The organism is Streptomyces sp. NPDC003379 (assembly GCF_053589195.1).
Window position 1 is genome coordinate 1 of record NZ_JBSFRK010000053.1, and the last position, 55241, is coordinate 55241.

At 71.6% G+C, this 55241-nt stretch carries 48 protein-coding genes and 1 tRNA gene; 27 read left to right on the forward strand and 22 right to left on the reverse strand.

Annotated features, from left to right (window positions below; all coding sequences use genetic code 11):
• Positions 1-174: 174 nt before the first annotated feature.
• Genes ACWDVB_RS34395 through ACWDVB_RS34405 form a run of 3 tightly spaced genes read right to left on the reverse strand, consistent with a single transcriptional unit; the run spans position 175 to position 1116 of the window.
• Entirely contained in the window at positions 175-348 is a 174-nt protein-coding gene (locus ACWDVB_RS34395) for a hypothetical protein (RefSeq protein ID WP_451518041.1), read from the reverse strand.
• The gene (locus ACWDVB_RS34400) at positions 341-667 is read right to left on the reverse strand and encodes a hypothetical protein (RefSeq protein ID WP_451518042.1); all 327 of its coding nucleotides are present in this window, start codon (positions 665-667) and stop codon (positions 341-343) included. Before ACWDVB_RS34400 ends, ACWDVB_RS34395 begins: the two co-directional genes overlap by 8 nt.
• Positions 658-1116, reverse strand: coding sequence for an ATP-binding protein (locus ACWDVB_RS34405; protein WP_451518043.1), 459 nt, complete (start codon positions 1114-1116; stop codon positions 658-660). Before ACWDVB_RS34405 ends, ACWDVB_RS34400 begins: the two co-directional genes overlap by 10 nt.
• 155 nt (positions 1117-1271) lie before the next feature.
• On the opposite strand from ACWDVB_RS34405, the gene ACWDVB_RS34410 reads away from it, so the two are divergent.
• The 12 genes from ACWDVB_RS34410 to ACWDVB_RS34465 all read left to right on the forward strand — a co-directional run bounded on the left by ACWDVB_RS34410 (position 1272) and on the right by ACWDVB_RS34465 (position 14268).
• Positions 1272-2153: a helix-turn-helix domain-containing protein gene (locus ACWDVB_RS34410; RefSeq protein WP_451518044.1), complete on the forward strand. Its 882-nt coding sequence runs from the start codon at positions 1272-1274 to the stop codon at positions 2151-2153.
• A gap of 3 nt (positions 2154-2156) precedes the next feature.
• Entirely contained in the window at positions 2157-2336 is a 180-nt protein-coding gene (locus tag ACWDVB_RS34415) for a DUF397 domain-containing protein (protein WP_451518045.1), read from the forward strand.
• A gap of 223 nt (positions 2337-2559) precedes the next feature.
• Complete coding sequence (locus ACWDVB_RS34420) at positions 2560-3198, forward strand: Uma2 family endonuclease (protein ID WP_451518046.1); 639 nt, start codon at positions 2560-2562, stop codon at positions 3196-3198.
• 186 nt (positions 3199-3384) lie between these two features.
• The gene (locus tag ACWDVB_RS34425) at positions 3385-4581 is read left to right on the forward strand and encodes an ROK family transcriptional regulator (protein WP_451518047.1); all 1197 of its coding nucleotides are present in this window, start codon (positions 3385-3387) and stop codon (positions 4579-4581) included.
• A gap of 56 nt (positions 4582-4637) precedes the next feature.
• Positions 4638-5978 (forward strand): ABC transporter substrate-binding protein, encoded by a 1341-nt coding sequence (locus tag ACWDVB_RS34430; protein WP_451518048.1) that lies wholly within the window; start codon positions 4638-4640, stop codon positions 5976-5978.
• Between the two features lie 14 nt (positions 5979-5992).
• Complete coding sequence (locus tag ACWDVB_RS34435; RefSeq protein WP_451518049.1) at positions 5993-6928, forward strand: carbohydrate ABC transporter permease; 936 nt, start codon at positions 5993-5995, stop codon at positions 6926-6928.
• Positions 6929-6955: 27 nt separating this feature from the next.
• Positions 6956-7861 carry a carbohydrate ABC transporter permease gene (locus ACWDVB_RS34440; protein ID WP_451518050.1) on the forward strand — a complete coding sequence of 302 codons (906 nt, stop codon included), beginning with the start codon at positions 6956-6958 and terminating at the stop codon, positions 7859-7861.
• Positions 7862-7869: 8 nt separating this feature from the next.
• Positions 7870-9135, forward strand: coding sequence for a 6-phospho-beta-glucosidase (locus tag ACWDVB_RS34445; protein WP_451518051.1), 1266 nt, complete (start codon positions 7870-7872; stop codon positions 9133-9135).
• Positions 9126-10121 (forward strand): N-acetylglucosamine kinase, encoded by a 996-nt coding sequence (locus ACWDVB_RS34450; RefSeq protein ID WP_451518052.1) that lies wholly within the window; start codon positions 9126-9128, stop codon positions 10119-10121. The genes ACWDVB_RS34445 and ACWDVB_RS34450 overlap by 10 nt, the downstream gene beginning before the upstream one ends.
• Positions 10122-10311: 190 nt before the next feature.
• The gene (locus ACWDVB_RS34455) at positions 10312-11832 is read left to right on the forward strand and encodes a hypothetical protein (protein ID WP_451518053.1); all 1521 of its coding nucleotides are present in this window, start codon (positions 10312-10314) and stop codon (positions 11830-11832) included.
• A gap of 32 nt (positions 11833-11864) precedes the next feature.
• A complete protein-coding gene (locus ACWDVB_RS34460) occupies positions 11865-12884 on the forward strand; it encodes a glutamate ABC transporter substrate-binding protein (RefSeq protein ID WP_451518054.1) in 1020 nt (339 codons plus the stop codon).
• Between the two features lie 64 nt (positions 12885-12948).
• Positions 12949-14268 (forward strand): hypothetical protein, encoded by a 1320-nt coding sequence (locus tag ACWDVB_RS34465; RefSeq protein WP_451518055.1) that lies wholly within the window; start codon positions 12949-12951, stop codon positions 14266-14268.
• Positions 14269-14281: 13 nt separating this feature from the next.
• Here ACWDVB_RS34465 and ACWDVB_RS34470 read toward each other — a convergent pair whose 3' ends face one another.
• On the reverse strand, positions 14282-14629 hold the full coding sequence (locus tag ACWDVB_RS34470; RefSeq protein WP_451518056.1) for a hypothetical protein: 348 nt from the start codon (positions 14627-14629) through the stop codon (positions 14282-14284).
• Between the two features lie 10 nt (positions 14630-14639).
• On the opposite strand from ACWDVB_RS34470, the gene ACWDVB_RS34475 reads away from it, so the two are divergent.
• The 4 genes from ACWDVB_RS34475 (at position 14640) to ACWDVB_RS34490 (ending at position 21289) form a co-directional block, all read left to right on the forward strand.
• Entirely contained in the window at positions 14640-16787 is a 2148-nt protein-coding gene (locus ACWDVB_RS34475; protein WP_451518057.1) for a tetratricopeptide repeat protein, read from the forward strand.
• Positions 16788-16808: 21 nt separating this feature from the next.
• Positions 16809-18497: a protein phosphatase 2C domain-containing protein gene (locus ACWDVB_RS34480; protein WP_451612020.1), complete on the forward strand. Its 1689-nt coding sequence runs from the start codon at positions 16809-16811 to the stop codon at positions 18495-18497.
• A 70-nt stretch (positions 18498-18567) separates the two neighbouring features.
• The gene (locus ACWDVB_RS34485; RefSeq protein ID WP_451518058.1) at positions 18568-19929 is read left to right on the forward strand and encodes a vWA domain-containing protein; all 1362 of its coding nucleotides are present in this window, start codon (positions 18568-18570) and stop codon (positions 19927-19929) included.
• 67 nt (positions 19930-19996) lie between these two features.
• Positions 19997-21289 carry an FHA domain-containing protein gene (locus ACWDVB_RS34490; RefSeq protein WP_451518059.1) on the forward strand — a complete coding sequence of 431 codons (1293 nt, stop codon included), beginning with the start codon at positions 19997-19999 and terminating at the stop codon, positions 21287-21289.
• Positions 21290-21310: 21 nt separating this feature from the next.
• On the opposite strand, the gene ACWDVB_RS34495 is transcribed toward ACWDVB_RS34490, so the two are convergent.
• A complete protein-coding gene (locus tag ACWDVB_RS34495) occupies positions 21311-22273 on the reverse strand; it encodes a methyltransferase domain-containing protein (protein ID WP_451518060.1) in 963 nt (320 codons plus the stop codon).
• Positions 22274-22400: 127 nt separating this feature from the next.
• On the opposite strand from ACWDVB_RS34495, the gene ACWDVB_RS34500 reads away from it, so the two are divergent.
• Positions 22401-22814 (forward strand): globin, encoded by a 414-nt coding sequence (locus ACWDVB_RS34500; protein WP_451518061.1) that lies wholly within the window; start codon positions 22401-22403, stop codon positions 22812-22814.
• 22 nt (positions 22815-22836) lie between these two features.
• On the opposite strand, the gene ACWDVB_RS34505 is transcribed toward ACWDVB_RS34500, so the two are convergent.
• The 7 genes from ACWDVB_RS34505 to ACWDVB_RS34535 form a co-directional block, all read right to left on the reverse strand.
• On the reverse strand, positions 22837-23523 hold the full coding sequence (locus tag ACWDVB_RS34505) for a hypothetical protein (protein ID WP_451518062.1): 687 nt from the start codon (positions 23521-23523) through the stop codon (positions 22837-22839).
• Positions 23520-23960 carry an acyl-CoA thioesterase gene (locus ACWDVB_RS34510; RefSeq protein ID WP_451518063.1) on the reverse strand — a complete coding sequence of 147 codons (441 nt, stop codon included), beginning with the start codon at positions 23958-23960 and terminating at the stop codon, positions 23520-23522. The genes ACWDVB_RS34505 and ACWDVB_RS34510 overlap by 4 nt, the downstream gene beginning before the upstream one ends.
• 7 nt (positions 23961-23967) lie before the next feature.
• Positions 23968-25632 carry an energy-dependent translational throttle protein EttA gene (gene ettA, locus ACWDVB_RS34515; RefSeq protein ID WP_451518064.1) on the reverse strand — a complete coding sequence of 555 codons (1665 nt, stop codon included), beginning with the start codon at positions 25630-25632 and terminating at the stop codon, positions 23968-23970.
• A gap of 129 nt (positions 25633-25761) precedes the next feature.
• Positions 25762-27171, reverse strand: a complete 1410-nt coding sequence (locus tag ACWDVB_RS34520) for a Cys-Gln thioester bond-forming surface protein (protein WP_451518065.1) — start codon at positions 27169-27171, stop codon at positions 25762-25764.
• A gap of 369 nt (positions 27172-27540) precedes the next feature.
• Positions 27541-27960, reverse strand: a complete 420-nt coding sequence (locus ACWDVB_RS34525; RefSeq protein WP_451518066.1) for a single-stranded DNA-binding protein — start codon at positions 27958-27960, stop codon at positions 27541-27543.
• A 155-nt stretch (positions 27961-28115) separates the two neighbouring features.
• Positions 28116-30050, reverse strand: coding sequence for a GTPase (locus tag ACWDVB_RS34530; RefSeq protein ID WP_451518067.1), 1935 nt, complete (start codon positions 30048-30050; stop codon positions 28116-28118).
• Positions 30051-30055: 5 nt separating this feature from the next.
• Positions 30056-31750, reverse strand: a complete 1695-nt coding sequence (locus ACWDVB_RS34535; RefSeq protein ID WP_451518068.1) for a GTPase domain-containing protein — start codon at positions 31748-31750, stop codon at positions 30056-30058.
• Between the two features lie 270 nt (positions 31751-32020).
• Here ACWDVB_RS34535 and ACWDVB_RS34540 point away from each other — a divergent pair.
• Positions 32021-32093: transfer RNA gene (locus ACWDVB_RS34540), tRNA-Arg, on the forward strand.
• A 56-nt stretch (positions 32094-32149) separates the two neighbouring features.
• Complete coding sequence (locus ACWDVB_RS34545) at positions 32150-32413, forward strand: hypothetical protein (protein ID WP_451518069.1); 264 nt, start codon at positions 32150-32152, stop codon at positions 32411-32413.
• Here the strand turns inward: ACWDVB_RS34545 and ACWDVB_RS34550 are convergent.
• Complete coding sequence (locus tag ACWDVB_RS34550; protein ID WP_451518070.1) at positions 32389-34332, reverse strand: AMP-dependent synthetase/ligase; 1944 nt, start codon at positions 34330-34332, stop codon at positions 32389-32391. The genes ACWDVB_RS34545 and ACWDVB_RS34550 overlap by 25 nt on opposite strands.
• Positions 34333-34516: 184 nt before the next feature.
• Here ACWDVB_RS34550 and ACWDVB_RS34555 point away from each other — a divergent pair, with 184 nt between their 5' ends.
• The 3 genes from ACWDVB_RS34555 to ACWDVB_RS34565 all read left to right on the forward strand — a co-directional run bounded on the left by ACWDVB_RS34555 (position 34517) and on the right by ACWDVB_RS34565 (position 37639).
• Entirely contained in the window at positions 34517-35002 is a 486-nt protein-coding gene (locus ACWDVB_RS34555; protein ID WP_451518086.1) for an SCP2 sterol-binding domain-containing protein, read from the forward strand.
• Positions 35003-35073: 71 nt separating this feature from the next.
• Positions 35074-36882, forward strand: a complete 1809-nt coding sequence (locus ACWDVB_RS34560; RefSeq protein ID WP_451518071.1) for a hypothetical protein — start codon at positions 35074-35076, stop codon at positions 36880-36882.
• Between the two features lie 121 nt (positions 36883-37003).
• Positions 37004-37639 carry a beta-galactosidase small subunit-related protein gene (locus tag ACWDVB_RS34565; protein ID WP_451518072.1) on the forward strand — a complete coding sequence of 212 codons (636 nt, stop codon included), beginning with the start codon at positions 37004-37006 and terminating at the stop codon, positions 37637-37639.
• Here the strand turns inward: ACWDVB_RS34565 and ACWDVB_RS34570 are convergent.
• The 3 genes from ACWDVB_RS34570 to ACWDVB_RS34580 all read right to left on the reverse strand — a co-directional run bounded on the left by ACWDVB_RS34570 (position 37636) and on the right by ACWDVB_RS34580 (position 42984).
• The gene (locus ACWDVB_RS34570; protein WP_451518073.1) at positions 37636-39282 is read right to left on the reverse strand and encodes a YfbK domain-containing protein; all 1647 of its coding nucleotides are present in this window, start codon (positions 39280-39282) and stop codon (positions 37636-37638) included. The two genes, ACWDVB_RS34565 and ACWDVB_RS34570, sit on opposite strands and share 4 nt — an antisense overlap.
• A 172-nt stretch (positions 39283-39454) precedes the next feature.
• Entirely contained in the window at positions 39455-40318 is an 864-nt protein-coding gene (locus ACWDVB_RS34575) for an ABC transporter permease (protein ID WP_451518074.1), read from the reverse strand.
• Positions 40315-42984 (reverse strand): alpha/beta fold hydrolase, encoded by a 2670-nt coding sequence (locus tag ACWDVB_RS34580; protein ID WP_451518075.1) that lies wholly within the window; start codon positions 42982-42984, stop codon positions 40315-40317. The genes ACWDVB_RS34575 and ACWDVB_RS34580 overlap by 4 nt, the downstream gene beginning before the upstream one ends.
• Before the next feature lie 117 nt (positions 42985-43101).
• On the opposite strand from ACWDVB_RS34580, the gene ACWDVB_RS34585 reads away from it, so the two are divergent.
• Together ACWDVB_RS34585 and ACWDVB_RS34590 are read left to right on the forward strand one after the other, a co-directional pair.
• A complete protein-coding gene (locus tag ACWDVB_RS34585) occupies positions 43102-43521 on the forward strand; it encodes an N-acetyltransferase family protein (protein ID WP_451518076.1) in 420 nt (139 codons plus the stop codon).
• A 70-nt stretch (positions 43522-43591) separates the two neighbouring features.
• A complete protein-coding gene (locus ACWDVB_RS34590; RefSeq protein ID WP_451518077.1) occupies positions 43592-44797 on the forward strand; it encodes a threonine synthase in 1206 nt (401 codons plus the stop codon).
• On the opposite strand, the gene ACWDVB_RS34595 is transcribed toward ACWDVB_RS34590, so the two are convergent.
• The 6 genes from ACWDVB_RS34595 to iolC form a co-directional block, all read right to left on the reverse strand.
• Positions 44787-46235 carry an APC family permease gene (locus ACWDVB_RS34595; protein WP_451518078.1) on the reverse strand — a complete coding sequence of 483 codons (1449 nt, stop codon included), beginning with the start codon at positions 46233-46235 and terminating at the stop codon, positions 44787-44789. The genes ACWDVB_RS34590 and ACWDVB_RS34595 overlap by 11 nt on opposite strands.
• Positions 46236-46620: 385 nt before the next feature.
• The gene (mmsA, locus tag ACWDVB_RS34600) at positions 46621-48132 is read right to left on the reverse strand and encodes a CoA-acylating methylmalonate-semialdehyde dehydrogenase (protein ID WP_451518079.1); all 1512 of its coding nucleotides are present in this window, start codon (positions 48130-48132) and stop codon (positions 46621-46623) included.
• A 17-nt stretch (positions 48133-48149) separates the two neighbouring features.
• Complete coding sequence (iolD, locus tag ACWDVB_RS34605; protein ID WP_451518080.1) at positions 48150-50039, reverse strand: 3D-(3,5/4)-trihydroxycyclohexane-1,2-dione acylhydrolase (decyclizing); 1890 nt, start codon at positions 50037-50039, stop codon at positions 48150-48152.
• The gene (gene iolB / locus ACWDVB_RS34610) at positions 50036-50848 is read right to left on the reverse strand and encodes a 5-deoxy-glucuronate isomerase (RefSeq protein ID WP_451518081.1); all 813 of its coding nucleotides are present in this window, start codon (positions 50846-50848) and stop codon (positions 50036-50038) included. Before iolB ends, iolD begins: the two co-directional genes overlap by 4 nt.
• Positions 50849-50935: 87 nt before the next feature.
• Positions 50936-51808, reverse strand: coding sequence for a Cgl0159 family (beta/alpha)8-fold protein (locus ACWDVB_RS34615; RefSeq protein WP_451518087.1), 873 nt, complete (start codon positions 51806-51808; stop codon positions 50936-50938).
• 328 nt (positions 51809-52136) lie between these two features.
• A complete protein-coding gene (gene iolC / locus ACWDVB_RS34620; RefSeq protein WP_451518082.1) occupies positions 52137-53078 on the reverse strand; it encodes a 5-dehydro-2-deoxygluconokinase in 942 nt (313 codons plus the stop codon).
• Positions 53079-53308: 230 nt separating this feature from the next.
• Between iolC and ACWDVB_RS34625 the strand changes: the two genes are divergently transcribed.
• The 3 genes from ACWDVB_RS34625 to ACWDVB_RS34635 all read left to right on the forward strand — a co-directional run bounded on the left by ACWDVB_RS34625 (position 53309) and on the right by ACWDVB_RS34635 (position 55156).
• Complete coding sequence (locus ACWDVB_RS34625) at positions 53309-54208, forward strand: sugar phosphate isomerase/epimerase family protein (protein WP_451518083.1); 900 nt, start codon at positions 53309-53311, stop codon at positions 54206-54208.
• Between the two features lie 233 nt (positions 54209-54441).
• Positions 54442-54639 carry a MerR family transcriptional regulator gene (locus ACWDVB_RS34630; protein WP_055564500.1) on the forward strand — a complete coding sequence of 66 codons (198 nt, stop codon included), beginning with the start codon at positions 54442-54444 and terminating at the stop codon, positions 54637-54639.
• A gap of 193 nt (positions 54640-54832) precedes the next feature.
• Positions 54833-55156: a heavy-metal-associated domain-containing protein gene (locus ACWDVB_RS34635; RefSeq protein WP_451518084.1), complete on the forward strand. Its 324-nt coding sequence runs from the start codon at positions 54833-54835 to the stop codon at positions 55154-55156.
• Positions 55157-55241 lie beyond the last annotated feature (85 nt).

The window sequence follows — 55241 nt, forward strand, 5'->3', positions numbered from 1 at the left end:
CTCGACGGCTGGCCCCTCGACGACGCCGAGCACAGCCGTCATGCCGTCAAACGCGACGCGGACACCTGGCGGTCCTTCGACCGCGTACGGTCCTTGCCCGGAGAAGTCTTCCGGGCGCCCCCACCGACGTAATAATCCGACCGCAGCCGCTCACCGCCTGTCAGCCGAACCAGCTCACCTGAACGACCACGATCCGCTGGCCGCGCACAGGTAGGCGGCGCCCTCCAGAAAGACCATGGACTCACGGACCGCGATCTCATTCGCCAGCCGCTCGACTTCGCCCCGCGCCTCGTCGGTCAGCCCGTCGAGGAGATCTTCCCGAAACTCCTCCCAGTGCCAGTCAGCCACCGGTTACCTCTCGATGCGCCGCGCGCACGATGTCTCCGGCCTCGCGGATCGCCCGGTCCCGCTCCGCCGGATCCGCACTGTCGATGGCCGCCTCGGCGGCGCGCAGACGGCGGGCCGTCTCGGGGTGCCGTTCGATCTCGACGACCACGCCCCACTGCCGGTAGAACATCCGGATCGGTACGACGCTGTCCTCGTCCCCTGCCCGTACGAAGGCCTGCTGCAGGTCCTCGAAGAACTCGGGGAGCCGGGACGGAACCACCGTGGCCACGGCCTGGCGGAGCGCCGGGAGCGTGAGCTCGGGGCGGGGCGTTAGCGCCATTCGCGTCCCGCCTTCTCGGTGACGGCGAGATCCCACTCGGCGTACACCACCTTCCCGACGACCCTCGGCTCCCACCCCCACCGATCGGCCAGCGCCCCCACCAGCAGCAGCCCCCGCCCGAACTGGTCCTCCCCCACCGCCGGGCGCGGACTCGGCAGCCGCTCGCCCCGCGGATCGGTCACCTCGACGCGGAGGGCGCCCACGCTGAGCCCGACCCGTACGCGGATCAGCCGCTCGCGGAGGCTGCCGTGGAGCAGCGCGTTGGTCATCAACTCGGAGAGGACCAACGCGGCGTCACCGGCGCGCCCGGGGAGCCCCCACTCGGCGACGAGGCGGGCGGTCCTGCGGCGGGCGAGGGTGACGCTGCGGGGCTGGGCGGGGTAGTCGAGACGGTCCTCGTGGAGGAGGGGCGGCTGGGGCGCCGGGTCTGAGCGGGCTGGTTCGGCCATGGTTGGGCGCACCTCCTGGCGCCAGGGCCGCTGAGTCAGCGGTTGAGTACGGAAGGTAGTGACGAGTTCGTCATAAGGGCAATCCAATCGGGGAAGTTCTTCCCCAAAGGGTGAACAGTGTCGACTTGCCATGCCGGCGGGGACACACTGTGACCGTGACGCGATCCACTCAGCAGACCGGCGCCCGCGCATCAACTGTTCTGGGACGCAGGCTCGGTGGCGAGCTACTGCGCCTGCGCAACGCCGCGGGGAAGACGCAACAACAGGCCGCCGAGTCCATCAACGCCACGGGCACGAAGATCGTGAAGATGGAGCGGGGATGGGTCCCGATGCGTGACCCCGACATCCGCGTGCTGTGCGAGTTTTATGGGCTGGAGGACCGCAAGGCCGCCGCCCGCTTGCTGGAGTTGGCGAAGCTGGACCGCGAAAGGCGTAGGGCCAAGGGGTGGTGGCGCCACACGCCCACTCCTGGTGGGATGCCCGAATACATCGCCATGGAGCAAGCCGCGACCTACATCCGCAACTGGCAGCCCTCATTGGTTCCGGGCCTGCTCCAAACGCCCGAGTACACCCGCTCACTCGGCGTGAGCGAAGGCTTTTGGGACACCCCGGACGACATTGAACACGGGGTCGAGGTCAAGCAGAAGCGTCAGCAACGACTCTTCGCCGAGCAGGCCCTCCAGCTGTACGCGGTGATCTGGGAAGCAGCACTGCGCCAACAGATCGGGGGCGTCGAAGTGATGCGTGCCCAGCTCGAACGCTTGCTGGAACTCACCGAGTTGCCGAATGTACACCTGCAAGTACTGCCCTTTCGGGCGGGCGCGCACCCGTGCATCGCAGGTCCCTTCAGCATCGTCTCTTTCGAAGAGGCCGAGGCCCTCGACGTAGTCCAGTCGGACACCGTGTCGGGCATGGCCTGGGTCGAGAACGAGGCAGAGTGCCGCACGTACAGCGACCGCTTCGACCGCACCGCTCGCCTCAGCCTGGCCCCGCGCGACTCCACCACCCTTATCGACAGCCTGCGCAAGGAAATGTGACCCATGCCCGAGTTCATCTTTACGAAGTCCAGCTACAGCACGGCCAACTACGAATGCGTCGAAGTAGCCGCCAACGTGCCCGAAACCGTCGCCATACGCGACTCCAAAGACCCGCACCCCGACGCCCCGATACTCCGCCTGAGCCCCGCAGCCTGGGCACACTTCACTGCGTCGCTGCACTGAGCCCGGTTGGTGGTGGACGGTTGCCGAGGGGCCGCCCACCATCAACGGCACCGCGTGGCCGCAGACCCCGCCCCGCGCCCAGCCCGGCGCCGGAACGGTTCCGCGCAGCCGTTCGGGTGAACGGTTCCCGATCTTCCCGGTCCGCGAGGAAGGCGCCGCCCATGCTCCCGTTGGGGCACCCGGAACGGGCGTAGCCCGGCATCAGCGACAGGGAGGACCAGCGATGAGCGCCGATCCCATCAGCGAGCCGAGCACGCTGCCGCAGCAGGACCCCATCGATCTACTGATCGCGTTCGAAGAGGCATCCCAGGTGCCGATTCGTCCCGAGTACTTCGAGGGGATGGGCATCGTGCCACCACAGCCCGACGACGAGCACAACCACGAGGCAGCGGAGGTCTACTTCCAGCTTCGCTCCGCGGGCATCCACCTGGCCGGCTTCGGCAACGCCTACCGCATCGGCCCGAGGGGCGGCCGCACCACCGCTCTGGTGATCCCCGACTTCTACGTGCGCCGCCGCAGGCCCAGCGAGCTCGACGAGTCGTACCGCAAGGCTCATAGGGGCTGGTACCCCATCGAGCTGCTCGCCGTCGTCGGCGAGGTCACCTCCAGCAACCACGAGATCGACACCGGACCGAAGTACCGCAGCTACGCCGCCGCGGGAATCCCTCTCTACGTGCTGCTCCACCGCCAGCAGGGCAAGGCGTTCGCGTACTCCGACCCGGCCCAGGAGGACGATCCGGCCGAGGCCCACTACGCCACCAAGGTCGAGGTCGAGCTGGGCCGCCCGCTGCCGCTCCCCGCGCCCTATCCGAAGCTCGACACGGCGTTCCTCGTGGAGGACACGGAGGACACGGAGGAATAGGGCACCGCGCCTCGACCCGCGCAGCACCCCGTGCAACGTCCCGCCCCCACAGGTAACGACTTGGTTGCCGCGGGGGCGTTCGCTATTGACGGCCCATTCACGCCAGCCTTACGGTCCTCACGAATTGGAAAGTTTCCTAACAGTTAAGCGGCCGACGGGCGACGCGGGCGAAGGGCAGGTGCCGTGATGGCAGCAGCAGGGAGCACCCCGGCACCCCCGGGTACCCCCGGTACCCCCCGCGTCCTGCGCGCCATGAACGACCGCGCCGTACTGGATCTCCTCGTCGCCCACGGCCCCCTCACCCGCACCCGCATCGGCGAGCTGACCGGCCTCTCCAAGCCCACCACCTCCCAGCTCCTCGGGCGGCTCGAAGCGGCCGGCCTCGTGCGCACGAGCGGCAGCCTCAGCGGGCGCCCGGGGCCGAACGCCCTGCTGTACGAGATCGACCCCGGCGCCGGACACGTCGCCGCGCTGTCCGCCGACCCGACCGGCATCACCGCGCTCGTCGCCGACATCACCGGCACCGTCCTCGGCCGGGAGCGCGTGGAGGCGGACTCCGACGGGCGCGCCGCCGAGGACGTACGCCACCGCACCGCCCAGCTGGTCACGGAGGCCGTCGACGGGGCGCTGCGCCACGCGGGCCTCGGCCACGACGACCTGCGGGCCGCCGTCATCGGCACCCCCGGTGCCATCGACCCGCACACCGGCCAGCTGCGCTATGCCCCGCACCTGCCGGGCTGGCACTCCCGCACCCTGCGCGACGACCTCGCCGCGGTGCTCGGCACGCCGGTCGTGATCGAGAACGACGTCAATCTGGCCGCGGTCGCCGAGCAGTACGAAGGCGCCGCCCAGGATCACGACAATTACGTACTGACCTGGCTCGACGAGGGAGTCGGCGCCGCCATCGTGCTCGGCGGCACCCTGCTGCGCGGCGCCACCGGCGGCGCGGGCGAGATCGGCTACATGCCGCTGCCGGGCGCCCCGCTGGCCAGGGGCGGACCCGAGGCGACCTGTGGGCCCGACGGGGGCGGCGGATTCCAGAGCCAGGTCTCCGCGCCGGTCGTCCGCGCGCTCGCGGGCCCCGACGCGACGCTGACGGAAGCCCTCGCCGACGACGCCGTCCTCGGCGAGGTCGCCCGCCGCCTCGCCACCGGCATCGCCGCGGTCGTCGCCGTCGTCGACCCCGAGCTCGTTGTGCTGTCCGGCTCGGTGGCCCAGGCGGGCGGCGACAAGCTGCGCCTGCGCGTCGAGGAGGAGCTGACCGGGCTCGCGCTGCCCCGCCCGCAGGTCCGCATCAGCGAACTCGACGGTGATCCGATCGTCACCGGTGCCCTCCGCTCCGCCCTCACCCAGGCCCGCGACCAAATCTTCGACACGGCCTGAGCCACCCACTCCCCCCAGCCGTCTCCGCCTCCCCTCCCCCGTAAAGGAAGTCCGCCATGCCGCGATGGCGCATGCCCACCTGCGCGTCCGCGGCGCTCGCCGCAGCCGGTCTGTTGCTCTCCGGCTGCGCCAACCCGAGCGTCGGCAGCGCGAACGATGACCCCAGCAAGCCGGTCACGCTGAAGTTCTGGCACGGCTGGGCCACGCCCGGCGAGGTCAAGGCCGTCGACGACAGCATCGAGCGGTTCGAGGAGCTGCACCCCCACATCAAGGTGGAGTCGACGGGGAACGTCACCGACGCCACCGTCAACCAGGCCCTGCGCGCCGGTGGCGACAAGGCCCCGGACGTGGTGTCGTCGTTCACCACCAACAACGTCGGGCAGTACTGCGATTCAGGGATGTGGGTCGACCTCGACCCGTTCATGAAGAAGACGGGCGTGGACAAGGGGAAGGTCTTCCCGAAGACGCTTCTCGACTACACCAGTTATGAGGGCAATCAGTGCGCCCTTCCCCTTCTCGCCGACGCCTTCGGCATGTACTACAACAAGGACGCCTTCGAGGAGGCGGGCATCAAGCGCCCGCCCCGGACCATGTCCGAGTTCGAACGGGACGCCAAGAAGCTGACCGTGCGCAGCGGCAAGGACTCGTACAAGCGGGTCGGGTACATGCCCAACTTCCGGCTGTACCAGAACAGCCCGGACCGGCTCTTCGCGCAGTGGGGGCCCACGTACTTCGACGCGGACGGCAGGTCGAGGCTCGCCGAGGAGCCGGTGACGTACAAGTTCCTGAAGACCGCGCGGCGCCTCGCCGACGCGCAGGGCGGCTTCGACGACCTGGAGAAGTTCCGGCTCACCTTCGGCGATGAGATGTCCGGCCAGAACGGCTTCCTCACCGGAAAGCTGGCCATGCATCTGGACGGCGAGTGGCGCGGGCTCATGCTCAAGGACGCCAAGGCGGAGTTCGACTGGGGGGTCGCGCCGCTGCCCGTCCCCGACGACCAGGCGGACACGTACGGGCGCGGCTTCATCACCGGCACGGTGGCCGGCATCGCGCACAGCAGCAAGCACCAGAACGCCGCGTGGGAGCTGGTGAGGTTCCTGACCACGGACACCGACCAGGTCGTGGACTTCGCCAACGCCATCCACAACGTGCCGTCCACGTACGCGGCCCTCAAGTCGCCGCGCCTGGACGCCGATCCGACCTTCCGCGCCTTCTTCGACATCTTGGAGAACAAGCACAGCGAGGCCCTGCCGCCCTCCACGAACGGCGGCGCGTACGTCGTCTCGCTGATGGACTTCGCGTACTCGGTCGAGGCCGGGCGCGTCCCCGATCTACGCAGGGGCCTGCGGAGACTCGACGACCAGATCGACGCCGACACGCTCCAGTCGAAGAGCTGAGGAGCCCCCGAGTCATGGCACTTTCCCTCTCCAACCCGGCGCGCCGCAGACTGCGCACCCTCGGTTTCCTCTCCCCCTGGCTGGTCGGTTTCAGCGTCTTCTTCGCGTATCCGCTGATCGCGACCGTCTACTTCTCGTTCATGCACTACAACCAGATCAAGGAGCCCACCTTCGTGGGCCTGCGGAACTGGAAGTACGTGTTCGAACAGATGCCACTGTTCGGGCCCGCCCTGTGGAACACCCTGTGGCTGGTCGTGATCATGGTGGCGCTCCGGGTGGTCTTCGGGCTCTCGCTCGGACTGCTCATCACGAAGATCAAGACGGGGGCCGGGTTCTTCCGCACCGCCTTCTACCTTCCGTATCTCGCTCCGCCGGTCGCCGCCACCGTCGCGTTCGTCTTCCTGCTGAATCCGGGGTCGGGGCCGGTCAACGAGATCCTGGGCGCGGTCGGCGTCTCCGCGCCCAACTGGTTCAACGATCCCGACTGGGCCAAGCCCTCCCTGGTGCTGCTCTCCCTGTGGGGCATCGGCGACCTGATGGTGATCTTCATGGCCGCGCTGCTCGACGTGCCGAAGGAGCAGTACGAGGCCGCCGAGCTGGACGGCGCCGGGGCGTGGGCCAGGTTCCGGTACGTCACTTGGCCGTCGATCACGCCGATCGTGATGTTCGCGGTGGTCACGGGCGTCGTGCAGACCATGCAGTACTACACGCAGGCCCTGGTCGCGGGGAAGGTCGCCTCCGGAGTCTCCATCGGCCCCGGTTCGGTGATCCAGCCCGGCTACCCGGAGCACTCGACCCTCACGGTCCCCCAGCTCGTCTACTCGATGGGCTTCCAGAACTTCAACACCGGTGCGGCGTGCGTGCTCTCGCTCGTGCTCTTCGCCATCGCCATGGCCGTGACGACGCTCCTGATGCGCAAGCGCTCCGGGCTGCTCGCGGCGGACGACTGAGAACCGAGAACTGAGGACCGAGGACTCATGACGACTACCGCTCTCAGCGCGCCGGCCGCACCCGAACGCACCGCCCCGCTCCGGGGCCCCGCCGCCGCCCGCGCCCGCCGCAAGCGGATCCTGCACTGGATCGCCGTACACAGTGTGGCCATCGCGGTCGCGCTGCTCTTCGTACTGCCGTTCGTCTTCGTCTTCCTGACGTCGGTGATGAGCGACTCCCAGGCGATGAGCGGCGACCTGTGGCCCGACTCCTGGCACTGGTCCAACTACAGGACGGTGTTCGACACACCGGGCTTCCTGGAGTGGTGGCGCAACTCCCTGCTGTACGCGGGTCTGGGCACGCTGCTCACGGTCTGCTCGGCGATACCCGTGGCGTACGCGCTCGCGAAGTTCCGCTTCCGGGGCCGGCGCACCGCGATGATGCTCGTCATCTCGACGATGATGCTGCCGCCGCAGGTCATCGTGATCCCGATGTACCTGGTGTGGGCGCAGCAACTGCATCTGTCGGGCACGCTGTGGCCGCTGATCATCCCGATGGCGTTCGGCGACGCGTACTCGATCTTCCTCCTTAGGCAGTTCCTCCTCACCATTCCCAAGGAGTACATCGAGTCGGCGAAGGTCGACGGCTGCGGTGAGTTCCGTACGCTCGTCAAGATCGTCGTACCGATGGCCAAGCCGGGCATCGCCGCCATCGCGCTCTTCCAGTTCTTCTACTGCTGGAACGACTACTTCGGGCCGCAGATCTACGCGGCCCAGAACCCCGGCGCGTGGACACTGTCGTACGGCCTCGAATCCTTCAAGAGCGCCCACAGCGTCAACTGGAACCTGACCATGGCCGCGACGCTGCTCGTCATGGCGCCGGTCATCGCCGTCTTCTTCTTCGCACAGAAGGCCTTCGTCGAAGGCGTCACCCTCACCGGAGTAAAGGGCTGAGACACGCAATGAAGCTCGCAGTGGTCGGCGGAGGGTCGACCTACACACCCGAACTCATCGACGGATTCGCTCGTCTGAGGGACACCCTGCCGATCGAGGAACTCGTTCTCGTCGACCCGGCCGCCGATCGTCTGGAGCTGGTGGGCGGCCTCGCGCGGCGCATCTTCGCCAAGCAGGGGCACCCCGGCCGCATCGTCACCACGTCCGACGTGGACGCGGGCGTCGCCGACGCCGACGCGGTGCTTCTGCAACTGCGCGTCGGCGGGCAGGCGGCCCGCAACCAGGACGAGACGTGGCCGCTGGAGTGCGGCTGCGTCGGCCAGGAGACGACCGGCGCGGGCGGCCTCGCGAAGGCGCTGCGCACGGTGCCCGTCGTCCTGGACATCGCCGAGCGCGTACGCCGGACCAACCCGGACGCCTGGATCATCGACTTCACCAACCCGGTGGGCATCGTCACACGGGCCCTGCTCCAGGCCGGGCACAAGGCCGTCGGGCTGTGCAACGTGGCGATCGGCTTCCAGCGGAAGTTCGCGAAGCTGCTCGATGTCGCGCCGGGCGAGGTGCACCTCGATCACGTGGGCCTCAATCACCTCACCTGGGAGACGGGCGTACGTATCGGGGGTCCCGGTGGTGACGACGTACTGCCGAAGCTGCTCTCCGAGCACGGCGACGCGGTCGCCGCGGACCTGCACATGCCGCGCGAGATCGTCGACCGGCTCGGTGTCGTGCCCTCGTACTACCTGCGCTACTACTACCAGCACGACGCGGTGGTCGAGGAGCTGCGCACCAAGCCGTCGCGCGCCGCGGAAGTGGCGGAGATGGAACGTGAGTTGCTGAAGATGTACGGCGACCCGACGCTCGACGAGAAGCCGGAGCTGCTCGCCAAGCGCGGCGGCGCCTTCTACTCGGAGGCGGCCGTGGACCTGGCGGCGTCGCTGCTCGGCAACGGCGGCAGCCCCTACCAGGTGGTGAACACCGTCAACAACGGCACGCTGCCGTTCCTCCCCGACGACGCGGTCATCGAGGTGCAGGCCACGGTGGACGGCACGGGCGCCAAGCCGCTCGCCGTGCCCGCACTCGACCCGCTGTACTCGGGTCTCGTCGCCCACGTCACCGGCTACGAGGACCTGGCGCTCCAGGCGGCCCTGCACAGCGGCCGCGACCGCGTCTTCAAGGCGCTGCTCGCCCATCCGCTGGTCGGGCAGTACGCGTACGCGGAAGCGCTCACCGACCGCCTGATCGCGCACAACCGGGAGCACCTGGCGTGGGCGTAGGCACGAGCGTGCTCGCGATCGACGCGGGCAACAGCAAGACCGACGTCGCGGTGGTCGCGGCCGACGGGCGGGTCGTCGGCGCGGCCCGCGGCGGCGGGTTCCAGCCGCCCCAGGTCGGTGTCGAGCCGGCGGTGGACGTGCTCGCGGACGCGGTGACGCGGGCGCTCGCCGAGGCGGGCGTCGACCGCGTGGACCATGTGTCCGCGTGCCTCGCCAACGCGGATCTGCCCGTGGAGGAACGGGAGTTGGCCCAGGCGCTTCGGCGGCGCGGCTGGGGCACGTCCGTCGACGTCCACAACGACACGTTCGCCGTGCTGCGCGCCGGGCTCCTGGAGGACGCGGAGCCGCGGGGCGTCGCCGTGGTGTGCGGGGCGGGCATCAACTGCGTGGGCATGCTGCCGGACGGGCGTACCGCCCGCTTCCCCGCGATCGGCCGGATCTCCGGCGACTGGGGCGGGGGCGGCGGCCTCGCCGAGGAGGCGCTGTGGCACGCGGCACGGGCCGAGGACGGCCGCGGCGGGCCGACCGCGCTGCGGGTCGCGCTGCCCGCGCACTTCGGACTGCCGTCCATGTACGCGCTGATCGAGGCGCTGCACCTGGGGCGCATCGCTCCCGTCCGGCGGCACGAGCTGACGCCGGTGCTCTTCGCCGTCGCGGCGGCGGGCGACGCGGTGGCCCGCTCCCTGGTGGACCGGATGGCCGACGAGGTCGTCGCCATGGCCACCGTGGCCCTGGACCGCCTGGACCTGCTCGGCGAGGAGACCCCGGTCCTCCTCGGCGGCAGCGTCCTCGCGGCGCGCCATCCCCAACTGGACGGCCGGGTGCGCGCCCTGCTCGCCGAGCACGCCCCGAAGGCGGAGCCGCGGGTGGTCGCCGCCCGTCCGGTGCTGGGCGCGGCGCTGCTGGGACTGGACCGTGCGGGGGCGCCCACCGGGGTGCACGCGCGGGTGCGGGGGCACTACGAAGGCGGCGCGCACCGGCGCTGACGGCGGTTCCCGCACGCGCCGTGCGCGCGGGCGGGAACCGGTGTGCCGCCAAACTCGTGTTCCAGGGCAGGGGATCCGCACAAGATCGGGGCAAGACCTGTGCGGATGTCAGTGCCTGCGGCAATACTTGCGGCCGTGCACTTCTTCCCGCGCCGTGCGCGTCGGGCGGAAGCAACCGTCCGATGACCAGATGACCAAGGGGGAGGTCGAGGTCCAGGTGACATATCCGCCGAACGGCAGCGCGGTGCCGCCGGGTCCGCCCGTGCCGCCCATGCCTCCTGGGCACGCCCCGGGGCAGCCCGCGCCGACGATGCCCGCCGTCCCGCCGCAGGCCCAGCGGCAGCCCGCCCAGCCGACCGCGACCGGCCCGCGCCGCACCGCCTGGGCCGAGGGCACGGACCGGCTGCGCGCCGCCGCGACCACGGAGCCGGGCAGGCTGCGGATCATCGGCGCCGTCCTGGCCCTGCTCGTCGTCGCGTTCGGCGCGGTCACCACCTGGCAGATGACGGACCGCTCGGCCGCCGCGGACGACGTACTGCACCGCAGCCAGCCGCTGAGCGCCGACGCCGCGGCCATCTACCGCTCGTTGGCGGACGCCAACACCGCGGCGTCCAGCGGCTTCCTGGCGGGGGGCCAGGAACCGGCGACCGTCCGCGACCGGTACGAGCGCGACATCGAGCGGGCCTCGCAGAAGCTCGCGACGGCCGCGTCGAACGCGGGCTCGGACTCCTCGTCGGCCACCGCCGTCGGCAAGCTGAACAAGCTGCTGCCCCAGTACACGGGCCTGATCGAGCGCGCCCGCGCGAACAACCGCCAGGGCCTGCCGCTCGGCGGCGCCTATCTGCGCTACGCCAACGACAAGATGCAGACGCAGATGCTCCCGGCCGCCGAGAAGCTCTACAAGGCGGAGAACGAAAGGCTGAGCTCGGACTACGGCAAGGCCAAGCCGTACCCCTGGTTCGCCATCGCCCTCGGCGTCCTGGCGCTCGCCGCCCTCGCCTGGGCGCAGCGCCGCAACTACCGCCGTACGAACCGGGTCTTCAACCACGGCCTGCTCGCCGCGACCGCCGCCACCACGGTCGTACTGCTCTGGCTCGTCGCCGGTCACACCTTCGCCCGCTCGGGGCTGAACGAGTCGTACGACGACGGCGTGCGGTCCCTGAACGTCCTCAACGACGCCCGCATCAGCTCCCTGAAGGCGCGGGGCAACGAGAACCTGACGCTGGTCAGCCGCGGTGCGGAGACCACCGAGGTGGGCGGCGAGACCAAGGACAAGTTCGACGTCTCCTACCGCGCGCAGATGAAGCAGCTCGGCGACGCCGAGAGCGGACTGCTCGGCAAGGCGGCCGACCTGGCCGACGACGACGCCGGCGGGCTTCCGGTGGACGAGGCCGTGAAGAACGTGGGCGTCTGGCAGGACCGCCACAAGGAGGCCCGTTCCAGCGACGACTCCGGCGACTATCAGGGCGCGCTCGACAAGGTCATAGGCGACAAGAACGACGAGGACGTCAAGCCGACGGGCGAGTGCTTCGACAATGTGGACGCCGCCCTGGACCGCGCCCTGGCGCACGAACAGCGTGAGTTCAAGCAGGCCGCCAAGGACGGCAGAGGTGCCATGACGGGTCTGCCGGTCGGCGCCGCCGTGCTCGCGGTCCTCGCCGCGGCGGGCGCCGTGCTCGGCATCGGCCGCAGGCTTTCGGAGTACAGGTGATGGGGTCAGAGGTGGAAGGGGGCGCGCGGACGATGCGTACACGACGTGGCACGGTCAGGCTGCGTGGCTCGGGCGTCAGGCTGCGCGGCTGGGGCGGAGTCGGCGCGATGGGGCTCGCCTGCGCCGTGACGGGGGCGCTCGTCCTGGCCCTCCCTCCGCAGAAGGGCGACGGCGCGGCGGCGGGCGGCGGCTCCGGCGTCACGGTGGCCGCGCCCGCGCGGGCCGACGCCGGCGACTGCAACGACCGGAGCCTGTCCCCCTCGGACGAGGACGGCCCGACGATCGACGCCATCAAGAACCGCGAGGTGAAGAAGCTCGTCGTAGGCGTCGACCAGAACAGCTACCGCTGGGGCTACCGCGACCCGAACAAGGAGGGCGGCGAGCTCGAAGGGTTCGACATCGACCTCGCGCGCGAGATCGCCGAGGAGATCTTCGGCGACCGCGACGCCGTCGTCTTCCGCGCCATACCCACCAACCAGCGCATCCCGGCGATCAAGAGCGGCCAGGTCGACATGGTCGTACGCACCATGACGGTCAACTGCGACCGTCTGAAGGACGTCGACTTCTCCACGGGGTACTTCGAGACGGGCCAGCAGGTCCTCGCCCCCAGGAAGCCGAAGTCCGACATCACGGGGTACAACGAAACGCTCAAGGGCAAGAAGATCTGCTCGGCCGTGGGCTCCATCGCCCTGGAGGAGCTCAAGAAGAAGAACTTCGGCGCCGATATCTCCACCACGGTGCCCAACCAGCTCGACTGCCTGGTGCGGCTCCAACTCGGAGAGGTGGACGCCGTGGTCACCGACAGCGCGCTCGCCGCGAGCCAGGCGGCGCAGGACCCGACGGTCGAACTCAAGGGCGAGGGGCCGTTCACCACGGAGCACTACGGCGTGGCGATGAAGAAAGGTTCGGACGACCTGGTCCGCCGGGTCAACAAGGTCCTGGACGACTACCGCGAGGACGAGAAGCACGGCTGGCGGAAGTCCTACGACAAGTGGCTGGAGAAGGCCCTCGGCAGGACGTCCGGCCCACCGGCCCCCGAGTACCGCGACTGACGCGGGCAACTGACCTGATACCACTGAAGTGTTACGGCAACGCAGCAGAGCGGAGAGGTGATCGATGAGCGGCACGGGACCCCCCGGTCCGGTGATGGACCGGGACGAGGTGGACCGTGCGCTGGCGCGGCTCGACGCCGAGCACGAGGCGATCGAGACCTCGCTCCTCGCCCTGCAGGACCACGCGGGCCGCCGCCTGCTCGAAGGCGCCCGGCTCACCGGCGTCACCCAGGAGCGCTGGGTGGCCACGGAGAGCCGTATCACCCTGCTGTGGGCCTACTTCGACGCCTACGCCGGCGCCCTGAACACCGCACGCGAGCTGCGCGCCCGCAGACGCTGGCTCAACCGCGACGACCTGGTCGAGCTGACCGAGCTGCTGCGCGGCGGGTCCGTCACCGTCTCGGGCGGCTCCACGTCCGGCACGTCCCCGTCGATCACCGGACCCGCCAGGCTCACCGAGCGCTTCACGCTCGAAGAGCTGGTGACCCGCATGAACGACCTGTACGCGCACTCCCTCGACATGGTCGTCGCCGCCGACGCCGTGTGGTCGGCGCTGCCCGCCCGCATCGACCTGCTCGCCGCCGAGCTGGCCCGCACCCGCCACCTCGCGCACTCCGTCGGCGTACGCCCCGGGGAGCACCCCTCGGGCGACGACCTGGAGCGCATCACGCGCGCCCTGACGGCCCTGCGCGAGCAGGTGATCAGCGACCCGCTCGCCTTCTGGCAGCGCGCCGAGGGCAGTTCGGCGCCCGGCGGCGGCCGCCCGCACACCGACCGCTACGACCGTGAGGCGCGCGCCCTGGAAGAGGTGCGCCGCGAGATCGAGGCGGTGCTCACCGTCCGCCAGGACGCGGAGGCCCGCCTCGGCAGGCTGCGTGACGTGCTCTCCCGCGCGGACCGCACCCTCGCGGAGGCGAGGAACGCCCGCGGCGAGGTCCTCGCGAAGATCGCCGCCTCCGAGGTGCCCGCGGTCAGCGGCCCGCCGACCGTGCTCCAGGAGCAGCTGGCGATGGCCTCCGACTACCGCAGGCACGCCCAGTGGCACCGCCTCTCGCCGCTCCTGGAGTCCCTGGAGCGGAAGGCCGAGGACGAACTGCTGCGTGCCCGCGAGTCGTTGTCCGCCGTCACGGCACCGCTCGCGGTCCGCGCCGAGCTGCGCGGCCGCCTGGACGCGTACAAGGCGAAGGTCGCCCGGCACGGCCACGCCGAGGACCCGCTCCTGATCGAGCGGTACGACGCGGCGCGCCGGATGCTGTGGAGCGCGCCCTGCGATCTGCGCGTGGCCGAGCAGGCGGTGCTGCGCTATCAGCAGGCCGCCGCCGAGGTGCTCGTGCCGAGGGTCCCGCAGCAGGGCGGGCCCGCCGACCGGAGGGGGGAAGCGTGAGCGAGCGGCAGTGTCAGCGGCCCGGATGCCCGGGGTCGTACGAGGACGTCGGCGGCGGCGAGCTGTACTGCGACACGTGCGGTCTCGCCCCTGTCGTGGCGCCGAACGGGCTGGTCGGCTCGCCTCCGACGGGTGTCACGGGCGGCGGCAAGGAGGCGCGGGGGTCGGGCAGTTCGAGCGCCCGCTCCTCTTCCCGAGCGTCCTCGCGCTCGTCCCGGTCGCAGTCCTCGCGCAGGTCGGTGTCGGGGCGGCTCTCCCGTTCCGTGTCGGGCGGTTCGACGTCGCGTTCGGTGTCGGTGCGCAGTTCGGGCTCCGCGGCCTCGTCGTCGAGCCGGGGGCGGCTCGGCGTCGGTCTGGTCACCGTGCCGGACGTGCCGCGTCCCGATCCGCGCGGGGCGGTGCAGGAGAACCCGGAGGTGCCCGAGCGCAAGCGGTTCTGCTCGCGCTCGGACTGCGGGGCGCCGGTGGGCCGCGCGCGCGGGGAGCGGCCCGGCCGCACCGAGGGGTTCTGCACCAAGTGCGGACACCCGTACTCGTTCGTGCCGAAGCTGAACACCGGCGACATCGTGCACGGCCAGTACGAGGTCGTGGGCTGTCTGGCGCACGGCGGTCTCGGCTGGGTCTATCTCGCCATCGACCGGGCGGTGTCCGACCGCTGGGTGGTCCTCAAGGGCCTGCTCGACACGGGCGACCAGGACGCGATGGCCGCCGCGATCTCCGAGCGCCGCTTCCTCGCCGAGATCGAGCACGCCAACATCGTGCGGATCTACAACTTCGTCGAGCACCTCGACCAGCGCACGGGCTCCATGGACGGCTACATCGTCATGGAGTACGTCGGCGGCAAATCCCTGAAGGAGATCGCCAACGACCGACGCACGGCCGACGGCAAGCGCGACCCGCTGCCGGTCGAGCAGGCGTGCGCGTACGGCATCGAGGCGCTGGAGGCTCTCGGCCATCTGCACAGCCGCAACCTCCTGTACTGCGACTTCAAGGTCGACAACGCCATCCAGACCGAGGGCCAGCTCAAGGTCATCGACATGGGCGCGGTCCGCAGGATGGACGACGACGAGTCCGCGATCTACGGCACGGTCGGCTATCAGGCCCCCGAAGTCGCCGAGGTTGGCCCCTCGGTGGCCTCCGACCTCTACACGGTCGCGCGCACCCTCGCCGTCCTGACGTTCGACTTCCAGGGCTATACGAACGTGTTCGTGGACTCCCTGCCCGACCCCGACAACATCGAGGTCTTCCGTACGTACGAGTCGTTCTACCGGCTCCTCGTACGCGCCACCGACCCGGATCCGGCCCGCCGCTTCGCCTCCGCGCAGGAGATGGCCGAGCAGCTGACGGGCGTACTGCGGGAGGTCGTGGCGCTTCAGACCGGCAAGCCGCGCCCCTCGCTCTCCACGCTCTTCGGCCCCGAGGTGAAGGTCACGGACACGGAGCTGTTCGCCGAGCTGTCGGGCGACGTGTCGCGGTTCGGGGTGCGCCCGCTGGTCCCGGAGGGCTCGGGCAGCCGCCGTGAGCTGCCGCCCGCGCCGCCGCCCGCCGCGATCGTCCGGCCGCTGGACGCCGCCGCGACCGCGCTCGCGCTGCCGGTGCCGCGCGTCGACCCGAACGACCCGAACGCGGGCTTCCTCGCCGGTCTGATGACGTCCGCGCCCGCCGAGCTGATCACCGCGCTCGGGGCGGCGCCCGCCGACTCCGTCGAGCTGCAGCTGCGCGGGCTGCGCGCGCGGCTCGCCATGGGCGAGGTGGGCCCGGCCGCCGAGGCGCTGGCCGACCTGGAGCGCCGGCACCCCGACGACTGGCGGGTGGTCTGGTACCGGGGCGTGGCGGCCCTGGCCACCGGCGACTTCGAGAGCGCGGCGCTCTCCTTCGACGCGGTCTACGACGCGTTCCCCGGCGAGGCCGCGCCGAAGCTGGCGCTCGGCGTCTGCGCGGAGGTCCTCGGCCAGCTGGACAACGCCGCCGAGTACTACCGCCTGGTGTGGACCACCGACCCCAGCTATGTGAGCGCCGCGTTCGGCCTGGCCCGGGTGCGGCTCGCCGCCGACGACAGGACGGGCGCGGTGCGCACCCTGGAGTCGGTGCCGGAGTCGTCCATCCACTACACCGCGGCCCGGGTCGCGGCGGTGCGGGCGCGCCTTCGCCGCCGTATGGAGTCGCGGGCCGCGTCGCCCGGCTCGGCGTTCCTGGACGACCTGACGGCCGCCGCGGGGCAGATCGAGGCGCTCGCGGGCTTCGGTCTGGACGCGGTGCGCAGGGAGCGCCTGTCGACCGAGGTGCTGGGGACGGCGCTCGACTGGGTACTCTCCGGTAGGCACTCTGGTCACGTCTCCGCGCCACCGGACACCACCGGAACGCGGACCGTGCTGCTCGGCAGTGATCTGGACGAGCGCGGTCTCCGGTTCGGTCTGGAGCGTTCGTACCGGACACTGGCCCGGCTCGCACAGGGTGGCGAGGAGAGGATCGAACTGGTGGAGCGGGCCAACCGTTTCCGCCCCCGGACGTGGGTGTGAGTGATGTCGCAGATGCCGCAGATGCCCCAACTGTCTGCCTGTCCCGGCTGCGAGGAGCCGCTGGAGTCGGGTGACCTGTTCTGTGGTGCGTGCGGGTACGACCTGTCGGCGGTGCCGGCCCGTCCCGTCACGTCCCCCAACGGGGCCGCGGCCGGTCGGCCCTCCGAGTGGCCCGTCGCGCCCGAGGTCGACAGCTCCGACACCCCGGCGCCCACCCATCTCTCCACCGATCTGCCGGGCACGGACTCCGCGGGGACGGAGCTGACGGAGCCGGACGAGTACCCACTGCCGACGCCTGCCGCGCCGGATGCGATCGCCGCACCGGGTACGCCTGCCGCGCCGGGTGCACCCGCCGCCCCGGGAACGCCTCCCGTACCGGACGCGATCGCCGCACCGGGCACCCCTGCCGCGCCGAACGCGATTAGCGCCCTGGGCACTCCTGCCGCAACGGGTACGCCTCCCGTACCGGACACGCTTGCCGCCTCGGGCACTCCCGCCGCCCCGGGTACGCCTCCCGCCCCGAACGCGATCGCCGCACCGGGCACCCCTGCCGCGCCGGGTGCACCCGCCGCCCCGGGTACGCCTCCCGCCCCGGACGCGCTTGCCGCCCCAGGCACTCCTGCCGCACCCGACGCGCTTGCCGCCCCAGGGGCACCTCCCGCTCCAGGAACGCCTCCCGCCCCCGGCGCGCCTCCCGCCCCGGACGCGATGGCCGCCCCCGACGCGACGGTCACCCCCGACGCCGCGGCGACCGACCCGCGTACCAACGCACCCGACCCCGCCCTGCCCGCGGGCACCAAGCTCTGCGTGGCCTGCCGCTCCGGCCGCGTCGACCCGGACGGCTACTGCGAGAACTGCGGGCACGCCCAGCCGCGTGAGCGCGACCACATGGAGCAGGAGCTGGACGCGGTCGCCGCGGTCAGCGACCGGGGCCTGCGCCACCACCGCAACGAGGACGCGTTCGTGATCTCCGCGGCCGCGCTGGCCGACGGCTCCCCCGCCGTCGTCGCGATCGTCTGCGACGGCGTCTCCTCCGCGACCCGCCCCGACGAGGCATCCCTGGCCGCCTCCCGCGCCGCCAACGAGTCCCTGCAAGGCGCGCTGCCGCGCGGCACGCACCCGCAGCAGGCCATGCACGACGCCATCCTGTCGGCCGCCGACGCCGTCAACTCGCTGGCCGACGAGCCCACTTCCGCGCGCGAGCACAGCCCGCACCAGAACGCGCCCGCCTGCACCCTGGTCGGCGCGGTCGTCGCCGGAGGGCTGCTCGTGATCGGCTGGGTCGGCGACAGCCGCGCCTACTGGGTGCCCGACGACCGCAGCGGCCCCACCGTCCGCCTCACCGAGGACGACTCGTGGGCCGCGCAGATGGTCGCCGCGGGACTGATGAACGAGGCCGAGGCGTACGCCGACGAGCGCGCGCACGCCATCACCGGCTGGCTCGGCGCGGACGCGTACGAACTGGAGCCGCACACCGCTTCCTTCAAGCCGGACCGGGCGGGTGTAGTGGTGGTGTGCACGGACGGGCTGTGGAACTACGCGGAAGCGGTCGAGGAGATGGCGCGGGCCGTGCCCGCCGACGCCGCGGACCGGCCGCTGCACAGCGCCCAGGTGCTGGTCGGCCACGCGCTGGACGGCGGGGGCCACGACAACGTAACAGTGGCGGTCGTCCCGTTCCGGTACGCGCCGCAAGGGGCAGGATCGGCCTAGCGCCGGACGGGGGCCGGGGGCCGTACCGGGGCTGTCGGGAGTTCTGAGGATCTGAGGGGGAGCAGCATCCATGGCCATTTTCTCGAAGTCGAACGTGCCGCAGTTCTCGGTCGACGTCTACCAGAACGAGTTCCTGCCGGAGGGCGGCCGCGAGGTCAACGCCATCGCCACGGTGACCTCCACCGGGGGCGGCACCATCGGCACCGCGGTGGGCGCCCCGCATCTGTACTCCGCGGGGCAGAGCCCGGACGCCGCCGTGGCGATCATGGTGGACTGCTCCGGCTCCATGGACTATCCGCCGACGAAGATGCGGGGCGCCAGGGACGCCACGGCCGCCGCCATCGACGCCGTGCGCGACGGCGTGCGCTTCGCGGTGATCGGCGGTACGCACGTCGCCAAGGAGGTCTATCCGGGCAACGGCCGCCTGGCGGTGGCGAGCCCGGAGACCCGCGAGCATGCCAGGCAGGCGCTGCGCAGGCTCAGCGCGGGCGGCGGCACGGCGATCGGCACCTGGCTGCGGCTCGCCGACCGCCTGCTGGCCTCCGCCGACGTACCCGACTCCGCGGTGCGGCACGGCATCCTGCTCACCGACGGCCGCAATGAACACGAGTCACCCGACGCCCTCAAGGCCGCGCTCGAATCCTGCGCGGGCCGCTTCACCTGCGACGCCCGCGGCGTCGGCACGGACTGGGAGGTGAAGGAGGTCACAGGGATAGCCTCCGCGCTGCTCGGCACCGCCGACATCGTCGCCGACCCGGCCCATCTCTCCGCCGACTTCACACAGATGATGGAGACGGCGATGGGCAAGGAGGTCGCCGACGTCAGCCTGCGGCTGTGGACGCCGGTGGGCGTGGAGATCAAGTTCGTCAAGCAAGTGGCGCCCAGGGTCGAGGAGTTGACCGACCGCCGTACGGAGGTGGGGCCGCGCGCCGGGGACTACCCGACGGGGTCCTGGGGCGACGAGTCCCGCGACTACCACGTCTGTGTACAGGTGCCGACCGCCGACCTCGGCCAGGAGATGCTCGCGGCCCGGGTCTCCCTGGTCGTACCGCAGGGCGACGGGAGCGCGCAGACGCTGTCACAGGGCCTGGTGCGGGCGGTGTGGACGGACGACATGGCCGCCTCCACCTCCATCAATCCGCAGGTCGCGCACTACACGGGCCAGGCGGAACTGGCGCAAGTCATCCAGCAGGGTCTGGACGCCCGCAAATCGGGAGATGTCGACGGGGCGACCGCCAAACTGGGCCGCGCCGTCCAGCTGGCGGCCGCCTCGGGCAACGCGGATACGGCGAAACTGCTTTCGAAGGTGGTGGACGTGGTGGATGCCGCGGAAGGTACTGTTCGATTGAAGGCGAAGGTCGCCGAGGCGGACGAGATGACACTTGAGACTCGCTCGACGAAGACCGTTCGCGTGAAGAAGCACCAGCAGTAGCAGCAGTGGAAGAACGTCCGCGTACGTACGGCCCTCGGGCCGGAGAAGGAGAGGGGGAAGCGCCGACATGCCGACCTGCCCGAACGGACACCAGTCGGGTTCCGACGACTGGTGCGAGGTCTGCGGTCACCGCATGGCCGGTGCCGTACCGCCGCCCCCTCCTCCCCCGCCGCCCGCGGCCGGGTACGGCTATCCGCCGCCGCCCCCCGGCCAGGACCCGAACTTCCCGCAGCCCGGCCCGGGGCGCCCGCATCTGGCCGCCGTGCCGGAACCGGCGCCCGAGGCGGAGCTCTGCCCGCAGTGCCGCACGCCCCGCGAGGCGAACGCGCCGTTCTGCGAGGAGTGCCGCTGGAACTTCCTGACGAACACGGCGACGTCGTACACCCCGGCCGCGCCCAACCCGCCGCTGCCGGGCACCCAGGGCGGTCCCGGTGTGCCTCCGCAGCACCCCGGGCAGGGCCCGTACGAGTACCAGGGTTCGCGCCCCTCGCAGATGAACCGCCCCGCGGAGCCGATCCCGCCGTTCGGCAACGGCGGAGGCAACGGCAACGGCGGGCGTCCCGATCAGCCCGGTCCCGGTCAGCAGGGCCCCGGCCAGCAGGGCTACGGCGGGCAAGGCCCCGGCCAGGCCCCGCCTCCCGGCGCCCCGCAGGCCTTCCAGCAGCCGGGTCCGCCCGCGTTCCCGCAGGAGACCGGCGCCCCGCAGGGACCGCCTCCCCCGCCGCAGCCCGGCTCCGGCGGCCCGTCCTTCGGCGGAGGCGACGACGACTGGGTGATCTCGCCGCCGTCGTCCCCGGCGCAGCAGCAGCCGTTCCAGCGGCAGGACGTTTTCCAGCAGGTTCCCCCGCAGCACCAGGCTCCGCAGCAGCAGGCGTCGCAGCCGCCACAGCAGCAGCCCCCGCAGCCGCAGGTATCGCAGCCGCAGGTATCGCAGCCGCAGGCGCCGCAGGGCCCCGGCACGTGGACGGCGACGATCGGTCCCGACCGCGAGTACTTCATGGCGATGATGCAGCGCAGCGGCCCCGAGGCGTCGGGCCTGAACCTGCCCGCGTACTCCCCGGAGCAGCAGCGCCCGCTGGCCGGCAACCAGATCAGCATCGGCCGCCGCCGCCACTCCACGGGCGACACCCCGGACATCGACCTGTCAGTGCCTCCGGAGGACCCGGGCGTCTCGCACCAGCACGCGGTGCTTGTCCAGCAGCCGGACGGCAGCTGGGCGGTCGTCGACCAGAACTCCACGAACGGCACCACGGTCAACGGCGGCGAGGAGCCCATCCAGCCGTTCGTCCCCGTCCCGCTCCAGGACGGCGACCAGGTGCACGTGGGCGCCTGGACGACGATCACGGTCCGCCGCGACTGACCACCCTTCTGTAGCGGGCGGTCACAGTGGCCAGGCGTACGGGCCTTCGGGGTCGTCAAGCCAGGCCCACTCGTACCGCCCGCGCACGCTGACCCCGAAGCGCTCCCGCACCGGCCGGCCCTCGCGCTCCCACAGCGCCAGCGCCTCGTGCGGGTCGAGGCTGCCCCCGGTCAGCTCCAGAAGGAAACGGAACAGCTCGTTCTGCATGGCCCTGCGCGGCAGCCCTCCGATGTGCTGCTCGTGCGGGGTCTTTCCGCTGCCGCCGCGCAGCGGCACGAAGTAGGCGGGCGTGTGCAGGAAGCGCCCCTCGGCGTGCTCCGCGTCGCGCACGGTCAGCGCGATCAGGCCGGTGGCCAGCGGCGCGAGGACACGGGCGCCGGGCGCGCACTGGGCGAGCCAGAGCCGGGGCACCGAGGTGAGGGTGCAGGTGGCGATGATCCGGTCGTAGGGCGCGCGCTCGGGACAGCCGACCGCCCCGTCGCCCGTCACCACGGCCGGGCGGTGCCCGGCGGCCGCGAGGTGCCGCCGCGCGGACTCCGTGATCTCGGGGTCGAGGTCGACGGTGGTGACGTGGTCGTCGCCGAGCCGGTGGGCGAGCAGCGCCGCGTTGTAGCCGGTGCCGGCGCCGATCTCCAGGACGCGGTCGTCCTCACGTACCTCCAGTTCGGTGAGCATCTTCGCCATCAGGGACGGCTGGCTGCTGGACGAGACCAGTTCCCCGTCGCGTACGCGGGTCGCGAGCGGCGCGTCCGCGTAGGCGCCGCGCAGCCAGCGGGTGCGGCGCGCGGCGTCGGGGTCCTCGCCCCACAGCCGTTCGTAGGCGCCGCCCCTGCCGATGATGTAGTAGTACGGCACGAACAGATGGCGCGGCACCGCCTCGAACGCCGCCCGCCAGGCGGGATCGGCCCGCCAGGCCCCGCTTGCCTCGATCTCACGCACGAGGGCGGTGCGGACCTCGGCCACGAGTGCAGGATCGGGTTCCATGAGTCCACTGTGCTGCGCGGACGCCGCCGATGCGAGTGGCGGGAGCGGGATGATCCCGTGCGGCCCCGGGGAAGGCCGAAGGGGGATGGTCCTAAGCCTTCAGTCCTCGGTCGCCCCGTCTGAGACCATGGACGGTGTGAAAGAGATCCCGCGCGGCACGCTTCAGGAGCAGACCTACTACGAACAGGTCGGCGGCGAGGAGACCTTCCGGCGCCTGGTGCACCTCTTCTACCAGGGGGTCGCGGAGGACCCGCTGCTGCGGCCGATGTACCCGGAGGGCGACCTGGGTCCGGCGGAGGAGCGCCTCGCGCTCTTCCTGATGCAGTACTGGGGCGGCCCCCGCACCTACAGCGACAACCGCGGCCACCCGCGCCTGCGCATGCGGCACGCGCCGTTCACGGTGGACAGGGCGGCGCACGACGCCTGGCTGAAGCACATGCGCGCGGCGGTCGACCAGCTCGGGCTCTCGGAGGAGCACGAGCGGACGCTGTGGAACTACCTGACGTACGCGGCGGCGTCGATGGTGAACTCCGAGGGCTGACCCGGCCGCGCCCGTCGAAACGTCAGGCGGGCGTGACCGAGAGCCCGCCGACGCCGGCCCGCCGCACCGCGACGGACCCATAAGCCGTACGCAGTCGCAGCCACGCCCCCGAGGACAGCAGGGTCAGCGTGTCCCCCCGCAGGAATCCCAGCGACTGCGCGGCGTGCGCGGCGCGGACGGGCAGCCCCGTCTCGCCGATCGTGCGGGACCAGATCTCCCGGCCCACGCGGTCCAGCTCGGCGCGCACGCGCCGCTCCGTCGGCAACTCCTCGACGCGGGCCTTGAATTCGGTGACGGCGGCCGCCACCAGGCCCCGCACCGCGTCCGCCGCGGGAAGCCCCGGCTCCTGGCGCCAGCCGCCCCGCGGCGGCAGCACGCCCGCCCACGGGGGCCCGGTCACGGCCTCGGGCACGGCGGCGACACCTGCCGCCGTCACGGACTGCGCCGACCCGCCCACGGACTCCAGGAACTCACCGGCGGAGACGGTGACGTCGAGCGTGGTGTGGATCCCGTTCTCGTACGGCTTGGCGAGCCGCGCCGTACGGATGACGAGCACCTCGAACGACGGCGGCCGCCCGAACACGGCGAGCGTGTCCCCGGCGGCCTGCAGCCGCACGGCGGCCGCCTTGTCGTAGTGGATCAGCCGCGCCAGGAAGGCGGCGAGGTCCGCCGCCTCCCCGGCATCGGCGAAGTGCAGCCGCGAGGTCATGCGGCAAGCGCCCCCGAGCCACTGTCGGAACCGTCGTCGACGTACGCCTCCAGGAACGACCTCTCCTCTGCGGAGATCCGCCGCGGCCGCTGCGCTTCCAGATCGAACGGCACGACCACGGTCGAGGCCCGCACATACACCTGGTCCGCGTCCTTGATCTCGTAGGCGATGGTCAGCGACGCCGCACCGATCTTCGTCACCCACGACTCGATGGTGACCGGCTCGTGCCGGTGCACCAACGGCCGTACGTAGTCGATCTCGTGGCGGGCCACGACCGATCCGCCGGAGAACGACGGGGACCCGTCACCGGGCGCGAGCCGGAACATGAAGTCGATGCGCGCCTCTTCCAGGTACCGCAGGAAGACGACGTTGTTGACGTGCCCGAAGGCGTCCATGTCCGACCAGCGCAGCGGGCACTGGTATATGTGTCGAGCCACGGCCGCCTCAGCCTCGGGTCAGCTTCTTGTAGGTGGCACGGTGCGGACGGGCCGCGTCGGCGCCGAGACGCTCGATCTTGTTCTTCTCGTACGACTCGAAGTTGCCCTCGAACCAGTACCACTTGGAGTCACCCTCGTACGCCAGGATGTGCGTGGCGACCCGGTCGAGGAACCACCGGTCGTGAGAGATCACGACAGCGGCACCCGGGAACTCCAGGAGCGCGTTCTCCAGGGAGGACAGGGTCTCGACGTCCAGGTCGTTCGTCGGCTCGTCGAGGAGGAGCAGGTTGCCGCCCTCCTTGAGGGTCAGCGCCAGGTTGAGGCGGTTGCGCTCACCACCGGAGAGCACCCCGGCCGGCTTCTGCTGGTCCGGACCCTTGAAGCCAAAGGCGGAGACGTACGCCCGCGACGGCATCTCGACCTGGCCGACGTTGATGTAGTCCAGCTCGTCCGAGACGACGGCCCACAGCGTCTTCTTCGGGTCGATGTTGGCGCGGCTCTGGTCGACGTAGGAGATCTTGACCGTGTCGCCGACCTTGATCTTGCCGGAGTCCGGCGTCTCCAGGCCCTGGATCATCTTGAACAGCGTGGTCTTGCCCGCGCCGTTCGGACCGATGATGCCGACGATGCCGTTGCGCGGCAGCGTGAAGCTCAGGTCGTCGATCAGGACCTTGTCACCGAAGGCCTTCGACAGGTTCTCGACCTCGACGACGATCGAGCCGAGACGCGGGCCCGGCGGAATCTGGATCTCCTCGAAGTCCAGCTTGCGCATCTTGTCCGCCTCGGCGGCCATCTCCTCGTAGCGCGCCAGACGCGCCTTGGACTTGGCCTGCCGCCCCTTGGCGTTGGACCGCACCCACTCAAGCTCTTCCTTGAGCCTCTTGGCGCGCTTGGCGTCCTTCTGGCCCTCGACCTTGAGCCGGGACTGCTTCTTCTCCAGGTACGTGGAGTAGTTGCCCTCGTAGGCGATGGCGCGGCCGCGGTCGAGCTCGAGGATCCACTGGGCGACGTTGTCCAGGAAGTACCGGTCGTGGGTGACGGCGATGACGCAACCCGCGTACTTCGCGAGGTGCTGCTCCAGCCAGTTCACCGACTCGGCGTCGAGGTGGTTGGTGGGCTCGTCGAGGAGCAGCAGGTCGGGCGCCTCGATGAGGAGCTTGCAGAGCGCGACGCGGCGCTTCTCACCACCGGAGAGGTTGGTGACGGGCCAGTCGCCGGGCGGGCAGCCCAGCGCGTCCATGGCCTGCTCCAGCTGGGCGTCCAGGTCCCACGCGTTGGCGTGGTCCAGGTCCTCCTGGAGCTTGCCCATCTCCTCCATGAGCGCGTCCGAGTAGTCGGTCGCCATGAGCTCCGCGACCTCGTTGAAGCGCCGGAGCTTGCCCATGATCTCGGCGGCGCCGTCCTGGACGTTCTCCAGAACGGTCTTCGACTCGTCGAGCTGCGGCTCCTGCATGAGGATGCCGACGGTGTACCCGGGCGAGAGGAACGCGTCACCGTTGGACGGCTGCTCGAGCCCGGCCATGATCTTCAGCACCGTGGACTTACCGGCGCCGTTGGGGCCCACGACACCGATCTTCGCGCCAGGAAGGAAGCTCAAGGTGACGTCGTCGAGGATCACCTTGTCGCCGTGCGCCTTGCGCGTCTTGCGCATGGTGTAGATGTACTCAGCCAAGAGAAACCGTCCGGCAATCAGTGAGTGGGCAGATACACCCCATCTTGCCTGACTGCCACCCCTCGGAGGAAACCGGCTGGTTCGCCGTCGGGGGGCCAGAGGCCGGGGCTGGGGTCGTGGCCCCTTTCCTCACTTCTCGGTGGTCGTCTCCTCCGGTGTCTGTGCCGGGTCCTTCTTGGTGCGCAGGAGGAAGACCGCCGCGCCGCCGAGCAGGACGAACGCCACCGCTATGCCGGCGATCAGCGGCGTATTGCTGGAGCTGCCGGTCTCGGCCAGGTCGGTGCCGCCCGAGGTGCCGCCCGCCGACGCGGGGCTCGGCTCGGAGACGGGCTGCGCCTTCGTGCCGATCGTGCTGGCCTCGGTCCGGCAGTCGAGTACGCCCTTGAACCGCTTGTCGACGCCGTTCGGACCCTTGATCGTGAAGTCGTAGGGCTGGTCCTCCTGCAACGGGATCGTCACCGTCTGCGACGCGCCCGCCTTGATCGTGTGCTTGAACCCCATCAGCCGGAAGGTGAACGGAGCGTCGCCCTTGTTGCTCGCGGTGATGTCCACGCCGCCCTTGGCGCAGTTCTTCTCCGCCGAGAGCGCCGGTATCGCGCCCTTGGCGGCCCAGTCGGCCGTGGCCGTCGCCGACACCGTCGACTCGCTGGAGCCCGCGAGGATCTGCGTCTGGCTCCTGGTCTCGGAGGTGAAGGCCCGGCCGACCGGCACGGTGGTCGACGCCTGTACGGAGATCGCGGCCGAGCCGTCCGGTGTGTCCTTCGGGACGTCGAAGTAGAGCCGGCTGCCGTCGCGCGCGGACTTCACCCGCTTGCCGTCCTTGCCGACGACCCTCACACCGCTCGCCGCGGAGTCCGTGGGCGGTGTCACCGTCACCGCGTCCGCGTCGGTCCGCACGGTGACCGGGCCGAGCCGCTCCCCGGTCTTCCCGGAGACGGCGGGCGGCTCCAGCGTGAGTGACGCCTTGGGCTCCGCGCCGCCCCGCGCGCTCTTGTGCAGATAGTCGGCGAGCTTCTCGGCCTGCGGGTCGACGGCGTCGACCTTCGCACCGTCCGAGTACCGCCAGATCGCCACCTGGGTGCCGGCCGCGGCGGCCTGCTCGGTGAGGGACGTGGCACCCGCCTTCTTGGCGAGCGCCGCGAGGTCGTTCACCTGAGGGTAGGAATGCTGGAGGATCCAGCGGATCCGGCCCGCGTCGCGGTTGCCGTTCAGCGAGGTGCCGCTCCAGGGGGTCTCCTGGTACTTGGCGTCCTTCTGCGTGGGGTTGTGGATGTCGACGCAGTACGTCTGGAGGGTGCCGCCGTTCTCCACGGACATCTCGAAGAGCCCGGCGGGGACCCGCTGCGAGCTGCCGTTGTCACGGATGACCGCCTGGCCGTACGTCTGCAATCCGCCCAGCGTCGCGGTCGCACCGCCCCGGTGCTGCGGCACCTCTTCCGCCGCGGCCGCTCCCGCGCCGGCCACCGCTCCCGCGGCGGCGAGGCCGGACGCCACCGTCACGACGGCGAGACGGGCGACGCCTCGACTACGTATGGACAACGCAGAAAACACTGAATTCCCCTCCAGGCGGGACCCGTTCACGACGATGGGGGGTGGTCCCGCCAGCAGATTGAAAGGGGCAGGATCACCTGTCACCTGCGTGGCATCTCCTGCCGACTGCCCCGTGAGCTACGTTCGGCATCCTAAGGAAGCGGCACACCACGACCCCCGGTCATACCGTCGGATAGACGATCCGACTCGGAATCGTTATCGCCAACACCCCTTCCGAGCTGGGCTTATCGACAAATCAACGACCTTGGGCAACCTTGATCAGCCTTGCAGGCATCCATTCGTCGATAAGCCGCGCATCGGTCGCCGTCGATATCGCCCCGCCCCGCACCCTGGTGGGCGTGCCCACCTGACCTACCGTCATCCCACCGGTTCCGGCTCCGCCTCCCGCACTGACACCGGTTCCGTCAGCGACGCGTCCGCCTTGGACACCCGCCGGAACGCCGCCGTACCGCGCGACAGATCGTGGCCGATGGCCTGCGCGTCGATGTCCGCCGAGGTCCAGTGCTGCCCGCCGCGCTCCTCGTCACGCACCTTCAACCTGCCCTGCACGATGACCGGTTCGCCCACCGAGAGCGAGCCCTGCACATTCCTGCCGAGCGACCGATTGGCCCACACCGTGAAGAAATTGGTGTGCCCGTCGATCCAGGTGTCCTTCACCGCGTCGAAGTACCGCGCCGTCACCGCGAGCCGGAACCGCGCCACCGGTCCCGACGGCAACTCCCGGTACACCGGCGTCGTCGCGACGTTCCCCACCACCGTCACCTGCGTCTCGTTCATGCCCAGCCCCTCCCATGCGTCCGTCTGCGCCGCCGCGCCTTCCGCGGCTGCGATCTCAGACTGCACCGCTGGCGCCGGGCCCGCTGAGCCCTGTGCACTACCCGCCGGTTGTGGAAAACTCCGTCACCCTCCTCACCCCCACGGGCGCACCCGCATCACCTCAGCCCGGCACGCGACGCCCCCGTCACCCGCACGTACTGCTCCATGACCTCGCGGTACCGCAGCAGCTCGGCCGCCACCGGATCCAGGACCCAGGCCCGCCCGCATCCGGCGGCCGCATCCCGCAGCCGCCTTTCCACCTCGTGCCCGTACCTGCGGGCGGGCCCCCGCGCCGCGATGCGGCTCGCCCACTCCACGCAGGGGCCGCCCGCGATGCCCGCCAGCATCAGCAGCGCCGGTACGCCGAGGTTCGGCTCGGCGATGCCGATGATCTGCCCCACGAGCCAGAGGCCGCCCACGACCTGGAGCAGCGTCATCGCCGCCTGCGCGAGGACCGCGGCCGGCCACCAGCCGGGCCGCGGTGGGCGCCCGGTCGGCACGCCCGCCGTCACCGCCAGTTCGTCGAGCGCCTCGGGCAGCCCTTCGGCACCGCGCACCGCGGCCTCCCGCACGGCCTGCCCCCAGGGCACGGGCAGCCCCGCCGCCGCCTCGTCGGCCACCGTGCGCACGGCGTGCTCCACGCGCTGGCGCGCCGTCGCCTCCTCGTCCACCAGGGTGGGCACGAGGGGCGTCGAGGAACTGTCCGGCGAGCGCTGTGCCTCGTACCACCGCCACAGCTTGAACCATGGGTCGCCGCACGCCTTGCCCGCGTGCCTGCGCCAGGCCCGCTCCGCCGCGTCGCCCGCGGCGGCGGCGCCCACCGCGTCCGCGAGGCGGTCGGCGAACTCCTCGCGGGCCTCCTCGCTGAGCCCGACGCGCCCGCGGTTCCGGCCGCCGGGCGACCCGGCGACGTACACCGGACGCAGACGTTCCGCGGCGGCGTCCAGGTCGGCGGAGATCCGGCGGGCCGCGGCGCCCCGCTCCTGGGTGAACTGGCCGAGCGCCTCGCGCAGTTCACCGAGGCCCTCACCGGTCAGCGCGGAGAGCGCGAGCACCGTGGCACCCGGTTCACCGTGTTCGCCGAGCGCGATGCCGTCCTCGTCGAGGACCCGCCGCAGGTCGTCGAGGACCTGGTCGGCGGCGTCGCCGGGGAGCCGGTCGGTCTGGTTGAGGACTACGAAGGTGACCTCGGCGTGCCCGGCCATGGGCCGCAGATAGCGCTCGTGGAGCATCGCGTCGGCGTACTTCTCCGGGTCGACGACCCAGATGACGGCGTCGACGAGCGCGAGGATCCGGTCGACGTGCTCGCGGTGCTCGCCGACCGCCGAGTCGTGGTCGGGCAGGTCGATGAGTACGAGCCCCTGGAGCTCGTCGGCGCCGGGCCCCTGGAGGGGACGGCGGCGCAGCCGTCCCGGGATGCCGAGCCGGTCGAGCAGCCCCGCGGCGCCGTCCGTCCAGCTGCATCCGATGGGCGCCGCGGTGGTCGGCCTGCGTACGCCCGTCTCGGAGATCATCACGCCGGCGAGGGCGTTGAAGAGCGTGGACTTGCCGCTGCCGGTGGCGCCCGCGATGGCGACGACGGTGTGCCGGTCGGAGAGCTTGCGCCGGGTGGCGGCCTCGTCGAGGACGCGGCCGGCCTCGGCGAGTGTGCCGCTGTCGAGGCGGGTGCGGGAGAGCCCGACGAGTTCGCGCAGCGCGTCGAGCCGCCCTCTCAGGGGGCCTTCGTACGAAGTGGGCTTCCCGGAGGGAGCGTAGGCGCGGACCCCGGACCCGGACCCGGACCCCATCCTGAGCCCGGAGCCGGACCCGATCCCGATGCCGGTGCCCGGGGGTCTTGTGCCCTCCGCGACGCGGCGGGCGATGAGGCCGTCGTCCCAGGCCTCTTCGGAGTCGTCGTCCGGTTGGCCGGAGGGGTCCTTCCGCCCCTCCCGCTCCTCCCGCTCCTCCCGGTCACTGCTTCGCTCCTCACGGTGCTCACGGTGCTCAGGCTCCTTCCGCTCCTCCCGCTCCTCCCGCTCGTCGCGTTCGGTGTGATCAGTGACGGCAGTCACCGCGGTCACCTCTCCTTCTGCAGTACGGACAGGGCGGCGATCAGTTCGGCCTGGGGTTCGGGGTGCACTTCGAGGGCGTCCAAGGGGGCGAGCCGCCGGTCCCGCTCGGTGGCGAGGACCTTCTCCAGGTAGTCGGTCAGCAGGCGCCCGCCCCGGTCGCGCAGCCGGACCGCGCCCTGGGCGCCGATCCGCTCGGCGAGGATCTCGCCGGCCGCCCGGGCGCGGTGCCCGCCGAGGAGGGCGGTGGCGAGCAGCGCGGCGACGGCCTCGGGGTCGGGGAGCGGGGTCTTGTCGACCCTCTCCATCCCGCGCACCTCGTCGTCGGCGTACTCCTCCAGGACGCGCCGCCACCTGCGGACGGCCATCCCGATGCGGTGCTCGGCGCTCTCCATCCGGGGGTCGCGGTCGGCGAGGCCGGGGGCGGCCGCGGCGGGTTCGCGCCGCCAGGCCTCGTCGATGCGCTCGTCGGCGGCGGTGACGGCGCACAGCAGCAGCGCCTCCAGGCTCTCGGCGATGGCGTCGAGCAGTTCGCCGGCCCCGCAGTCGAGCGGGTAGCTGCGCCACCGTTTCAGGGCGTCCCCCGCGAGTACGGCGCCCGCCTGCAATCGCCCCTGTACGCGCGCGTGCTCGTTGTCGTACGCCTCGTCGACGGCGGAGGTGAGCCGCAGGGCGGCGGCGTACTGGGCTGCGACGGCGCCCGCCAGCTCGGGCAGCCGGGAGTCGAGCGAACGGATGACGCCGTGGGCCGTACGGGCGATGGCGTGGGAGCGGGCCGAGGGCTCCTGCACCCGTTGGGTGAGCCAGGCGCGCAGCGGCGCGACGGCGGTGGCGGGGAGCAGCCCGCCGCCGCCCGCGGACTCGGGCAGTTCGGGCACGGTGAAGCGGGGTACGTCGCCGAGGCCCGCCTTGGCGAGCAGGGCGCCGTACTGCCGGGAGACCTCGGTCACGACCTGGTGGGGCACGCGGTCGAGGACGGTGACGAGGGTGGCGTCGTGCTCCTTGGCGGTACGCAGCAGATGCCAGGGCACCGCGTCGGCGTACCGCGAGGCGGTGGTGACCATCACCCATACGTCGGCCGCGGAGATCAGCTCTGCGGCGAGTACGCGGTTCTCGGCGATGAGCGAGTCGACGTCGGGTGCGTCGAGGAGGGCGAGCCCGCGCGGCAGGCTGTGGACGGTCTCGATCCGCAGGGCGCGCTCCAGCTCGCCCCCGATCGCGGGCGGATCGACGCCGCTGTCCCCTCCCTCCTCCTCCCCTTCGCCGCCTTCCGCGGGTTCCTGTCGCGGCATCCACACGCGCGTGAGGTCCGGCAGGATCCTCATGTCGGCGAACCAGTGATGGTCGTCCGGATGGCAGACGAGCACCGGCGTGCGCGTCGTGGGCCGCAGCACGCCCGCCTCGCTGACCTGCCTCCCCACGAGGGAGTTCACGAGCGTGGACTTGCCCGCTCCGGTGGATCCGCCGATGACGGCGAGCAGGGGCGCTTCGGGTGCCTTGAGCCGGGGCACCAGATAGTCATCGAGCTGTGCGAGCAACTCGTCCCGGTTGGCACGCGCGCGTGGCGCCCCCGGAAGCGGGAGCGGAAAGCGTGCGGCGGCGACACGCTCGCGCAGGGCGGAGAGTGCGTCAAGCAATTGAGGCCGTACGTCCAAGGTCACCACATGCGAAGAATGCCCAATTTTGGCGGCTTTCTGAAGCATATAGTCGCTTCTGCGCGCCGCTCGGACACGGGGGATGGAAGGGGCGACCGGGGCGGAGGCATAACGAGTGCACAACACCCGGGGCGTGAGACGCCAAAAGCGATGCGAGATTCGCACCTGCCTGCGATTATCAGGACCGCTTCACCGAACCTCCACATCGCGGCGCGGAGGCGAAGCACCAGGGACAGGGCCCCGGGAGCCCTATCCTTGTCCCCGGCAAAGGTCACGGATCTCCCCCACATCCGCCCCCACGCCACCCGGCCACACCCGGCCCCCGTAGCTCAGTGGATAGAGCAGGCGCCTTCTAAGCGCTTGGCCGCAGGTTCGAGTCCTGCCGGGGGCACTCACACCACTTGACCAGCGGACACGCTGGTCGCTGGTCATCTCTCCTTCCGCGCGATGCCCATCACTGTCAGGCCAAGCGCCTTGGTTGTCCTCGCGCAAAAGGCACCGGCGCTCGGTGACAAAGCCATCGCCTACGAGCTGAGCATGGACGCGCCGAACGGCACCGCGCTGACCGGCCACCACGTCCTGGTGCGTGTGGGCTCCCTCACCGTGGACGTCAGCGACCGTGACGTGCGGCGCGCTCCCCGGCTTCCGCTCGACGTGGTGGTCGGCAAGCAGCTAGACCGGATGGCTCAGGGGGCGTCGCCGCGTACCTGACCGTAGAGGGCCTCTATCCGCCGGGCGTACGCCGCCGTCACCGCGCTTCGTCTGATCTTCAGGGACGGGGTGAGGAGGCCGTTGTCCTCCGTGAACTCGCCCTCCACGATGGCGAAGCTGCGGATGGATTCCGCCCTGGAGACGGCCGCGTTGGCGTGGTCCACCGCCCTTTGGGTCTCGGCGATCATCTCCGGGTCGTGGGCCAGGTCGGCGAGTGGTGTGTCCCTGGGGCGTTTGCGCACGGTGAGCCAGTGTTCGACGGCCTCCGGGTCCAGGGTGATGAGCGCGGCAACGTATGGACGGTTGTCCCCTACGACGATGCACTGGCCGACGGGCGCGCGGCTGCGCAGGCGGTCCTCCAGGACGGCCGGGGAGACGTTCTTGCCGCCGGAGGTGACGATGATGTCCTTCTTGCGGCCGGTGATGGTGAGGTAGCCGTCCTCGTCCAGCGCCCCGAGGTCGCCGGTGGCGAGCCACTCGTCGCTCAGCACGGCGTCCGTCGCCGACGGGTCGTTCCAGTATCCGCCGAAGACGATGCCGCCCTTGATCAGCACCTCCCCGTCGTCCGCGATGCGCACCGCCGTGCCGGGCACGGGCAGGCCGACCGTCCCGGGACGTGGCCTCAGCGGCGGGGTGATGGTGGCGGCGGCCGTGGTCTCGGTGAGGCCGTACCCCTCGTAGATGATGATTCCGGCGGCGTAGAAGAAGAGGTTGAGGTCGCGGTCCAGGGGTGAGCCGCCGCTGATCGCGTAGCGCAGGCGGCCGCCGACCTCCTTGCGGATACGGCGGTATACGAGGAGTTCGTACAGCGCCCAGCCGAGGCGGAGGCCGAGCGAGGGGCCGGGGTCGCGCGGATTCAGGAACTTGTTCAGATACGTCTCGCCGAACCGCACCGCGATCCGCTCCGCCCGGTCGAACGACGCGCCACGGCCGATCTTCTCGGCGGTCGCCCGCCCGGTGTCGTGGATCTTCTCGAAGAGGTACGGCACGCCGACGAGGAACGTGGGCTTGAAGGAGCGCAGCTGCGGCCGGAGTTCGTCCGGCTTGATGCTCGGGCAGTGGCCGATTTCAATGCGGGCCAGCATGCAGGCGATCTGCAGGGTGCGGCCCAGGATGTGGGCGAGCGGCAGGAAGAGGAGCGTGGAGGCGACCTGTCCGGTGATCTCCTTGAAGACGGGGTGCAGCAGATCGACCGTGTTGGCGGCCTCCGCGTGCAGGTTGCCGTGTGTGAGGACGCAGCCCTTGGGGCGGCCCGTCGTGCCCGAGGTGTAGCAGAGGGTCGCGATGGAGTCCGGGGTCAGCGCGGAGCGCCGCTTTGTCACCTCCTCGTCCGACAACTCCCGGCCGACGGTCGTCAGTTCCGCCATCGCGTCTCCGCCGTCGATGTGCCGTACCTGTGGCGGGGCGTCGAGGGTGCGTACAGCTTCCTCGGCCGTCTGCGCGTTCTCCGCCGTCTCCGCGATCAGGAGGCGGGCACCCGAGTCCCGGACGATCCACTCGATCTGCTCCGCCGATGACGTCGCGTAGATCGGCACGGTCTGGCCGCCCGCCGCCCAGATCGCGAAGTCCAGGACCGCCCACTCGTAGCGCGTACGTGACATCAGCGCCACGCGGCCGCCGGGCTCCAGGCCCGCCGCGATCAGCCCCTTGGCCGTGTCGGTCACTTCACGCGCGAAGGCGGCCGCCGTCACCGGGTGCCACTGGTCGCCCCGCTTGCGGCGCAGCACCACGGCGTCGGGGGCTTCGGCGGCGTTGGTGAAGGGGATGTCGGCGGTGCTGCCCGCCGTGGCCTTCGCCGCGAGGGGGGCGGTGCGGGCCTCGCGTACGGTGCCGTGTTCGTCTCTGGTCAGTTCGACCTCCGCGCGTTCGGCGAGGTCGCTGTGGCGCTGTGCTCTTCTCAGATCCTTGCGTACGCCCATGACGGTTCCCCGGCTTCCGTGGTGTGCGGGTGGGTGTGGGGTGCGGGTGGGTATGGGGTGCGTACTTACTTTCGGGTCAACTTACTGGTGCGTAGGAGAAAATCAATCCCTCTATCGTTTGGCGGAGATCTGGAGCGTGGGCGCAGAGCAAGCACGGCAGGACAAGACAAGACAAGACAAGGAGATGGTCGTGGCGGATGACATCGGCAAGATCGCTGAACTGGATTTCGCGAGCGTCACTCCCGAGGAGTTCGCCCGCATCGTGAAGGGGCTCTCCAGCAAGGAGATCGCCGGGATCGCGCGTGACGGCGCGCTGCGGACGCGGGTTCTGGACGAGGTCTTCCGGCGCATGGAACGGCAGTTCAAGCCGGAGGCGGCGGGGGCGCTCAAGGCGTTGATCCGCTGGGGGATCACGGGGGGCGGTGACAATCCGGAGGCCCCGGAGGTCGTGTACGAGACGGAGATCGCGGACGGTGTCTGCACCGTGCGGGAGGGGCGGTCGGAGGCGGAACCTCGCGTCACGCTCGTGATGGCCGATGCGGAGTTCTTGAAGCTGGTGTCCGGTAACGCCAGTCCCGTTATGTTGTTCATGATGCGCAAGGTGAAGATCGCCGGGGATGTGGGGCTGGCTTCGGGGCTGGCGCGGTACTTCGATATTCCCAAGGCTTGAGTCGATGGGAGTGCCGGGTCGGTGCGGGGCACGGAACTTAAGCCCTCAGGGAGCCACGCCGATGTAGGGGCATGACGTCTACGTACTCCCCAGATGTCCGTGAAGCAACGTCCCCGTCCCCCGTCGCCACCCGGCACAGCCGCCTGCGGGGCCACGCGCGTCTCGGCGTCGCCCTCCTGCCCGCCCTCGTCATCACCGTCGCCGGCTTCCAGCGCCGGTGGATGTCCGACGACGGGCACATCTACGTACGGACGGTCCGTCAGGTGCTGGCCGGGAACGGGCCCGTGTTCAACGCCGGGGAGCGGGCCGAGTCGTCCACCGGAACCCTCTGGCAGTGGCTGCTCGTGGCGGCCGGGGCGCCGGGTCCCGACATCGCCACGGTGGCGATGTACGGCGGCCTGCTGCTGACCGCCGTCGGTTTCGCGCTCGCCGGGGTCGCGGCACTCCACGTCCATGGCGATGACCATGACGATCGCGATGGCGACGGCGACGGCGACGGCGACGGCAATGGCAATGGCAATGGCGACGCCGGGGCCGGGGTCAGGTTCCTGCTGCCCTGTGGCGCCCTCGTGCTGCTCGCGCTGCCGCCCGTCTGGGACTTCGCGACGTCCGGCCTGGAGACGGGTCTCGCCACCTGCTGGATCGCGGGCGCCTGGCTGGCGCTCGTCGCGCGGCCCCGCACGCTGCTGACCTGCGCGGTGCTGGGCCTCGGGCCCCTCGTCCGGCCGGACCTCGCGCTGGTGTCGGTGGTCTTTCTGGTCGCCCAGTGGGCCGTGGCCCGCCCCTCGTGGCGCGGGGCGCTCGCGGGCGCCGGTGTCGCGGGGGCGCTCCCCATCTCGTACGAGATCTTCCGCATGGGGTACTACGGGCATCTGGTGCCGCTGCCGGGCGTCACCAAGGAGGCGTCACGGAGCCTGTGGGGGCGGGGGGCCGACTACCTGTGGGACTTCACCGGGCCGTACGTGCTGTGGCTGCCGCTGCTGATGATCGTCGCGGCCGTCCTGGCGTCCCGGCGGGATCAGGGGCGCGTCGTCATGGCCGTGCCGCCGGTCTCCGGGCGGGCGCGGGGGCGCGTCGTCGTGGCCGCTCCCATCGTCGCGGGGGCACTGTGCTGGGTCTACGTCATCAGGGTGGGCGGCGACTTCATGCACGGGCGGATGTTCCTGCCGGGGTTGCTGCTGATGCTGCTCCCGGTCTTCCTGGTGCCCGTCACGCGCGCGTGGACGATCGTCGCCGCCGGGGTCGCGGTGTGGGCCGTGGCGTGCGCGTCGGTGCTGCGGGTTCCGTACGAGGGCCAGGTCGGGCCGGTCGGCGTCGCGGACGAGCGCGGGGTGTACGTGCGGCAGAACGCCGACCCCCACCCCCTGCACCACGACTTCGCGGGGCACCCGGGAAACAAGGCGTACGCACGTCTCGTACGGGAGCGGGTGCGGGGCGGCGCGCCCACGCTGCTCCTCGCCCGGACGCCGGTCGCGGCCGCGCGGCCCGGGGTGACGGGGGTCTACAACACGCTCGGGTTCAGCGGTGCCGCCGTTCCGCTGTCCGGCGCCGCGCTGGACGCCATCGGGCTCGCCTATCCGCTGGCGGCCCACTCGGAGAGCTTGGACGACGGCCGTGTGGGGCACGACAAACGGCTGCCGGACGCGTGGATCGTCGCCGAGCGCGGCGCCGCCGGCGCCCCGCCCGCGTGGCTCGACCCCGACCACGTCGACGCCGCCCGCCGCGCCCTGCGCTGCGAACCGTTCGCCGAGCTGCGGGCGGCCACGCGCGCGCCGCTGACGGCCGGGCGGTTCTGGCGGAATCTGACGGGTGCCGTGGGGCTCACTTCCTTCCGGTTTCCCAATGATCCGGTGCGGGCCGAGCGGGAGTTGTGCGGGTAGCCAGCACATGAACGCGGACGGAAGCCGGTGAGGCACGTGGTGACTTCCGTGACCTGCATGCGCCTTGTGCTGTGAGTGGCCGCGTCGGAGGCTGATGGTTCTTGTTGCCTTACGTTCGGAGTTGCCGCATGAGCGCCTACTGTCCGAGCCGCCGGTCCTTCCTCGCCACCGGTACCGCGCTGGCGGGCTGGGCCGCCTTCGCCGCACAGAAGCAGGCCTTCGCAGCGTCCGCCGCGCCCGCTGCCGGGAGAACACCCGCGAGCACACGAAGTCGCCCTACTACCGCTCCCTGAACGGAGGTTGGGCCTTCCACTGGGCCAGGAACCCGGAGAAGCGGCCGGTCGGCTTCGAGGCCGACGACTACGACGTGAGCGGGTGGGACCGCATCCCCGTGCCCTCGAACTGGGAGATCGAGGGGTATCCGGAGCCGATCTACCCGCAGCAGACCGGCAACATGACCGACGTACGGCGTATCGCGCTCGCCGACCGGTCGGGCGGGGGCCTCGCCGTGCTGGCCGACCCGGCGGACGGCGAGCCGTTTCTGGAGGTCAGCGCCTTGCACCACACGCCGTTCGACCTGGACGGTCCGCGTCATCCGTACGAGGTGAAGCGGCGGGCGGAGACCGTGCTCGGGGTCAACCACCGGCAGATGGGTGTCGGCGGCAACGACTCGTGGGGCGCGCCGCCCGAGGAGCCGTATCTGCTGCACTCGGGGCGGACGTACGCGTACGGGTATCGGCTGCGGGCGGCGGATTAGCCGACGAGGCGGGGCGGGACCTCGCCGCTCGGTGACGCCGGCTCCAGTTCCGGCGGGGTCTCCGAGCGGGTGAGGGCCGCGGCCTGGCCGATGGCGGTGGCCAGGTCACGTACCGGCTTGTCCTGGTCGTTCAGTTCGCGGGCGCGGTCCGCCAGTTCACGCAGGGAGGGCGCGCCGGGGAGCGCGGTGGTGCCGTGCGGCCTGGTGTAGCCGTCGGTCGTGCCGGAGCGCAGACCGTCGGCGAAGTACGCGGCGACCGCGGCCAGTTGCAGGCCGTCGTCGGCTCGCCACAGCGACGTGTCCAGGTCGGCGGCCTCGACGCGGCCCGACTCCTCGTGCGGGGTACGGCTGTCCGGGTCGAGCCAGCGCACGCTCGCCGTCGCGAGATGACCGTCGGCGCCCGGCTTGGCGCGCACCGCGTACAGCGCCGTCACCGTGTGGCCGGGGCCGATCTCGCCGCCGTCCACCGAGTCGTCGCGGAAGTCGTCGTCGGCGACCTGGCGGTTCTCGTAACCGATCAGACGGAACTGCTCGACGGTCTCCGGGTCGAAGGCGACCTGCGCCTTCGCGTCGCGGGCGCGCAGCTCGATGTGGGCGGGCAGCTGCTCGCAGAAGACGTCGCGGGCGTCCTCGACGTTCGACACGTAGGTGGTGTGGCCGTCGCCCTTGTCGGCGAGGCGCTCCATCAGGGCGTCGCCGTAGTCGCTGCCCACGCCGACGCCGAAGAGGGTGATGCCGTGGGCGCGGCGGGCGTCGGAGATCCGGTCCAGGATGCCGTCGGCGCTGGTCTCGCCGGTGTTGGCGAGGGCGTCGGAGAGCAGCACGACGCGGTTGGTCGCGCCCTGCCTCTTGCCGCGCACCGCCGTGTCGTAGCCGGTGGTGACGCCCGCCTCCAGGTTGGTGGACTGGGTGGGCTCCAGGCGGTCGATCGCCGTGTGCACGCGGGCGCGGCCGTCACCGGTGTCGCCGAGGCGGGTCATCGGCAGGACCGTCTCGGCGGTGTCGCTGAAGGTGACGAGGGCGATCGAGTCGTCGGGGCGCAGCCGGTCGGTCATGATGCCGAGGGACTTCTTCACGAGGTCGAGGCGGCCGGGCTCGGCCATGGAGCCGGAGACGTCGATGACGAAGGTGAGGGCGGCGGGCGGACGTTCGCTCTCGTCGGCGGCTTCCCGGGTGGCGAGGCCGACCCTGAGCAGCGACCAGCGGTCGTCGCCGGTGCGGGCGCCGTCCACGCTGACGGAGAAGCCGTCGCCGTCGGGCCGGGGATAGTCCTGCCGGAAGCTGTTGACGAACTCCTCGGGGCGGACCGTCGCCGGGTCGGGCAGGCGGCCGTCGGCGAGGGTGCGGCGGGCGTAGCCGTACGAGGCGGTGTCGACGTCCAGGGCGAAGGTGGAGAGATAGTCGGGCGCGAGCTCCTTCTCGGTGTCGCCCTGTTCCTCCCCGGGGGCCGCCGCGCCGCCGGTGCCGGGCGAGTCGGGCGAGTCGGGCGCGGGAAGCGGTGCGGCGCCGTCCTGACGGCTCTTGCCGCTCCCGTCCGCGGTGGAGCGGTTCTCCCCACCGCCGCCACCGCTGCAGCCGCTCAGCAGGAGCCCACCGGCCATGGCCACGGCGAGCACCCCGTGCCGTATCTTCCGGGTCCGCATCTCTCCCCCTCGCGTCGTCGGCTTTCCTGACTGTGACGCGCGGACCGTCTCGAACGATCGCTCGGGGACGTTTCGGATGCGTCTCGATGCGTCTCGATGCGGCTCGATGCGGCTCGATGCGTCTCGATGCGGCGACGGTGATCTCTGGGCGTACGGCCCGCTGTGGACGTCCTCAGCTGACCACGTCCTTCCGCGCGAACCCCCGGAACGCCAGCGCGAACAGCACCAGCGCGTACGTCACCGAGATCGCCGCGCCCTGGATCATGCCGCCCCACTCGGGGCGCGGCTGGATCATGTCGGCCCAGGCGAACTGCCAGTGCGCCGGGAGGAAGTCGCGCCAGCCGCCGAGCGCGGTCACCGCGTCCAGGACGTTGCCGATGATCGTCAGGCCGACCGCGCCGCCGACCGCGCCGAGCGGGGCGTCGGTCTTCGTCGACAGCCAGAACGCGAGGCCCGCGGTGACCAGCTGGGAGACGAAGACATACGCGACGGCGATCAGCAGGCGCTGCGCCGCCGTGCCCGCGGGCAGCGCGCCGCCGGTGGGGATCTCCAGCGGCCCCCAGCCGTAGGCCATCGTGCCGACCGCCAGCGCGATCAGTGGGAGCAGCACCATGGCGGCGGCGCTGAGGGCGAGCGCCACGGCGAGCTTGGACCACAGGAGGCGGGCCCGCGGCACGGGCGCCGCCAGCAGATAGCGCAGGGACGCCCAGCTCGCCTCGGAGGCGACCGTGTCCCCGCAGAACAGCGCGACGGGGATGACGAGGAGGAAGCCCGCCGACACGAACAGGCAGGTGGCGGCGAAGTTGGCGCCCGATGCCGTGGCCGTGTCCATCAGCGTCACCTCGCCGTTGCGCGCCCCCGGCGAACCGGCGACGGCGAACGCGATGACGAGCACGACGGGCAGCAGCGCCATGAGGGCGCCCATCACGAGCGTGCGGCGCCGCTTCAGCTGGCGGACCGCCTCGACTCGCAGGGGCAGAGTGCGTCCGGCGCGGTAGCCGGGCGCCGTGGGACGCTCCAGCGTGGGGGCGCTCATGCGGTGCCTCCGATCAGGGTCAGGAACGCGTCTTCGAGGCGGCGGTGCGGGCCCATGGACTCCACGGGCACGTCGAGCCGGACCAGTTCGGGCAGCAGCCGGGCGCCGCTCCCTGCCTCCGTGCCGTCGAGCCGCACGAGCAGGCCGCCGTCCGCGCGCACCGCCGAGACGACGCCGGGCAGCGCGGCGATCTTCTCGACCAGCGGGTCGGAGACGTCCGCCGCGAGCCCCACGAGGAGCGTGTCCCCGGAGCCGACGATCTCGGCGACCGGGCCCGCCTGGACGAGACGGCCGCGGTCCATGACGACCAGGTGCGTACAGGACTGCTCGACCTCGGCGAGGAGGTGGCTGGAGACGATGACCGTGCGCCCCTCACGTGCGTACCGGATCATGACCTCCCGCATCTCGCGGATCTGCGGCGGGTCGAGGCCGTTCGTCGGCTCGTCGAGGATCAGCAGGTCCGGCAGGCCGAGCATGGCCTGCGCGATGGCGAGGCGCTGCCGCATGCCCTGCGAGTACGTCCGTACGGCGCGGCTCAGGGCGTCGCCGAGCCCGGCGATCTCCAACGCCTCGGCCAGGTGGGCGTCTTCGGCGGGGCGGCCGGTCGCCTTCCAGTACAGCTCCAGGTTCTCCCGGCCGCTGAGGTGGGGCAGGAAACCGGCGCCCTCGACGAACGCGCCGACCCGGGAGAGGACGGGCGCCCCCGGCCGGATCGCCTGCCCGAAGACGCGGATCTCGCCCGCGTCGGGCCGGATCAGGCCCATCAGCATGCGCAGGGTCGTCGTCTTGCCCGCGCCGTTCGGCCCCAGGAGGCCGAGGACCTGGCCCTTCTCGACGGTGAAGGAGACGTCGCGGACGGCGTACCGGTCGCTGGACCTGGCGTACCGCTTGCTCAAGTCGCTGATCTGGAGCGGCACGTCGGCGAGTGCGGGGTCGGGTGCGGGGGCGGTCGTGCGGCGGCGTCCGGTGAGCAGCAGGCCGAGGGCGAGTACGGCTGCGGCGGTCGGCAGCCACCACACCCAGGAGGGCAGCGGCGCGGCGGCGGTCTTCACGCCGGGAGCCGTCGGCACCATCAGGTCGCCCTTCAGCGAGACGGTGTACGCGGCGGACTCGGCCGGTGACGCGTAGCCGAGGTCGGTGGAGGCGAGGACGAGGCGGAGGCGGTGGCCCTTCTGCGCCTCGTAGTCGATGGCGGGCAGCCGCAGCTCGACGTCCTTGCCCTCCTTGGCTCCCGCGCCCTGGACCCGCACCGGGGCGACCAGTTGCGAGGGCAGGACCTGCTGCTTCCCGTCGGGCCCGACGTCGTACACCTTCGCGAAGAGCACCATGTCCTCGCGGGAGGACTTCACATGGGCCCGCACCGTCGGCGCACCGGTGATCCGCAGGTCCTCGCCCAGCGGCTTCGACTCGAACGTGGCGTTCTGCCCGGGGAAGTCAAGGGAGACGCCGACGCCGAGGGAGGACAGCCGGGAGAGACCGCCGCCGCCGAGGCCGGGGAGCGTGGAGATCGCGGGCGGGCTCGCCCCGGCGGGGTTGTCGAACGTCTGCTCGCGCCCGCCGAGCGGCACCGCGCGCCGGTCGCTCCCCAGGCCGGGGTACGTGTCGCCGGTCGCGCCCCGCAGCTGGGCCGCCCCGTCGGTGGAGTCGACTCCTCCGGTGCGGGTGACGCGGAACGCGGGGCCGGTGTCGGCGCTCTTGTCGTCCTTCAGATAGCGGTCGAACCACGTGCCGATGCGCTTCTCGACGCGTCCCCGCTCCCGCTCGCGGGCGCCGCCGTCGTGGCCGCCCGCGATCCAGTCGACGGTCACGGGCGCGTCGTTGGCGCGGATGCCCCGGGCGATGGCGTCGCCCTGGCCGAGTGTGAAGAGCGAGTCCGTCTGGCCCTGCGCGAGGAACGTCGGCACCTTGATCCGGTCGGCGACGGCGGCCGGGCTGCGCTCGGCGAGCAGGTCGCGTGCCTCGGCGTCCGGCTTCCCGGCCACCGCGACCCGTTCGTACATGGCGCACAGCTGCTTCTCGAACTGGTCGCAGCCGCCTCCGGTGTTGATGAAGACGCTGGCCCACATCTTCTTGAAGACGCCGTCGGGGAACAGCGCGTCCGCGAGGTTCCAGTAGGTGACCTGCGGGGCGATCGCGTCCACCCGCCGGTCGTACCCGGCGGCGAGCAGCGACACCGCCCCTCCGTACGAGGAACCGGTGACGCCCACGCGCGGGTCACCGGCCTTGTCGAGCCGCACCTCGGGCCGCTTCGCCAGCCAGTCGATCAGCTTCGAGACGTCGGCGACCTCGCCCTTGGGGTCGTTGAGCCCGATCTTGCCGGTGGACCTGCCGAACCCGCGCGCGGACCACGTCAGCACGGCATAGCCGTCCCTGGCCAAATCCTCCGCCTGCTCGCGCACGGACTCCTTGGTGTCGCCGAAGCCGTGGCCGACGAGGACGGCGGGGCGCTTCTCGCCGGGGTCCCCCGCGGTGAAGTAGGACGTGTCGATCTTCGCGCCGCCGGTGTCGAGCATGCCGTCCGACCGGTGCACGGCCGGAGCGTCGTCCGACGCCACCGCCGTCCAGGTGCCCGCCCCCGCGAGCACCACGACGGCGGCCGCGGCGGCGATCAGCCGGCGCGGCCCGCGCGGTCCGGGAAGCCTGGGCCTGGGCAGTCGTAGATCCATGCCGTCAACGGTACGGGCGGCGACTGACAACCGGGGCAACCGCCGGTCTGAACTGACCTGCCTCCCCAGGGAGTAGACTCCGCGCCCCGCGTACCGCGCTCGTGGTACGCAGTACGCATGGACATCAGACCCGCGACGACCGTCGCCGAGGTGACCGCCGCCGAGCACCTCTTCGACGGCCCCGCCCGCCCCGAGGCGACCCGCCGCTTCCTGGACAGCCCCGGCCACCACCTCTTGCTCGCGTACGAGGAGGAGAGTGCCGGCACCCCGGTCGGCTTCGTCAGCGGCGTCGAGACGGTCCACCCCGACAAGGGCGCCGAGATGTTCCTGTACGAACTCGGGGTCGCCGAGCGCTTCCGCCGCCGCGGGACGGGCCGCGCCCTGGTCCACGCGCTGGCCGCGCTCGCGCGGGAGCGCGGCTGCGAGGGGATGTGGGTCGGCGTGGACACGGACAACGAGGCGGCCCTGGCGACGTATCGCAGCGCGGGCGGCAAGGACGAGGGGCGGTTCGCCTCGGTCGGCTGGGGCTTCGGCTGACCGGTCGGCGTGCGTGTCCGCCGAGGTGATCGCAGACGTACCGCGTCAGGGGTGAATAGAGTCTGCACCTATGACATCCCGGGATTCCCTCGCCACCGGCCAGCGCTCGCTCGGTGACCCCTCCGTCCGGTTCCCGCTGTGGCCGCCGCTCACCACCGGGTGCCCGGTGACCAGTACGGAGAGCGTGTCGTATCCGGTCGAGGTCGACTACGCCTACGACAAGGTCCCCGCGGGCCTCTTCACCACCGCGCCCGGACAGGCGCGCGGCCACGAACGCTGGGCGCCGCTCCTGCCGCCGCTGCACGCACCCGGTCTCGGAGAGGGCGGCACGCCGCTCGTGCCCCTCGGCGACGGCCTGTGGATCAAGGACGAGTCCCGCAATCCGACCTGGAGCCACAAGGACCGCATCAACCGCGTCACGGTGAGCGCGGCGGTCGGCGCGGGCGCGGAGGGCATCGTCGTCGCCTCGTCCGGCAACCACGGCGCCTCGGCCGCGGCGTACGCGGCGCGGGCGGGCCTGCGGTGCGTGGTGCTCAGCGCGGCGGGGACGCCGCCCGCGGTCGACGCGTTCCTGCGGGCGTACGGCGCGGTGGTGCTGCCGGTGCCCGTGGACGCGCGGTGGCCGCTGCTGCGGCGGATCGTGGAGCGGTTCGGCTACCACCCCGTCAGCAATGTGACGCCCACGCACACCGGGCACGCGTTCGGGCCCGAGGGCTACAAGACCCTCGCCTACGAGATCTACGCCGAGCTGGGCGTCCCCGCCGCGGTCTTCCTGCCCACCGGCTACGGCGAGCTGCTCTTCGGCGTCTGGAAGGGCTTCGCGGAACTGGTCACCCTGGGCCTCGCCGACCGGGTGCCCCGCCTCTTCAGCTGCGAGCCCGCCGCCGGTGGGCCGCTGGCCGCCGCGCTGCGGGACGGGGTCCCGGCGACGCGGGTCACGGTCGGGGAGACGGCGGCGTACGCGATCGGCTCGGCGGTCGGCGGATACCGAGGGGTGGTCGCCGTCCGCGAGAGCGGCGGCGGGGCGCTGCTCGTCTCCGACGCGGAGATGGCCGCCGCGCGGGCGGAGTTGGCGGGGGCGGGCCTCTGGGCGGAGCTCTCGGCCGCGGCGGGCCTCGCCGGGTACCGGCAGCGGGGGGCGGCGGCGCCCGACGGGCCCGTGGTGTGCGTGTCCACGTCCAGCGGGTTCAAGGACCGTGACCTGCTGGGCGTGGGCGCCTCCGCGGAGGTCGACCCGGAGGACTGGGCGGAGGTGGAGCGGCGGATCAGGGGCTGAGTTCCGCCTGCCCGTCCTCGGGGACGCTCACCAGCCAGCGCGTCTCCCGCCGCGGCCGCAGGTACAGCGCCCAGTACAGCGTCGCCACGGCCACGATCCCGCCGGTCCACCCGAGGTACTCCACCTCCTGCCGGCTCAGCACGTACGCGAGCACGGCGATCAGCACCACCGGCACCGCCGGCCACAGCGGCATCCGCCAGGCCGCCCCGTGGCCGTGCGAGCCCCGCCGGGCGAGCAGCGCGGCGACCGCCACCAGGAGGTACATGCCGGTCACGGAGACCCCGGTCACGCCGTACAGCGTGTCCAGGTTGACGAAGCACAGGAGCGCGCCGGGGACGCCGACCAGGAGCGTGGCCACCCAGGGGGCGCCGGACGCGCCGAGCTTCGACAGCGCCTTGTTCACCGGCGAGGGCCACGCCTTGTCCCGCGCGGAGGCGAACAGGACGCGGGAGTTCTGGATGACCATGACGATGCCCGCGTTGATGATCGCGAGAGCCACGCAGAGGCTGACGAACGTACCGACCGCCGAGTTGGACCAGGCCGTCACCATCGCGCTGATGTCGCCCTCGGTCAGGGCGGTCAGGCTCTCGGCGCCCATGGTGATCGCGACGACCGGCACCAGGATGATCACCGTGGAGATGGCGAGGGTGGCGAGGACGGTGCGCGCGACGTTGCGGCGCGGGTTCTCCAGCTCCTCGGAGAGGTAGACGGCCGTGGAGAAGCCCTGCGTGACGAAGAGGGCGATCGCGAGGCCGGAGACGATCAGCATGGCCGTGACGGTGTCGACGCCGCCGGGGCCGGAGCCCGCCACCGAGAGGTCCGCCAGGCTGCCCGCGCCCCGCTCGGCGTGGGCGAAGCCGAGGACGGCCACGACGCCCGCCGCGACGACCTCAAGGACCAGGAAGACGCCGGTGATCCACGCGTTGGCGCGCAGGTCGAGCAGGCCCGCGAGGGTCGCGCAGATCATGACGCCCGCGCCCGCGTAGGACGGGTCGAGGTGCATGACCGGCGCCAGGTAGTCCGCCGTGCCCATGGCGATGACGGGCGGCACGATCATCACGACAAGGAGCGACAGGACGAAGACCAGCCAGCCGGCCAGGCGCCCCGCCATCGTGGAGACCATCGCGTACTCGCCGCCCGCGCTGGGGATGAGGGTGCCCAGCTCCGAGTAGCAGAAGGCGACGCCCACGCAGAGCAGCGAGCCGATCGCGATGGTGAGCGCGGTGGCGGTGCCGAGCGAGGAGAAGAGGTCGGGGACCACCACGAAGAGCGTGGAGGCGGGCGTCACGCAGGACAGCGTGAGGAGGGTGCCGCCGACGACGCCGATGGAACGCTTGAGCTTCTGGGGACTTCCCGGATCGTCCAGGGCCGCCAGGGCCGCCAGGGGCGCCTGGGGCGCGGCGGTGGGTGGCTGGAGCGGGCGGAGCGTGTCGGTCATGAAGCGCGATTCCGATCGACTCGTGCGGCAAAAGATGCGGCGGGAGCCCTATCGCCTCCGAAGGCTTCTGATCTGCGTTTTCTGTGGCTCCCGGCGCGTCATGGAACCCCGCCGATAACCGGAACGTCAACGGTCATTTACCTGCGGAATCCGCAGCGCCCGGCTCACCCAACTCACCTGGCATTCCCAAGGGTTTGCCACAAGGGGTCTCTTTGAGTACGCGGATACGTATGTTGACCTTGTCTTCGCAGGCGTAGGACATGCAGAGCCTTCGCTGCCCGAATTGCGCCCTGTGCACGGGAACCGCAAGTGCGGTCCCAAAAAAGAAACGAGGCCGTCCGGATACCGGACGGCCTCGCTCTACGCGCTGTCACGCGCCGATGACTCAGTGGTTGCGCGGGAATCCCAGGTCCACCCCGGCCGGCGCGTCCGACGGGTCGGGCCAGCGCGTGGTGACGACCTTGCCGCGCGTGTAGAAGTGCGTGCCGTCGTTGCCGTAGATGTGGTGGTCGCCGAAGAGCGAGTCCTTCCAGCCACCGAAGGAGTGGTAGCCCACCGGCACCGGGATCGGCACGTTCACGCCGACCATGCCGGCCTCGATCTCCAGCTGGAAGCGGCGGGCCGCGCCGCCGTCCCGGGTGAAGATCGCGGTGCCGTTGCCGAACGGCGAGGCGTTCATGAGGGCCACGCCCTCCTCGTACGTGTCGACGCGCAGCACGCACAGGACGGGGCCGAAGATCTCGTCCCGGTAGGCCTTGGCGGTCGTCGGGACGCGGTCGAGCAGCGAGAGGCCGATCCAGTGGCCGTCCTCGTGGCCCTCGACCGTGTAGCCCGTGCCGTCGAGGACGACCTCGCAGCCCTCGGCCGCGGCGCCCGTGACGTACGAGGCGACCTTGTCGCGGTGGGCGGCGGTGATGAGCGGCCCCATCTCGGACGTCGGGTCGTTGCCCGGACCGATCTTGATCTTCTCGGCGCGCTCCTTGATCTTGCCGACCAGCTCGTCGGCGATGGAGCCGACCGCGACGATCGCCGAGATGGCCATGCAGCGCTCGCCCGCGGAGCCGTAGGCGGCGGAGACCGCGGCGTCGGCGGCCGCGTCCAGGTCGGCGTCCGGCAGGACCAGCATGTGGTTCTTGGCGCCGCCGAGCGCCTGGACGCGCTTGCCGTTGGCGGAGGCGGTGGTGTGGATGTGGCGGGCGATGGGCGTGGAGCCCACGAAGGAGACGGCCGCCACGTCCGGGTGCTCCAGGAGGCGGTCCACGGCCACCTTGTCACCGTGTACGACGTTGAAGACGCCGTCGGGCAGACCGGCCTCGCCAAGGAGTTCCGCGATCTTCATCGACGCGGACGGGTCCTTCTCCGACGGCTTCAGGACGAAGGTGTTGCCGCAGGCGATGGCCAGCGGGAACATCCACATCGGCACCATCGCGGGGAAGTTGAACGGCGTGATGCCCGCGACGACGCCCAGCGGCTGCCGGATGGACGACACGTCCACGCGGCTCGCCACCTCCGTCGACAGCTCGCCCTTCAGCTGCACCGTGATGCCGCAGGCCAGGTCGACGATCTCCAGACCGCGGGCGACCTCGCCGAGCGCGTCGGAGTGCACCTTGCCGTGCTCGGCGACGATCAGTTCGGCGATCGCGTCGCGGTTGGCGTCCAGGAGCGCGCGGAACTTGAAGAGGATCGCGGTGCGCTTGGCGAGCGAGGACGTGCCCCAGGTCGCGAACGCCTCGCGGGCGGCGGCGACCGCCGCGTCCACCTCGGCCACGTCCGCGTAGGCGACCTGCGTGGTGACGGCGCCGGTCGCCGGGTCGGTGACCGAGCCGTACGACCCGGACGCGCCCGCGGCCCTCTCGACGGGCTTTCCACCGATCCAGTGATTGACGGTCTTCGTCATGACAAGCATCCCTACTCTCACAGGTGGCGGCGTCGGGCAGTGACGTGCCGGTCGTACTCTTCCCTGGCCTTGACCGCGGACACCCGGGTCGCCGTCTCGGCCACGGGCACATCCCACCACGCCTGTGCCGGGGGCGGGCCCGACACTGTGTCTGCCGTTTCCGTCTCCACATAGACACATGTGGGACGGTCTGCGTCACGCGCTTCGCGCAGTGCCCCGCGCAGGTCACGCACTGTTCTGGCGCGCAGCACCCGCATCCCGAGCGAGGCCGCGTTGGCGGCGAGGTCGACGGGCAGCGGGTCCTGGCTGTACGTCCCGTCCGGCGCCCGGAAGCGGTAGTCCGTGCCGAACCGCTCGCCGCCCACGGACTCCGAGAGGCCGCCGATCGACGCGTAGCCGTGGTTCTGCAGGATGACGACCTTGACCGGCACGTTCTCCTGGACGGCCGTGACCATCTCGGTCGGGTTCATCAGATACGTCCCGTCGCCGACCAGCGCCCACACCGGGCGCTCGGGCGCGGCGAGCGCGACACCGATCGACGCCGGAATCTCGTATCCCATGCAGGAGTAGCCGTACTCGACGTGGTACTGCCGCGCCGACCGCGTCCGCCACAGCTTGTGCAGATCACCAGGGAGCGAACCGGCGGCGTTGATGAGAATGTCGTCCTCCGTCACCAACTCGTCCAGCGCGCCGAGCACCTGGGCCTGCGTCGGGCGTACGTCCGGCTCGTCCGCGTGGTACGCGGCGTCGACGCGCTGCTCCCAGCGGGCCTTGTCGCCCCGGTACTCCAGGGAGTAGGCGGGATCGACACGGTGGCCGCGCAGCTCGCGCGCGAGCGCCTCAAGTGCGGCGCGCGCGTCGGCGATCAGAGTGGCGCCCGCCATCTTGTGGCCGTCGAACGGTGTGACGTTGAGGTTGAGGAAGCGCACCCCGGGCTCCTCGAAGAGCGTGCCGGAGGCCGTGGTGAAGTCGCTGTAGCGGGTGCCGACGCCGATCACCAGGTCGGCGGCGCGGGCCAGTTCGTTCGCGGTCGCCGTGCCGGTGTGCCCGATGCCGCCGACGTCCGCCGGGTGGTCGAAGCGCAGGGAGCCCTTGCCCGCATGGGTGGACGCGACGGGGATGCCGGTCGCGTCGGCGAGGGCCGCGAGGGTCTCCTCGGCGGCGCTGTGGTGGACGCCGCCGCCCGCGATGATCAGGGGCCGCCGCGCCGCGCGCACCGCGTCCGCCGCGGCGGCCAGCTCCCGCGGATCGGGGGCCGCCCTGCGCACGGCCCACACCCGCTCGGTGAAGAACTCCTCCGGCCAGTCGTACGCCTCCGCCTGCACGTCCTGCGGCAGGGCGAGAGTGACGGCGCCGGTCTCGGCGGGGTCGGTGAGCACCCGCATCGCGGCGAGGGCGGCGGGGATCAGCGCTTCGGGGCGGGTCACGCGGTCGAAGTACTTCGAGACCGGCCGCAGACAGTCGTTGACGGACACGTCGCCCGCGTACGGGACTTCGAGCTGCTGGAGCACGGGGTCGGCGGGCCGGGTCGCGAACGTGTCGCCGGGCAGGAGGAGGACGGGCAGCCGGTTGACCGTGGCGAGCGCGGCGCCGGTGACGAGGTTGGTGGCGCCGGGTCCGATGGACGTGGTGACGGCGTGGGTGGAGAGGCGGCCGGACTGCCGGGCGTATCCGACGGCGGCGTGCACCATGGCCTGTTCGTTGCGCCCCTGATGGAAGGGCATCTCATCGGCGTACTCGACGAGCGCCTGCCCGATCCCCGCCACATTGCCGTGGCCGAAGATGCCCCAGGTCGCGCCGATCAGCCGCTGCCGGACGCCGTCCCGCTCGGTGTACTGCCGGGACAGGAAGCGCACGAGCGCCTGAGCGGTGGTGAGCCGCGCACTGCCCGTCTCGGTGGCCGTCATCGGTATCCCTCCGTGTGGTCGGGGTGGAAGCAGATCCGCCACTCCCGCTCGTCGCCGGGACCCGCCATCACGTTCAGGTAGTACATGGCGTGGCCCGGCTGGGCGACGGACGGCCCGTGCCAGCCGTCGGGCACGAGCACGGCGTCTCCGGTGCGGACCTCGGCGAGGACATCGGTACCACCGTCGCGGGAGGGAGACACCCGCTGGTATCCGAAACCTTCGCGCCCGCCCGGCGCCTCGATCTCGAAGTAGTAGATCTCCTCAAGCTCGGCCTCGACGCCCGGGCGGTGCTCGTCGTGCTTGTGCGGCGGGTACGAGGACCAGTTGCCGCCGGGCGTGATCACCTCGACGGCGATGAGGCGGTCGCAGTCGAAGGCGTCCGCTGCGGCGAAGCCCCGGACCTCGCGGGCGCAGGTGCCGCTGCCGCGGCTCTCGACGGGTACCTCCGGCGCGGAGCCGTAGCGGGCGGGGAGTCGACGCTCGCACTTCGCTCCTGCCAGGGCGAAGCGGCCTCCCGCGCCGGAGGCGATCTGGATCCGGGCGTCCCGGGGAACGTAAGCGAAATCGGTGACTCCGCTGAATACGCTCTCCCTGCCCAGGAGTTCGATGATCCCGCCTTCTGTATGCACCGTACAGCCGCCGGTCAGCGGGAGCACGATCCATTCGCTCTCCCCGGTGCTGAAGGAGTGCGTGCCGCCGGGGCCGATCTCGACGACACGCAGCGCCGAGTAGTCCCACCCCGCGCGTTTCGGATCGATGTCGACGGCGTACGGACCGTCGGCCGCACTGCCTTTCGGTACGTACGTCATGTGACTCTCCATAGCCCGTGTGTCCTTGCGTGTCCCCGTGCGTCCCTACGTATCCCTACATGCCCCTGTGTATCCCTATGTGTCCCGCTAGAACAGTCCTACGGCGGTGTCGACCGCCCCCGCCACGTCACCGTCGGGCGGATAGAGCAGGGCCCTGCCGACGACGAGCCCCCGCACGGTGGGCAGTTGCAGGGCGCCGCGCCACTTCTCGTACGCGGCGTCCTGATCGTCCCCGATGTCCCCGCCGAGCAGCACGGCCGGCAGGGTGGACGTCTCCATGACGCGGGCCATGTCGTCGGGATTCTCGGTGACGGGAACCTTCAGCCAGGTGTACGCCGATGTCCCGCCGAGCCCCGAGGCGATGGCGATGGACGTGATGACGGCCTCGGCGCTCAGGTCGTTGCGGGGCGGGCCCCCGCCGTCGCGGCGGCGGGTCAGGAACGGCTCGACGAAGACCGGCAGCCGGCGCTCGGCCATGGCGTCGACGGCGCGCGCGGCGGAGTGCAGGGTGGTCAGCGACCCGGGGTCGGCGTAGTCGACGCGGAGCAGCAGCTTGCCCGCGTCGAAGCCGAGGCGCCCGAGATCCTCGGGCCGGTACCCGGTGAACCGGTCGTCCAGCTCGAAGGCGGCCCCCGCGAGCCCCCCGCGGTTCATCGACCCCATGACGACCTTGCCGTCCAAGGCGCCGAGGAGCAGCAGGTCCTCCAGGATGTCGGCGGTGGCGAGCACGCCGTCGACCCCGGGCCGCGACAGCGCGAGACAGAGCCGCGCGAGGAGGTCCCGGCGGTTGGCCATGGCGAGGGGGTTCCCACCGACGCCGAGAGAGCCACGCGCCGGATGATCGGCAGCGATGATCATCAACCGCCCGGCCTCCCCGAGCAGCCCCCGCCGCCCCCGCCGCGCGGCGGCTTCGGCGATGGCTTCGGGGTGGTGGGCGCGGGTATGGGTGAGGGCGGCGATATCGACAGACGCGGGCCCCTCCGGCGAACGGGAAGCCGAGGCCGAGTTCAGCCCCTCCGACGAACGGGGAGCCGCAGCCACATCCAACCCCTCTGGCGAACGGGATGTCGAGGCCACATCCAGCCCCTCCGACGAACAGGAAGCCGCGCCCACATCCAACCCCTCCGACGAACGGGAAGCCGCGGCCAAGTTCAGCCCCTCCGGCGTTTGAGGAGCGGGGTCCGGGGCGGAGCCCCGTGGGTGGTGCGCACGGCGGGGGCTCACAGAACACGCCCCGTGCGAGCGGGGTCCGGGGCGGAGCCCCGTGGGTGGTGCGCACGGCGGGGGCTCATAGAACAGCCCCCGCTTCCATCGCCGAGGCGACCTCGCCAGAAAAAGGCATGGCGGACGAACACTCCAACCGCGAAGCGACAATCGCCCCCGCCGCATTGGCGTACCGCATGACCCGCTCCAACTCCCACCCCGCGAGCAGCCCATGGCACAGCGCCCCGCCAAAGGCGTCCCCCGCGCCGAGCCCGTTGAGTACCTTCACCGGCAGCGGCGGCACCTGCGCGCACTCCCCCGCGCGGTTCATCGCGAGCACCCCTTCGGGACCCTGCTTGACGACGGCCAACTCGACCCCGGCGTCAAGCAACGCCCGCGCCGCGACGAGCGGTTCACGCGACCCCGTGGCGATCTCGACCTCGTCGAGGTTGCCGACGGCGACCGTGGCATGCGCGAGGGCGGCGGCATAGTGGAGCCGCGCCTCGGCCGGGTCCGGCCGGGCTGTGTCCGTCCAAAGAGCGGGCCGCCAGTCCAGATCGAAGACCGTGACCCCGGCCGACCGCGTGGCCAACGCCGCCAGCGTCGCCGAACGGCTCGGCTCCGCGCAGAGCCCCGTCCCCGTCATCCAGAAGACCCGCGCCGCCGCGATCGCGCCCAGGTCGAGTTCATGCTCGTACATCTCCAGGTCGGGCGCCTTGGGCAGCCGGTAGAAGTACAGCGGGAAGTCGTCCGGCGGAAAGACCTCGCAGAACGTCACCGGCGTCGGCAGCCCCGCGACCCCGCTCACCCAGCGGTCGTCGACGCCGAACTCCCGCAGCGCGCGGTGCAGATAGGTTCCGAAGGGGTCCTCGCCGGTGCGTGTGATGACGGCGGTGCGGCGCCCGAGGCGTGCCGCGGCGACGGCGACGTTGCTGGCCGAGCCGCCGAGGAACTTCCCGAACGTGGTGACCTCGTCGAGGGGCACGCCGCTCTGCAGCGGATAGAGATCGACCCCGATCCGCCCCATGGTGATGACGTCGTACGGATCTGTCGGATCTCTTGGACCGGCCGGACCGGCCGGACCGGCCGGTTCAGTCGGATCAGTCGGATCTGTCGGATCTGTCACCCTGCACTCCCTCTCGGCGGCGGCGGCGCTGCCCCAGGTCTAATCCCGCTCCAGGAACCCTGTCAACATTTTGTCCTTACATTCGGACCACTCCTTGACACTCTTCCGAGGCGGCCGGGAGGCTGGCCGACATGACGACGCTGTCTCGCATCCGGATCGGTTCGGCGCCCGACTCGTGGGGTGTGTGGTTTCCCGAGGACTCCCGACAGGTCCCCTGGCGCCGCTTCCTCGACGAGGTCGCCGGATCCGGGTACGAATGGATCGAGCTCGGCCCGTACGGCTATCTGCCCACCGACCCCGCCGAACTGGCCGATGAGACGGCCCGCCGCGGCCTGAAGGTCTCCGCGGGCACGGTCTTCACGGGCCTGCACCACGGGCCCGCCGTCTGGGAGAAGACGTGGACGCACGTCGCCGGCATCGCCGCGCTCACCCGGGCCATGGGCGCGGAACACCTCGTCGTCATCCCCTCCTTCTGGCGCGACGACAAGACCGGCGAGGTCCTGGAGGACCGCGTCCTGACGCCCGCGCAATGGCGTGAACTGACCGCCCAGACCGAGCGCCTGGCCCACGAGGTCCGCGAGCGCTACGGCCTCCAGGTCGTCGTCCATCCCCACGCGGACACGCACATCGACACCGAGGAGAACGTCACCCGCTTCCTCGACGCCACCGACCCCGACCTCGTCTCGCTCTGCCTGGACACCGGCCACTACGCCTACTGCGGCGGCGACAGCGTCAAGCTCATCGAGACGTACGGCGAGCGCGTCGGCTATCTGCACCTCAAGCAGGTCGACCCGGAGATCCTCGCCGCGGTGCGGGCGGACGAGGTGCCGTTCGGGCCCGCGGTGGCGCGCGGCGTGATGTGCGAGCCGCCCGCGGGGGTTCCCGCGCTGGAGCCCGTCCTCACCGCGGCGCAGCGGCTCGGCGTCGAGCTCTTCGCCATCGTGGAGCAGGACATGTACCCCTGCCCGCCGGACAAGCCCCTGCCGATCGCCCGGCGCACCCGCGCCTTTCTGCGCTCCTGCGGGGCCTAGGCCGTACCCCCGAAGCCCCGCCTGCCCATGCGTCGCTTTTGTTACAGACCGGCCCTTCCTGTCACACATGTCTCATCTCCGTGAGGCTTACGTCACAGGCCGTCGACAAGCACCCCGCACCGGTCACTGTGCGTCGTTCACCGGGCACAGGCTCAGTGATTGCCGCGCGCAGCGCCCGGCTCCCCCGTCGGCTCCTCCGGAGTCGCCCCGGGCGCGCGCAGGGAGGTGCACCCATGACCGACCGCAGGCTCTGGTCGTACAAGGAAATCGCCGCGCACATCCGCGTACAGCCGGACACGGTGCGCTCCTACCGCAAGCACGGTCTGCTGCCGGACCCCGACCACGTGGAGGGCGGCAAGCCCTACTGGTACGCCGACACGGTCCGCGCCTGGGTGGCGGCCCGCCCGGGCAACCGTGGACGCAGAGACTGAGGGCGGCTCGCCCCGGCCACCGGCCCGACCCCATCAAGAAGCACACCGCTGAGAAGCACACCGCTGAGAAGCGCCATTGAGAAGTACCCCCCAGGGGTATAGTGTGGTGAGTGTCAGGAGGTCCCGGGTGCCCTCGGGGCCCCTCCTGCACATTACGTCGCATACGTACACACGCCTCCCCGAGGAGAACGACATGAGCGCCCAGACCGAGCTCCCGCAGGCCGCGTCCGAGACGACCGGCTCCTGCTGCTCCCCCAGCGGTTCCTGCCACTCCGACGGCGCCGCCGAGGCGCCGCAGGGCGCCGTCACCACGGTGTACGAGGTGACGGGGATGACCTGTGGCCACTGCGAGGGCGCCGTCTCCGGCGAGATCTCGGAGATCGCGGGCGTCACCTCCGTCAAGGCCGTGTCCGCCACCGGCCAGGTGACCGTGGTCTCCGAGGCCCCGCTGGACGAGGCCGCGGTGCGCGCCGCGGTCGACGAGGCGGGCTACGAACTCGTCGGCGTCAAGGCCTGACGGGCGGCCTGACGGGTACCCCGGGCCCTGTGGTGCCGGCGCCGGCACCACAGGGCCCGCCGCCGTCCCACCAGCCACAGACGCG

What these genes read in the sequence shown, in the direction of transcription:
- ACWDVB_RS34400 (WP_451518042.1), bottom strand. Translation starts at nt 667, where the DNA reads ATGGCGCTAACGCCCCGCCCCGAGCTCACGCTCCCGGCGCTCCGCCAG.
- ACWDVB_RS34405 (WP_451518043.1), bottom strand. Translation starts at nt 1,116, where the DNA reads ATGGCCGAACCAGCCCGCTCAGACCCGGCGCCCCAGCCGCCCCTCCTC.
- ACWDVB_RS34415 (WP_451518045.1), top strand. Translation starts at nt 2,157, where the DNA reads ATGCCCGAGTTCATCTTTACGAAGTCCAGCTACAGCACGGCCAACTAC.
- ACWDVB_RS34420 (WP_451518046.1), top strand. Translation starts at nt 2,560, where the DNA reads ATGAGCGCCGATCCCATCAGCGAGCCGAGCACGCTGCCGCAGCAGGAC.
- ACWDVB_RS34425 (WP_451518047.1), top strand. Translation starts at nt 3,385, where the DNA reads ATGGCAGCAGCAGGGAGCACCCCGGCACCCCCGGGTACCCCCGGTACC.
- ACWDVB_RS34430 (WP_451518048.1), top strand. Translation starts at nt 4,638, where the DNA reads ATGCCGCGATGGCGCATGCCCACCTGCGCGTCCGCGGCGCTCGCCGCA.
- ACWDVB_RS34435 (WP_451518049.1), top strand. Translation starts at nt 5,993, where the DNA reads ATGGCACTTTCCCTCTCCAACCCGGCGCGCCGCAGACTGCGCACCCTC.
- ACWDVB_RS34440 (WP_451518050.1), top strand. Translation starts at nt 6,956, where the DNA reads ATGACGACTACCGCTCTCAGCGCGCCGGCCGCACCCGAACGCACCGCC.
- ACWDVB_RS34445 (WP_451518051.1), top strand. Translation starts at nt 7,870, where the DNA reads ATGAAGCTCGCAGTGGTCGGCGGAGGGTCGACCTACACACCCGAACTC.
- ACWDVB_RS34455 (WP_451518053.1), top strand. Translation starts at nt 10,312, where the DNA reads ATGACCAAGGGGGAGGTCGAGGTCCAGGTGACATATCCGCCGAACGGC.
- ACWDVB_RS34460 (WP_451518054.1), top strand. Translation starts at nt 11,865, where the DNA reads ATGCGTACACGACGTGGCACGGTCAGGCTGCGTGGCTCGGGCGTCAGG.
- ACWDVB_RS34465 (WP_451518055.1), top strand. Translation starts at nt 12,949, where the DNA reads ATGAGCGGCACGGGACCCCCCGGTCCGGTGATGGACCGGGACGAGGTG.
- ACWDVB_RS34480 (WP_451612020.1), top strand. Translation starts at nt 16,809, where the DNA reads ATGCCCCAACTGTCTGCCTGTCCCGGCTGCGAGGAGCCGCTGGAGTCG.
- ACWDVB_RS34485 (WP_451518058.1), top strand. Translation starts at nt 18,568, where the DNA reads ATGGCCATTTTCTCGAAGTCGAACGTGCCGCAGTTCTCGGTCGACGTC.
- ACWDVB_RS34490 (WP_451518059.1), top strand. Translation starts at nt 19,997, where the DNA reads ATGCCGACCTGCCCGAACGGACACCAGTCGGGTTCCGACGACTGGTGC.
- ACWDVB_RS34495 (WP_451518060.1), bottom strand. Translation starts at nt 22,273, where the DNA reads ATGGAACCCGATCCTGCACTCGTGGCCGAGGTCCGCACCGCCCTCGTG.
- ACWDVB_RS34500 (WP_451518061.1), top strand. Translation starts at nt 22,401, where the DNA reads ATGGACGGTGTGAAAGAGATCCCGCGCGGCACGCTTCAGGAGCAGACC.
- ACWDVB_RS34505 (WP_451518062.1), bottom strand. Translation starts at nt 23,523, where the DNA reads ATGACCTCGCGGCTGCACTTCGCCGATGCCGGGGAGGCGGCGGACCTC.
- ACWDVB_RS34525 (WP_451518066.1), bottom strand. Translation starts at nt 27,960, where the DNA reads ATGAACGAGACGCAGGTGACGGTGGTGGGGAACGTCGCGACGACGCCG.
- ACWDVB_RS34535 (WP_451518068.1), bottom strand. Translation starts at nt 31,750, where the DNA reads ATGCTTCAGAAAGCCGCCAAAATTGGGCATTCTTCGCATGTGGTGACC.
- ACWDVB_RS34545 (WP_451518069.1), top strand. Translation starts at nt 32,150, where the DNA reads ATGCCCATCACTGTCAGGCCAAGCGCCTTGGTTGTCCTCGCGCAAAAG.
- ACWDVB_RS34550 (WP_451518070.1), bottom strand. Translation starts at nt 34,332, where the DNA reads ATGGGCGTACGCAAGGATCTGAGAAGAGCACAGCGCCACAGCGACCTC.
- ACWDVB_RS34555 (WP_451518086.1), top strand. Translation starts at nt 34,517, where the DNA reads ATGGTCGTGGCGGATGACATCGGCAAGATCGCTGAACTGGATTTCGCG.
- ACWDVB_RS34560 (WP_451518071.1), top strand. Translation starts at nt 35,074, where the DNA reads ATGACGTCTACGTACTCCCCAGATGTCCGTGAAGCAACGTCCCCGTCC.
- ACWDVB_RS34570 (WP_451518073.1), bottom strand. Translation starts at nt 39,282, where the DNA reads ATGCGGACCCGGAAGATACGGCACGGGGTGCTCGCCGTGGCCATGGCC.
- ACWDVB_RS34575 (WP_451518074.1), bottom strand. Translation starts at nt 40,318, where the DNA reads ATGAGCGCCCCCACGCTGGAGCGTCCCACGGCGCCCGGCTACCGCGCC.
- ACWDVB_RS34580 (WP_451518075.1), bottom strand. Translation starts at nt 42,984, where the DNA reads ATGGATCTACGACTGCCCAGGCCCAGGCTTCCCGGACCGCGCGGGCCG.
- ACWDVB_RS34585 (WP_451518076.1), top strand. Translation starts at nt 43,102, where the DNA reads ATGGACATCAGACCCGCGACGACCGTCGCCGAGGTGACCGCCGCCGAG.
- ACWDVB_RS34590 (WP_451518077.1), top strand. Translation starts at nt 43,592, where the DNA reads ATGACATCCCGGGATTCCCTCGCCACCGGCCAGCGCTCGCTCGGTGAC.
- ACWDVB_RS34595 (WP_451518078.1), bottom strand. Translation starts at nt 46,235, where the DNA reads ATGACCGACACGCTCCGCCCGCTCCAGCCACCCACCGCCGCGCCCCAG.
- mmsA (WP_451518079.1), bottom strand. Translation starts at nt 48,132, where the DNA reads ATGACGAAGACCGTCAATCACTGGATCGGTGGAAAGCCCGTCGAGAGG.
- iolD (WP_451518080.1), bottom strand. Translation starts at nt 50,039, where the DNA reads ATGACGGCCACCGAGACGGGCAGTGCGCGGCTCACCACCGCTCAGGCG.
- iolB (WP_451518081.1), bottom strand. Translation starts at nt 50,848, where the DNA reads ATGACGTACGTACCGAAAGGCAGTGCGGCCGACGGTCCGTACGCCGTC.
- iolC (WP_451518082.1), bottom strand. Translation starts at nt 53,078, where the DNA reads ATGGGGCGGATCGGGGTCGATCTCTATCCGCTGCAGAGCGGCGTGCCC.
- ACWDVB_RS34625 (WP_451518083.1), top strand. Translation starts at nt 53,309, where the DNA reads ATGACGACGCTGTCTCGCATCCGGATCGGTTCGGCGCCCGACTCGTGG.
- ACWDVB_RS34630 (WP_055564500.1), top strand. Translation starts at nt 54,442, where the DNA reads ATGACCGACCGCAGGCTCTGGTCGTACAAGGAAATCGCCGCGCACATC.
- ACWDVB_RS34635 (WP_451518084.1), top strand. Translation starts at nt 54,833, where the DNA reads ATGAGCGCCCAGACCGAGCTCCCGCAGGCCGCGTCCGAGACGACCGGC.